Below are 57,671 nucleotides of genomic sequence, written 5' to 3'. Positions count from 1 at the left end.
TGGAGGTAGGATGCCTACTCCTTATGAATTGGGAGATGGACAGTTGTCCTGGGAACGTCGTTATGGTAGTTTTGAGCAGTTGAGCTTACAGGTGACACGTTACTTCCGCCGCTGGTCTATCTATGTAGGAGGAGAGAACCTGACCAATTTCAAACAAAAGAATCCGATTATCGATGCGGCAAATCCTTGGGGAAACAACTTTGATTCCACTATGATATGGGGACCGGTACACGGGGCAAAAGGATATATCGGAATACGTTTTAATTTAGCTAGGAATAGTGAGTAAAAACTAGGAATAGTGAGTTGCGAAACGATCGCATAGAAAATAAAGAATACTAATTTTAAACTGATAGGAAAAATGAAAACAAAAAGATGGATGGCCACTTGCGTGGTGGCTCTTTTGAGTGTAGCAGCTGTATTGGCAAAAGATATTCGTGTAGTCGTATTCAAAGTGTCCCAGATGCATTGTGAGAAATGCGAAAAGAAAGTAAAGGACAATATGCGTTTTGAAAAGGGATTGAAGGATATTGCGACCGAAGTAAAAACTAAAATGGTGACTATCACGTATGATGCTGAAAAAACGAATGTAAAGAACTTGCAAGCAGGATTTAACAAGTTCAATTATGAAGCTGAATTTGTAAAAGAAACAAAGAAAGACGATCAGAAGAATGATAAGAAGTAATTGAACAAATACCTGTATTAGCTTGTTTCTATAAACAAACAATGGTTCTTCCCCGACTCCTTTCCGGGAGGAAGGGAAGACCGTAAATAATAATTATATGGGTAACACAATAAAAAAGGCATTTCCTGTACTTAATATGCATTGTGCAGGATGTGCCAATAATGTAGAAAAAACAGTGAAAAAATTGCCGGGAGTCATTGAGGCTTCCGTTAATTTTGCTACCAATACATTGACCGTTTCTTATGAGAAAGACCAGCTGACTCCCGGGGAAATCCGTGCGGCTGTGCTTGCGGCAGGTTATGATCTGATTGTGGAAGAAGCCCACAAGGAGGAACGCCGGGAAGAGGAGCAGCATAAGCGTTACACTCGTTTGAAGTGGAAGGTGATTGGGGCTTGGATTTTGGTAGTACCGTTATTGGTATTTTCCATGATACTGATGCATGTACCCTACTCTAATGAGATTCAAATGGTACTTGCTATCCCTGTCATGGTCTTTTTCGGAGGTGGTTTCTTTACCGGAGCTTGGAAACAGGCTAAACTGGGACGGAGCAATATGGATACACTGGTTGCACTTAGTACTTCCATTGCTTTTCTGTTCAGTCTGTTCAATACTTTCTTCCCCGAATTTTGGTATGCTCGTGGATTGGAACCGCACGTCTATTATGAGGCTTCTGCGGTGATTATCGCTTTCGTTCTTACCGGAAAATTGATGGAGGAGCGTGCTAAAGGAAATACCTCGACTGCTATTCGCAAGTTGATGGGAATGCAGCCTAAAGTTGCCCGGGTTCTGCGCAATGGAGTGGAAGAGGAGATTTTGATCGAGAACCTCCAGATAGGTGATATGGTTGTTGTACGCCCGGGAGAACAGATACCTGTGGACGGTCAGCTTTCCGAAGGCGATTCGTATGTTGACGAAAGTATGATTAGTGGTGAACCGGTTCCGGTAGAAAAGAAGAAAGGCGATAAAGTCTTGGCAGGAACGATCAACCAGCGTGGCTCGTTTATCATACATGCCACACAGGTAGGTAGTGAAACGGTGCTTGCCCGCATCATTTCCATGGTGCAGGAAGCGCAGGGTAGCAAAGCTCCCGTGCAACGTATCGTCGATCGTATTACTGGAATTTTTGTACCTGTCGTATTGGGCATTGCTATCCTGACATTTGTTTTATGGGTTGCTATCGGTGGTAGTGAATATATCTCTTATGGTATCCTGTCAGCTGTTTCTGTCCTTGTCATTGCTTGTCCGTGTGCTTTGGGACTTGCTACGCCTACTGCATTGATGGTGGGAATAGGCAAAGCTGCCAGCCAGCATATTCTGATTAAAGACGCGGTAGCTTTGGAACAAATGCGTAAAGTGAATGTCGTTGTACTGGATAAAACCGGAACATTGACTGAAGGACACCCTACTGCCACCGGATGGTTATGGGCACAATCGCAGGAACCTCATTTCAAAGATGTGCTTTTAGCTGCGGAAATGAAATCGGAGCATCCGCTTGCCGGTGCTATCGTTTCTGCACTTCAGGATGAGGAGAAGATAAAACCTGCTGCATTGGACAGCTTCGAAAGTATTACGGGAAAAGGAATCAAAGTCTCTTATGAGGGACATACCTACTGGGTAGGTAGTCATAAACTCCTAAAAGATTTCAGTGCGACAGTAAATGATGTGATGGCTGAAATGCTGGTTCGCTATGAATCGGATGGCAATGGTATTATCTACTTTGGATGCGAAAACGAGTTATTGGCTATCATTGCTGTTTCTGACCCGATAAAAGCTACTTCAGCCGAAGCGGTAAAAGAACTGAAACGTCAAGGTATTGATATCTGTATGTTGACGGGTGACGGGCAGCGGACGGCATTAGCTGTTTCTTCCCGTTTAGGAATCGAACGTTTTGTCGCTGACGCTCTGCCGGACGATAAAGCCGAATTTGTGCGTGAGCTTCAAATGCAGGGAAAGAAAGTCGCTATGGTAGGAGATGGTATCAATGATTCGCAGGCTCTGGCACTGGCTGACGTCAGCATCGCCATGGGGAAAGGAACTGATATTGCTATGGACGTAGCTATGGTAACTTTGATGACATCGGATTTATTGCTGCTTCCTAAAGCTTTTCAGCTGTCAAAGCAGACAGTCAAACTGATTCATCAGAATCTTTTCTGGGCGTTTATTTATAATCTGATCGGCATTCCTATTGCTGCCGGTATCTTGTTCCCATTGAACGGTTTGTTATTGAATCCGATGTTGGCAAGTGCTGCAATGGCCTTCTCCAGTGTGAGTGTAGTGCTCAATTCATTGAGCTTGGGAAGAAAATGAGTAAGCGACTGTAAAAAGAAAACAAACTGTAAGTAAATAATAAACGGTGAATACTTTGCGGATCATGCGCAATTTATTCACCGTTCATTTTTTTGCAATTCGTTGTTATAATTTTATCCTCTATCGTTCTTCGTAAGAATTATCTGTTTCTGAATTCCAATGGTGTCATTCCTACGTACCGCCTAAAATACTTGCCAAAGAATGAGGCACTGGGGAAGTTTAGAGAATAAGCAATTTCTTGGATAGTCATATTAGTGCCTTTCAGTTTCGCTTTGGCATCCATGATTACAATATAAGCAATGGTATCCAATACACTTTTACCTGTCACTTGTCTCACAGTTGTGCTTAGATGTTGAAGAGATATTCCGAGTTTATCGGCGTAGAATTGTGCACGACGTTCATTCTTATAATTCTCGGTGATGGCTTGAATCAATTCCCGGCAGATTTCCTTTTTGCGGTTCGAACTGCTGTTCTCACCCGGAAATTTATGATATATCAGTCGTATGCTTGTCAGGATAGTCTGAAGGGATAACTCAACCAATTCGGAATCCATTTCGAAATTCTCATTGCAACTGGCCCGTGATAATAGAGCAAAATAGTCTTTCAGATAACTAGCTACTTCTTCATTAAGAGGAACCACCGGCTGCTCTATTAGTTTGGGATATGCATTACCAATATTCTTCATCAGATTGATTCGTCCGGCACAATGGGCAGAGAAGCCGGCAAAACAAAGACATACTTTTTCTGTTCTCTCCCGAAACTGGATGATTGTTCCCGGTAACAATGTTATCAGGTCATTAGGACGAATTTCATAATCAAGCAGATTGATGGAGGCTTTCATCGAACCTTCGGTGCAGATGGCAACAATACATGCCTGCAACCGACACGATTGCTTATAAATATTGAGAATGTCTTCCGTAACATTCGTCCATGCTAATACTTCGGTAGGCAAGTCTACCTGTGGAAAGTCCATTTTCATAGTTGTGTTTGTTATATTAGGCCAACAAATGTACACATTTTCTTTTTATTTCTTACCTTTGTTTTTATGAAAACAGTTTTTATTGATTGGAATTTAGTCCCATATGCCGAAGCATGGCAACGGCAGACAGAATGGTTTGATGATATTGTCCGGGCAAAAGTTCAGGGCGGGAGTTATGAAAATCGTGTTGTGATGTGCGAGCATCCCCATGTTTATACATTAGGGCGTAGCGGGAAAGAAAATAATATGCTGTTGAGTGATGAACAGCTGAAAGCGATTGACGCTACTCTTTATCATATTGATCGGGGAGGGGATATTACTTATCATGGTCCCGGGCAACTGGTATGCTATCCGATACTGAATCTTGAAGAATTTCAGTTAGGATTGAAAGAGTACGTTCATCTGTTGGAAGAAGCGGTGATTCGCGTATGTGCTTCTTATGGCATTGAAGCCGGACGTTTAGAGAAAGCGACAGGAGTGTGGCTGGAGGGTGATACGCCCCGTGCGCGTAAGATTTGTGCTATCGGAGTGAGGAGCAGTCACTTTGTCACTATGCACGGACTGGCTTTGAATGTGAATACGGATTTACGTTATTTCAGCTATATCCACCCTTGTGGGTTTATAGATAAAGGCGTCACTTCTCTTCGTCAGGAATTAAAGCATGATGTGCCGATGGACGAAGTGAAGCAACGCCTCGAAGAGGAGCTTAGAAAACTATTCCAACTCCCAGTTGCCAGGTGCGGCGCATAAAGCAATCTTTATCAGCCAAGGCGTATGAGAAGTCTGCACGTATCGGCCAGAAGTTTATTCCGCAGCCTAGAGTGCCGTAGTTGCCCACTCCTTTATCTTTGTCTCCGAAATGATATCCCGCACGGACAACACCATATTTCAGGAAATTATATTCGGCTCCTACGCCAGCCTGGAGATGACGTATTTCAGAGGGGAGCAGATAGTTGAAGTCGAGAGCCACCTGCAAACGGTTTTCTATGCTGAATGGCAGGTCGATTGTACCTCCCAATCCTAATCTGGCGGGTAACTTTTGTCCGTCCAGCTTTTTACCTAAGTTGGCAGCTTGGAAACCAATGCTCCAGGAAGCCATTTCGTCCAATAGAGCCATATTGCGATAGTAGGTCGCGCCGAAGTCCAGACAAACGCTATTCTTGCTGTCTGCGCTTTCCGCGGCTTTGGCTTGCAGGTATCTGAACGTTAATGAAAGAGACAGATTTTTGGCTACATTTCTGAAATAAGCAGCTTCTAAGTCCCATGCGTGAGGACGGTAATCGAGCACCTTGGGATCTTTGAAATGCCGGAAACCTACAGCAAATCCATGTATGCCTTCCCTTCCGATCCGGTAGAAAAGAGAGGCGCTATGTAGCGCATAATCTTGGTTGATCTTAGCGTATGAATAACTCGCACCCATCACTTCTTGTGAGAAAGCGATGGTAGAAGCATTATGAAAAATAGCTGTACTACCGTTGTCGGTGGTAGCTAATCCTGTACCTGCCATACCTGCCGATTGGGCGTCCGGAGTAAGTTCCAGAAAATAGGCGCTTGCCATTTCTTGTGCTCCCAGCAAAGTGGGGAATAAGCACGAGGCGAGAAGGAAATGTTTTACTCGTTTCATAATCAGTTATTTTTAGAGTGAGACATCCGGACAACACGTATACCTGTCCACGATTTATTGTTGTTTAGCATGTGATTGAGAGGTTCGTCGCTGACAACTACTTTTCCCAATGTAGAAGAAGCGTGCAGCAGGTGCAGTTTTCCCTCTTTATATTCTGCTATTCCCACATGAGCAATGTCCAGTCCGGGCATCTTCGTTGTAATAGCAATAATGTCTCCATTCATGATCCAGGGCAATCCGGCTTCCGGCAGTTCGCTTTTCGGCAACCAATGTACGACTTTTCCGGAGATTGCTTTTTCATATTCAGCCATTTGTCGTACATTTTCCGGCGAATCAGCCAATTTTTTATATTGCTTGGGATGGGTAGACATATACGAAAGAGAGATTTTCTGGGTATGTGCACTGTTTTTGGCAGTAATGTCGGTGAGGAATCCGTGGCGAATTCCGTTCTCAATCCATTCGGAAGTATAATGCAACCGGGAAGGATATTTGTTGATGATGCCGTCCCGATAACGTATTTTTTGCAGATTGTCGGCAAAGGAAGAACCGAGTGCCTGTGCCAACGTGTATTCTACGAAAGTGAGGCAATCTACGGCATCAGTCCGAATCACTAATGATTCTTCTCCGTCTTGATCTAATGTGTTAGCCACGTATTTAGTTCCCAGGTAAGATTTTCCGATTCGTAACATGGGTTCGGGGTTTTCCGGGAATACAACGCCGTCGCGCAACCATTTCTCCAACTCCTGTGTCCATTGTTGCTTATATTTAAAATGGTCCTGAAATCCCCAGCCATGTCCTCCGGTAGGATAAACATGGAGAGTTGCCGGAACCTTATTTTTTTGTAAAGCGAGGTAATAGTTCACTCCGTGATAAGGTGCTACGGAAGGATCGTCGGAGGTAAGAGCGATGAATGCTTGTGGAGTATCGGGCGTTATTTGCAATTCGGCAGAAAACTTCTGTATTTGTTCCATTGTTGGATTTTTGCCGAGCAATGCAGCTCTTGTATTTCCACGGGTGACTTGCATCATCGTAACCACCGGATAAAGTAATATCTGAAAGTCCGGACGTGTTTCCGAATTATAATGAGTGGCGAGTGTAGCAGTTAAATGCCCTCCCGCAGAGGCTCCCATTAATCCTACCTTGTAAGGATTGACACTCCATTCTTTGGCATGTTGACGTACCATGCGAATGGCTTGTTCGGCGTCAGATACGGGGACTTCCCAATGTCCGTTCGGCATCCGGTATTTTAATACCATATAGGTAATACCTTGTCTGCAGAACCAGGGGGCCATATCATATCCCTCTCCATCCATACCCAGTCCACGATACCCTCCTCCGGGACACATGATAATAGCCATTCCATTCGGCTTTTCCGGATGGTAGACCGTCAGGGTGGGATGCGTGACATTCGTGACAAAATGAGGACGCGTTTCCTGCTCTTTTCCGGTTAGTCCGCTGGAGTTGGGAGCACCGTCGGGCCACAAAGGTATCTCGACGGGCTGCTGCGCAAATGATATGGCAGTTACAAGCGATACTATAATGGATAATAGTCTCCTCATAATTATTTATTTAACTTTCATTGAAGCCTTTATAAAGTAAAGAATCAATAAGGCATACGCTCCTAATGCCAACACTTCTGACCAAGTATTGTTCAACCATGTTTCATTAACCAGGTTGATTCCACCAAAGCGCATCGCGGCACTGATTACTCCCATCAATGCACCTCCGGCAATGAAACCGGATGCCAGTAAGGTTCCTTTTTCACCTCTTTCCGTATTCAGAGATGCATCTTTGCTACGTGTTGTAACAAACCAATTCACTGCTCCACCCACTACCAGCGGCACATTCAGTTCCAATGGAATAAACATACCCAATGCGAAAGCTAATGCAGGAATTTTACAAAGAGTCAGAATAATTGCTAAGACAGCACCAATGCCATATAACAACCAGGGTGCACCTACACCACTCATCAGCGGTTCGATAACGGCCGCCATCGCATTTGCTTGTGGAGCAGCCAGTGCGCCACTTGTAAATCCGTATGTCTTATTCAGGATAATCATTACACCGCCTACTGTTGCAGCCGATACGATTGTTCCCAAGAACTTCCATGTTTCCTGTTTGGCAGGCGTACTTCCGAGCCAGTAACCAATCTTCAAGTCGGTGATAAAACCTCCTGCCATCGACAGCGCGGTACATACTACGCCACCCATTACCAATGCGGCAACCATGCCCGAAGGACCTTTCAGTCCGACAGCTACCATCACTACGGAAGCCAATATCAGTGTCATCAATGTCATTCCCGAAACCGGATTAGTACCAACAATCGCAATGGCATTAGCTGCTACTGTGGTGAACAGGAAAGAGATCCCGGCAACCAGAACAATGGCTACCAATGTATGCAACAGATTCCCTTGCATGACATCAAGATAGAAGAATAATACGATTAATATCAGTGTGATGATGGAACCGATGGCGATAATCTTCATAGAAAGATCCCGTTGGGTACGGATAATGCTCTTCTCTACATTCCCTTTACCGCCCATCTCTTTGGCTGCCAGTCCGACAGCGCTCTTGATGATGCTCCAGGAACGGATAATACCGATCACACCTGCCATAGCGATACCGCCGATACCGATGCTCTTGGCATAATATTTGAATATTTCTTCCGGGCTCATCATACCTACGGTAGAGGTAACTTCCGGATTCCATGCATTCAGTACACTGTCACCCCAGATAGCAGACATTCCCGGAATGATAATCCACCACACAGCCAATGAACCGGCACAAATGATGGAAGCATATTTCAGTCCGACGATATATCCCAAACCAAGCACAGCGGCACCGGTGTTTACTTTGAATACCAATTTCGCCTTTTCTGCCAGCATTTCTCCGGCACTGCAAACACGGGTAGTAAAATTCTCGTTCCACCATCCGAATGTCGCTACGATGAAGTCATATAATCCGCCGATCATACCTGCCATCAATAACGGTTTGGCCTGACTGCCGCCTTTTTCGCCGGAGATCAACACCTGTGTAGTGGCTGTTGCTTCCGGGAAAGGATATTTTCCATGCATGTCACTGACGAAGTATTTACGGAAAGGAATCAGGAATAGAATACCCAATACGCCACCCAATAAAGAGCTGATGAATACCTGCATGAAAGTAACCGTCATCTCGGGATATTTAGCTTGGAGAATATAAAGAGCGGGGAGGGTGAAGATCGCTCCGGCAACGATTACTCCGGAACAAGCTCCGATAGACTGGATAATCACATTTTCTCCCAACGCATTTTTTCTTTTGGCAGCTCCGGAGACTCCTACGGCAATGATCGCAATCGGAATAGCTGCTTCAAATACCTGTCCGACCTTCAACCCCAGATAGGCTGCGGCGGCCGAAAAAAGGATTGCCATGGCAATACCCCATGCTACTGACCAGATATTAACTTCCGGATAATTTTTAGAGGGACCCATCAACGGGTTGTACACTTCCCCGGGTTTCAACTCTCTGAACGCATTCTCGGGTAACCCGGTGAATTTGTCTTCTTCTTGTTTCATAGTTTTTATAATTTGCTAATGTGTTAATTTACATTTCCGTCCTCAAAGTAAACAAAAAAAAAGGAGAACCGAAAGATTCTCCTTTATGTAATAGTCTATTTTTTCCTACTTTGCATCTTTTGCTGTCATATCGCCTTCGATATACAATCTTACCATCTCTGTTTTGGCGTTGGTACGCAAGGTGATTGATTTTTTGAAATGTCCCGGATATTTGCCTGTTCCGTTATAAGTCACCTTGATTGTTCCTTTTTTGCCCGGCATGATGGGCTCCTTTGTATATTCGGGTACTGTACATCCGCAAGAGGCTACAGCCTGATGGATCACCAGAGGGGCATCGCCGATATTAGTAAAGGTAAATGTGCAACTGACAACCGGGCTGTTTTCAGAAAACTTACCGAAATCGTGAGTTGTTTTGTCAAACTTGATATCTGCATTTGTTTGCGCAAATGCAAAGCTTACGCCCATTACTAACAGGGTCATTAAAAAAAGTATCTTTTTCATTTTTCCTTCTCTTTTTGATTACAAACGACAAAGATAATGCTTTTCCCCTAAAATATACTTTATGGAGTGCGAAATAGTATTAAACGATTCTCTTTTGCTATTTTGAGAGTTGGAATCCGAGCATCATTCCATCGTAATTTTCGGCTAGTGAACTAACTGTTTTCAGTGCGGTACTGCTACTTTTGCTACCGATGAAAGCCATTAGTTTCAACAGTTTGTCCGAGTTGAACAGTAACTCCAGTGAACTGGAACTGCAATTTACTTTAGCGTGCAGATTCAGAAGTTTCAAGTACTTCAAATCAACTTGTTTGGTTGAAGCATTGTAGGAGTAAGTGCCTTTCAATGTTTTCTTGCCCACCGTATTGACGAAAGTACTGTCGGCATTGAAGGTGAAACTCATTTGGCCGTCTTTGATACCTATTTTGCTTAATTGTTCGTTCAGCTTATTTTCAGCCATAGTGGCTGCGGTAGCTCCGCCCGCTTTCATTAGTAAGTTATCCGATTCGAACTCTACGGCCGAACCTTTGTAGTTCCATGTTCCGGTCATGTCGATAGATTCGGTGGTTCCGGTGATGGCATTTACTACTTTTGAAATGTTGTCCTTATTAAATAAGTCGGACCATGATTGCGCCTGGCTGTTAGTCGCCATCAGCATAAATACTGCCATAAAGGCAATAGATAAAAAACTCTTTTTCATTTTCATTCTTCTTTCATTTAACATTGAGATCCTTGTTTATGTTTTCTATGTAGTTGAGTATATCAATACGTCCTGTGCGGTCTTCCGAGGAAGATACGAAGTGAGGAGGGAGCTCTTCCCATTGTTTGCCCAACTCACGTAAATAGGCATTGATATTCATTTTTAAACGTCCACCTTTTAGCTTGTCGGCTTTGGTAAAGATGATAGAGAAGGGGATACCGTTCTCGCCCAGCCATTCCATAAACTCGAGGTCTATTTTTTGAGGTTCCAGCCGGCTGTCTATCAGGACAAAGAGGTTGGTCATTTGCTCCCGTTCCAAGATATAATCTTCGATTATGGTGCGTATCTGGTCTTTCCCTTTTTGTCCGCGTCGGGCGTAGCCATATCCCGGAAGGTCAACGAGATACCAATTCTTATTGATAAGGAAGTGGTTGATTAACATCGTTTTTCCCGGAGTAGAAGAGGTCATGGCCAGACCTTTACGGCTGGTCAACATATTGATAAGACTCGATTTTCCCACATTCGAACGGCCTATAAAGGCATATTCCGGGAAAATACCGGCCGGGCATTTCTTCACGTCCGTATTGCTAATCACAAATTCAGCACTTGTTATTTCCATTTTCTTGTCATTTATTTCTTTATAAAATCGTTTATAATAAACTCGCTCATCGTTTATAATAAACTATTGCGCAGTTTATAATAAACTCTGCCATTATTTATTATAAACTCTGGAGTACCTGTTTTTATGGCACTTTCAGCGTTTTCTCTTTTTTGGACATACACATTAACCCTGCAAAGGTAAGCGTTCCATTTAACATTAGCAATTCATAACCGAATTTATATCCGGTTTCTTTTCCAATCCACCAGTCGGCAAGATAGCAGAACAGTGGTGAAAGGATGGCTATGAGAGGAACCCACCGGTCGTTCGTTTGCCTATGTGTAAATAGTCCGAAAGCAAACATTCCGAGCAGGGGGCCGTATGTGTAGGAGGCGATGATATATATGGCGTCAATAACGCTCTTATTATTGAGTATTTCTACCAGGCAGATGAAGAATGCCAATAAGACTGATAACGATAAATGCACTTTGCCTCTTTTGCGACGTGCCGTTTCTTCTGTGTCTTTTTCTGTATTTAGCAGGTCTACACATACGCTGGTTGTCATGGCTGTCAGGGCGGAATCCGAGTTGCTGAAAGCTGCTGCGATAATACCGATTGTAAAAAGTACCAATACGGATTGTCCTAGATAACCTTGGGCTGCAAACATGGGCAGTATATCATCATTCATGGCTGGCAGTTCGAGTTGCATTTGTCCCGCTAGTGCTATCAATAGAATTCCCAAACATAGAAAAAGAAAATTTAGCGGAATGAATGAGAAACCGTAGCAATACATGTTTTTTTGTGCTTCCCGAAGGTTCCGGCAAGAAAGATTCTTTTGCATCATATCCTGATCCAGTCCGGTCATTACGATGACGATGAAGATACCGCTGAAGAATTGTTTGAAGAAGTTTTGTCGGGATACCCAGTCGTCAAATACAAAAATACGGCTATGTTCGCTGTTTTGGATTGTTTGCACAATGCCGCTGAAGTTAAGGTCTAATCTTTGGATCGTAAAATAGATGATAAAAATCAGAGCGGCAATCAGGCAAAATGTTTGTAAGGTATCTGTCCACACTATGGTCTTTATTCCGCTTTTATGAGTATATATCCATACCAATGCAACCGAACCGACAGCAATCAGCCAAAAAGGAACGTGCATTTCCTGAAATACATACGTATGGAGAATGAGGCATACCAGATAAAGTTTGGCTGCGGTTCCCAACATGCGTGACAACAGAAAGAAAAAGGAACCGGTGCGATAGGCACGCACCCCGATGCGGGTGCCGAGATATCCGTAGATACTTGTCAGATTCAATTTATAATATAAAGGAAGTAAGATATGGGCTACGGCCATGTATCCGAAGAAAAATCCGACTACCGTTTGCATATACGTCATATCCATTCCGCGCACCATTCCCGGTACAGAGACGAAAGTGACTCCGGAGATAGAGGCGCCAATCATTCCAAAAGAGACTATGTACCAAGGTGATTGGTTCTCTCCCTTGAAGAACGCTGCATTCGATCCGCCCTTACGTCCGGTGATACGGGCTATTAGTAATAATACCGCGAAGTAGCAAAGAATAGTGACTAGTATCATCATAACAGATGCAAAGGTAGCAATTTTTGTAGGTATTAAAAACAATAATCTGTATCTTTGCAAGGTTTTATCGATAGAACAGCAAATATTATCTATGAACCAACAATATCCTTCTATACTGCTTGAAAAGGCAGTCGGCGAATTTTCCAAACTTCCGGGTATCGGGCGTAAGACGGCTATGAGGCTTGTTCTGCATCTGCTCCGTCAGGATACGGCTACGGTGGAAGCTTTCGGAAATTCTATTATAACGTTGAAACGTGAGGTGAAATACTGCAAAGTGTGTCATAATATATCCGATACTGAAACTTGCCAGATTTGCGCTAATCCGCAACGGGATGTTTCCACTGTCTGTGTGGTGGAAAATATCCGTGATGTAATGGCGGTGGAAGCAACCCAGCAGTATCGCGGGCTTTATCACGTTTTGGGTGGGGTTATTTCTCCAATGGACGGAGTCGGACCGAGTGACCTTCAAATTGAAAGCCTAGTGCAGCGGGTGGCTGAAGGTGGAATCAAAGAAGTTATTCTGGCATTGAGCACTACGATGGAGGGGGATACTACCAATTTCTATATCTATCGCAAGCTAGATAAATTGGGGGTTAAACTAAGTGTGATAGCCCGTGGCATATCGGTTGGTGATGAACTTGAATATGCCGATGAAGTAACTTTAGGACGCAGTATTGTGAACCGGACGCTTTTTACCGGAACTGTATAAACATTATTAATCATTTAAGAACGAACATGGAAGAACAGATAAAACGAGCTGTCAGAAATTTGAATATCAGTTATGTTTTCTTTTGGGTGCTCCCGGCATTTTTGCTTGGGGCAGGAGAATTTGAACTTTTTCCCGTAGGAGGTTTGGTAGATAACGCATCAGCTACCTATTATTTTGAGACGGTCGGCATTTTGCTCACTGCTTTGTGTGTGCCTCTTTCTCTCAAATTATTTAGCTTGGTGCTTAAGAAAAAGATAGATCACATGACTATCGCGCTTGCCTTGAAGCGGTATGTACAATGGAACATTGTGTGCTTGGGAGTTCTTGAAGTAGCTATTGTGGTGAACCTTTTGTGTTACTACCTGACGTTGAGCAGTACGGGTAACCTCTGTATGCTGATTGGCCTCACGGCGTCACTTTTCTGTCTGCCCAGCGAGAAGAGATTGCGTAACGAACTTCACATTGCAAAAGAAGAAAAGCTATGAGACAGTCTTTCTTGATGAACGAGCGTATCTATCTTCGTGCGGTAGAACCGGAAGATATGGATATAATGTATGAGATGGAAAATGATCCTTCGATGTGGGACATCAGTAACTTTACGGTTCCATACTCCCGTTATGTGTTGCGCCAATATATTGAAGGTTCGCAGTGTGATGTGTTTGCGGATAAGCAATTACGTCTGATGATGGTACGCAAATCCGACCAGTGTATACTTGGTACGATTGATATTACGGATTTCGTTCCCCTTCATTCGCGGGGAGAAGTTGGAATTGCCGTGCATAAGGATTATCGCCAGCAAGGTTATGCCACCGACGCATTGAAGCTGCTTTGTGAATATGCTTTTGATTTTCTGTCTTTAAGTCAGCTTTATGCACATGTCACGACAGATAATGACGTTTGTGTAAAGCTGTTCATGTCTTGTGGCTTCGTTCAATGTGGATTATTGAAAAACTGGCTGCAAGTGGAGGGCTGCTACAAAGATGCGTTGCTTCTCCAATGTTTGAATCCTAAGAAATAAAATATTAGTTGAGAGTAGGCACTTGCGGGAAACGTGACCACGTTTCGTACTTGCTGCCTAGCTTCTCTAAAGCAGTCCGCCACATATCCTTGATATTGTTTTTCATCAGATATGATTTCTCTTCTTCAGACACCAACCATGTGTTTTCTCTGATTTCATTGCTCAACTGTTCGCTGTCCCATCCGGAATATCCCAGGAAGAAACGGATACATTCGCTGATTTTATTTCCTTGTAATATATATTTCTTTATTTCATCAAAATCTCCATTCAGATAAAGTCCTTTGCTGATAGAGATAGAGCCGGGGATGTCTGATAGTGTATGGAGGTAAAATAAAGTATCAGTGGCAATCGGTCCACCCTTGTATAGAGGAATCTCGTCCAGATATTTAAATTCCATGATGATATCGTTCAGGAATAATGGCAGTTGTTTGTTGATAACCAATCCCATACTTCCTTCGTCCGTATGATCGACCAGTAAAATTACGGATCTGCCAAACGTTGCGTCACGCAGAAAAGGTTCAGATATTAAAATCTTTCCTCTTGATGGTAACACATTATTCGATTGAATCTTAAATATGTCAGAGTCAATATTCATGCCACTAAAGTAAGAAAAAAAACGGAATAACAATCGTTCTTTCCGTTTTTTTTCATTTTAAGAATGGCTTTTATGAATATCTCATGTCAAATAATCAGGCCATCGGATGATTTTCAGCAAATAGTTTCATTCTTTCATCCAGTTGCGCATACTGATGATCTTTAATAAAAGAGGTACACGCGCGCAATCCTTCCTGATGGCTTCCTGTTGTAACCAAAGAGATAGCGCTCACTCCGTAGTACATCAGTTCTTTGGCCAGTTCGCCGCTGGTCATTCCCGGATAACCGATGGTAAAATAGAATCCGTCCGCAATCGGGTCGCCCAAGTCGTTGTCATATACCAGGTGGAAACCGTGACGGAGGAAGATTTCTTTTAATTTTTGTGCTCTTTCACCATAGATCTTCACTTCGTTGAGGAAGTTATATTGTCCTTCGTTGGCAGCTTTCAGCATGGCAGCCATGGCGAATTGTGCGGAATGACTCGTTCCTGATGAAAGTGCATAAAGTACACGATGAATGAAAACAGTTCCAAAGGTACCGCCGCCATATCGTTTGGTCAGTCCCGGATAGCTTCGGTGGTATAATTTATCCGAGATACAGCTTACGCCAATACGCTGTCCGGCGTAGCTGAATGCTTTCGAACCGGAAATCAGCAATACATAATTATCTGTATAATGGGCAACTGATGGCTGGAAAGGAGGTTGGTATGGTTTACTCAAATCCTGACGGAAGTCCATGGCGAAATAAGCCAAGTCTTCCAAAACGATCACATCATACTGCGTTGCCAATTCACCAATAATCCGCAATTCTTCCTCTTTCAGGCAAATCCAACTGGGGTTATTGGGATTCGAATAAATGATAGCTGATATATTTCCTTTTTTCAGATAGCTTTCCAGTTTCTCTTTCAGTTTGTCTCCGCGGTAGTCATATACATCAAACGTTTCGAACTTTTGTCCCATTACTACCAACTGCTGTTTCTGTACCGGGAATCCGGGATCGATGAATAAAATCGTATCTTTCTTTTCGTCGCATTGACTGCAAGTAAGGAAGGAAGCGAATGTGCCTTGCATAGAGCCGGTGACAGGTACGCATCCCTCCGGATTTAAATCTACATTAATAAATGCTTTGATAAAGTTGGACGCTTCTTTTTTCAGTTCCGGCAATCCATTGATATCGGGGTATAGGCTGGCAATACCATTTTGTAACGCTTCAATTTCTGCTTTCACACCTACTGCGGAAGGAGGAAGTCCCGGAACACCCATTTCCATTTTAATAAATTCAACTCCCGATGCAGCTTCTGCTTTCGAAGCAATAGCTTTCACTTCCCGAATGGTAGCTTTTGAAAAATCGACAATTTGAAACTCATTTATAGTTTCATCAATCAGATGTCGTTCAATTGGTGTATTTTTCATTCTATTTTCTATTTTATTAGTAGCTGCAAATGTACACGATAATTCTTAATAAACCCACTTTTTCAGAAAAAAGATACTGAAGCTATTGCAGGTTTCAAAAAAATATCTACCTTTGCATCCGCAATCGAGAGAGATGCTTTAGTGAATATTTTGGTGCGTTAGTTCAGTTGGTTAGAATACATGCCTGTCACGCATGGGGTCACGGGTTCGAGTCCCGTACGCACCGCACTTTCCAAACAAAAAATCCTCTGGTTTCTAGTAAATCAGAGGATTTTTTATTTGGAAGATAGCGATTAATCGCTATCTGTTTTTTCCATCATATCCCCATTTTATATAAATAGCTCCCCAGGCAAATCCTGCTCCGAATGCAGTGAGAATTAGGTTATCTCCTTTTTTGAGTTTATCTTCAAAATCCCAAAGGCAGAGTGGGAGAGTGCCTGCACTAGTATTGCCGTATCGTTCAATATTAACCATGACCTTTTCGGCGGGAACTTCCAAACGTTGTGTTACAGCAGTGATAATGCGTTGATTAGCTTGATGGGGAATCACCCAGTCGATATTGTCTTTGCTTAGATGGTTTCTTGCAATAATAGATTCACAGGCATCTGCCATGTTAGATACCGCGTATTTGAATACAGTGCGTCCTTCCTGATAGATGTAGTGCATTTGATTATCCAATGAATAATAAGAAGGGGTGCATACGGAACCACCGGCTTTAATATGTAAAAAAGGTAATCCTTTACCATCTGTCCTTAACACAGCATCCATAATACCCAAATCTTCAGTAGTAGGTTCAAGCATGACGGCTGCTCCGCCATCGCCGAAAATAGGACAAGTTGCCCGATCGGTATAGTTTATTATTGACGACATCTTTTCAGCACCTACAACCACCACTTTCTTGTAATTTCCGGAACGGATAAAGTTAGCTCCTGTCTCCAATGCATATAAAAAACCACTGCAAACGGCCTGTATGTCGAAAGCAAAAGCTCTTTTCAGTTCCAGTCTCTCACATAAAATAGAAGCAGTGGAAGGAAGGCGGTAATCAGGAGTTGTTGTAGCTACAATTACCAGATCAATATCATCCGGATTTGTATGGGTGCGTTTTATCAGTTGTTTGACAGCTTTACGAGCTATGTAAGAAGTTCCCAGTCCTTCATCTTTCAGAATACGCCTTTCCTTAATACCAATACGCCCCATAATCCATTCATCGGTGGTATCTACCATTTTTGAAATCTCATCATTAGTCAAGATATAATCGGGTACATATCCTCCGACTCCTGTAATTACTGCGTTTATATTTTCCATTTGTTTTATCTAGTTTGATAAATTGAATAAGGAGGTTGGTTCAATAATAAAAATGCGGGCGCAAATATATGGAAAAGAGACTGAAATCCAATATTAGTTTGTGAAACTGTAGCCTTTTTAATTAATAAAAAGGAATATTTGACCAAATTTTGTCTAACTTTTTAATTGACGATTTTTGTTTAAAGTGACGGACTGTCGTAAATACTTGATTGATAGAGCATCATGAGTGCTATTCCAATATTGGCAACCAAGAAGTTTGTCGAGTAACTTGTTTGGGCATAAAGATGGCATATCGGTTATTCAATTTGTATAAAGCCCTCCTATAAATTCGAGCTTGCCACGCCGGGCAAGTTCTTCTTTTATGGTCATGATATCAATTACTTGCCCGGCATGGTACATACCCTGCAAGGCAGCATAAATCTCACGGTTCGTTTCAGTGTAAAATACTTCCGGCCGTAATATGCCGGCAACCAGTGTAATAGCTTTGCTTTCCAGTAGGCAGGCACCGAGCACGACTTCTTCGAGTTCGGCGTCCTGTGGGTTTGTTATCTCACTCATTTTCTTTTCTAATAGTCATATTCATTCATAAATGCCTTATTTGACAGGTAGTCCGGTTGGTTGAGGTGTACAATTTTACGGTTATGAACGGCTAAATATTTTAATATTGGCTCATGTGTCCAATACCCCTGATTATTGCCCATATTTTGGGACCTCTCTGTCTGCCTTCCTCTACTCTTGCTCAAACGCCCTGTTAAAAGGGGAGGCCGGCATGCCTATATTAGCACTTCGACCACCCCTTCATCCATTAATATATAAATGAAAAAAAGAATGTATTAAAATACATTATATCTTTTTCCCCATTTTCGGGACAGCAAGATATGAATTCTTTTTTATCATTTCGTATACTAATGCAGGCGTTCCCCAGAACCTTACAATAATCGCAATTTGCTGAGGAGTGAGCGTTGTGGTATGCGGGGTGAATCCCGCTTCCGTGAGTTGGTTCAGTAATACCGCATGTTCTTTGATGATCCGACGGAACGCTTTCACCGCTGAACAATTATACTGATAGTTCGGAAAATAAGCTACTGCCACTTCGGACAGTGCATGGCAGCCATGAAGCAGCCAGTCAAAAGATTGATTATCCATTGTTTAAAATATTTAAATATTCCGCAAAAGTACGATTCGTTTCATTGGAAGGAAAAACCGATTTTATGATGCTGGTAATTTAAATGTGTTATAAGTATGAATATTTTTAAATAAAAATCTAATTATTTAAACAATCTTCTCTATATTTGCATGTGAAATTAGATTTTATATGGCATTTTTTTCTGGTTAGTAATCAGTAAGGTCAAACCGTTTATATATAACTAAATTTTATAATGTCAAAAGGAATAGAGGTCATAAAAGATCGTTTACAACGAAAGCGTGAACAGTACATTCGTCAGGAAGAGAAAATAGAACAAATGAAATGTACAATGCACACTAGCGAGGAAATAGAGCAGCTGGAATATGTTCTTAGTGAAATGGAACACATATCGGATACGCATCGTGAGCCACGAGTGATTCCCAATGACAAAGTAGGAGACGTGTTTGCATATCTCTGTCGGGTGTTTGAGTTTTTACAGCACCGCTTAAAGCTGCATTTTAAATATAAACTGGCATGTGAAGTCATCTTTGCCCGTTATCAATTTCAAAGCCGGTCGCATACTCCCGGGCGGGAATATCTAAGCTTTGCCACCATACTGACTTACTTTAAACGTGAGAGAGGTATGACGGACGGGTGATTTCAAAAATATCGAAATATAGAGATAATAACATGAAAAACAAATGTTTTAGGAACAGAAATGACGAATTTGATATTTTTTCCTTATTTTTGTGTGTCCATTTTTGAATGATATGATACAGATAATACGATTAAAAGGAAAAGACAAACATTTATATCGGCTTGTGACGCCGATGGTGATGGATCCCGAAGTGATACGCGCAAACAATAATTACCCTTTCAAGACGGGCGAAGAGTATGTGTGGTTTATTGCGATTGAAGATAAAGAAGTGGTGGGCTTCGTGCCGGTGGAACAGAAAAGCCGGAAGAAAGCTGTAATCAATAATTATTATGTAAAGGCAGAAGACGCCAGACGGGAGGAAATCCTGTCGCATTTGTTGCCTGCCGTTATTGCGGAATTCGGGCCTGAGAGTTGGTTGCTTAATTCGGTCACACTGGTACAAGATAAAGAAACATTTGAAAAGTTTGAATTTGTATCGATGGACAAGAAATGGACACGGTATGTAAAAATGTATAGATAACTTATGGCGAAAAAGAAAATAGCAGGCACAAAGAATGTATATGAATTAGCACAAGAACGACTGAAAGTTATATTTAATGAATTTGATAATATATATGTGTCATTCTCCGGAGGTAAAGACAGCGGGGTACTGCTGAATATGTGTATCGATTATATCCGGAAGAATAACCTGAAGGTACGTTTGGGAGTTTTTCACATGGATTATGAAATCCAGTATAAAATGACCATCGATTATGTAGACCGGATGCTGGAAGCTAACAAGGATATTCTGGATGTGTACCGGGTATGTATTCCTTTCCGTGTGGCTACCTGCACCTCGATGTATCAATCCTTTTGGCGTCCCTGGGAAGATAATAAAAAGAATATATGGGTTCGTTCCATGCCTAAAAAGGCAATGACCAAAGATGATTTTCCTTTTTATAATACAACCATGTGGGATTATGAATTCCAGATGCGTTTTGCGCAATGGATACATAATAAAAATGACGCAGTGCGCACTTGTTGTCTGATCGGAATCCGTACACAGGAAAGTTTCAATCGGTGGAGATGTATCTATATGAGCCGCAAATTCCAGATGTATCATAAATACAAATGGACTTCCAAGGTAGGGAATGATATTTATAATGCCTATCCTATTTACGACTGGAAGACTACGGATGTATGGACGGCTAATGGGAAATTCCAGTGGGATTATAATACCTTATATGACCTTTACTATCGTGCCGGAGTCAATCTGGAGCGTCAGCGTGTAGCGAGTCCTTTTATTAATGAAGCGCAAGAAAGCTTGCAGCTTTACCGGGTGCTTGATCCCAATACCTGGGGTAAAATGGTCGGAAGGGTGAATGGTGTGAACTTTACCGGTATGTATGGTGGTACTCACGCGATGGGATGGCAGTCGGTGAAACTTCCCGAAGGATATACATGGCGCGAGTTTATGTATTTCTTGCTGTCCACTTTGCCGGAACGGGCGAGGAAAAACTATCTCCGGAAACTTTCGGTGAGTGTGAATTTCTGGCGGACGAAAGGCGGATGCCTGAGTGATGCCACCATCCAAAAGCTGATTGATGCAAAAGTACCGATTATCGTTATGGATAATAGTAACTACAAAACGCTGAAAAAACCGGTACGTATGGAATATCAGGATGATATCGACATTCCGGAGTTCAAAGAAATACCTACGTATAAGCGGATGTGTGTTTGTATTCTTAAGAATGATCATGCCTGCAAATATATGGGATTCTCGCCCACAAAGGAGGAGATGAGTAAGAGAAGTCAAATTATGGAACAATATAGAATCATTGTATCATGAGTGTAGATAAAAGCCCTGTTTACGAGGTAAAAGCGGTACCTGTAGAAAAAGTATATGCGAACGATTATAATCCGAATGTCGTTGCACCGCCTGAAATGAAGTTGCTGGAACTTTCTATTTGGGAAGATGGCTTTACGATGCCATGTGTATGTTACTACGATAAAGATGAAGATCGTTATATCCTGGTGGATGGTTACCATCGCTATACGGTATTAAAAACTTCCCAACGAATCTATAAGCGTGAAAACGGCTTGTTGCCAATTGTAGTGATAGACAAAGACCTGTCTAACCGTATGAGTTCGACAATCCGGCACAACCGTGCGCGTGGAATGCATAACATTGAATTGATGTGCAACATTGTTGCGGAGCTTGACAAGGCTGGTATGTCCGATCAATGGATAATGAAAAATATTGGTATGGACCGTGATGAATTGTTGCGCCTGAAACAAATTTCAGGACTTGCTGATCTGTTTGCTAATCGTGAATTCAGTATTCCTGATGAGGTTGCTCCTACTGAAACAGAGCGCAAAACCTTATAATCTGATAGCTATATATATACAGAAATTGAATATTTTGTCATTTAGGCACAAATTATACAAGTTATTAGTCTATTTTGTGGTATAAAATAGCTATGTCTTTTGTCTAATTTGTGCCTAAATTGTATCTAAATGACACGAAAAACTATAACTCCTTTCCATTACCCAAGTTTTTATGAGAGAAACTTGAAAATTTTAAAATGTTCGCATATCGAAAGAAATAAGGATATTGAATATTTTTGTTGTGAATTTCGTAATCTCCTTGCTTGCTACCTGCATAATTAGCCCCTTTATTCTGAATTGATTCTCTGTAACAGAAATGAATACAATTTTGTATCTCCTTTAATATTCCGAAATTTGCAATATGAGATTTGGACAAAAAATATTGTCCTGAGAGAAAAGCAAAAAGAGAAATAAGAGAGAGAGAAGAGAAGTAGAAGAAAGTACATTAGAGAATTAATGAGAGAAATAACGAGACTTACAACCAGTTTTTTGAATTTGACTTTTTTATTATCTGTGGTGGGGTGTGTGCAGGAGTTGAATGTGACTGGCATTCTCATCCAATTAACGCCGGAGGTGACAACTTGTGCGGATATATATGCCGGGTTGTTGACTAAACCGTTGAGCAATCCTTTGCTTGGCTCTCTATCTTATAGTGACACTCAAGAAACTATCCTTGTGAATTATATTATGTATGAGTCCGGCCCTCTGAACAACACCTGTTCGAACATTCAAGGGACTTACAACAATCAAGACTCTTATTACAAGATACCAATAGTCACTTCCATTGGTCTGGTGATAACACCGGTAACAGTTGGGGGCTCTGACTGGCTGATGTGGTATGAAGAAGGACAAAGAGGAATAGGTGATAGATAATGTGTATATAACATTAAAAACAGGAAATTTGGAAAAAGAAATTCATATTAGACAAAAGAAAGCTGTTCCTGCTACAGGAAGTATGCTTCAGTTCATGCCTACTGAAAATTCAAATTCGGAGGTGTATGAAATCAATTATTTCTGCCTTACGGGCGAAGTGGATGAAAGTGCTAAAAATTGGATCCGCCTATATTCTTCCGTAATGCCGGAGGAACATACAGGGGAAGAACGCATTATCGTTGAAGATGGTAAGATATATATTAAGGTATTGCCCAATATAGAGGCGGATTCCAGAAATGGAATCGTACATCTCACAACAATGGTGTCTTCCGTTAAAACGGGCATCAGTAATGTGCAACGCATAAAAATAGATGTTACTCAATTAGGGCAATAAACAACAGTAAATGTGATATAAATGAAGAAAGTTGCTATACTCATATTATTCATGCTCGGATGTGCTATTTCCGAGGGTCATGCCCAGAAGGTTGCGCTGAAAAGCAATCTGCTGTATGACGCTACTACTACCATGAATCTGGGGCTGGAGATCGGACTGGTGCGTAAATGGACGCTGGACATTCCGGTCAATTATAATCCGTGGAAACTTTCCGACGGCAAACGTCTCCGTCATTGGGGAATACAACCCGAAGTCCGTTACTGGTTTTGCGAGAGTTTTCGGCGTATGTTTGTCGGAATGCATGGACATTATGCCGATTTCAATGTAGGAGGATGGCCCGACTGGTCTTTTATCAGTGACAATATGCAGCATACACGTTATCAGGGATATTTTTATGGTGGTGGCTTTTCCGTAGGATATTCGTGGATTCTGAAAAAACGCTGGAGTATAGAAACGTCTGTTGGAGTGGGATATGTGCACATTGTATATGACAAGTATCCTTGCGCTACTTGTGGTACGAGACTAAAGGAAAGCAGCAAAAACTATTTTGGCCCTACTAAAGCAAGTGTGTCACTTATTTATGTAATTAAATAATAAGGAGTATGATAATAAGAAAAATAGGTTTCCTTGTGTGTATGTTGGTGGTTTGCAGCCTGAATATAAACACAGCTATGGCTCAGTCTCGCTCTTACGAAGGTGGCATTACTGTGAATCCGGTGCGGTTGGAACAGAAAGGTGATTTTATTCATGTCGATATAGATTTTGTTTTGAATAATGTGAAAGTGAAATCTGCCCGGGGAATGGATTTTATTCCGCGGCTGGTGACTCCCGGACGCACTCAGAATCTTCCGAAAGTTTCTATTAAAGGTCGTGACGAGTATCTGGCGTATGAGCGAGAGCTTGCGTTGATGAGCGCCAAAGAGAAAAGAAACTACGAGAAGCCATATATAGTGGAAAAAGCTGGAAAATTAAGAAATGACACGATTCGGTATCAATATCTGGTTCCGTTCGAATCATGGATGAAGGATGCGCGTCTGGACGTGCAGCGTGACGAATGTGGTTGCGGCGAAACGGCATTGATGAACATAGAGGAATTTGGCAAAGTGACGTTGGAACGTGTATGGACGCCTTACGTAGTGGCTCTTCAGTTTGCTTATCTGCAACCGAAAGCGGAAGAAATCAAACAACGGGATATTCAAGCGGAATGTTTTCTGGATTTCGAGGTGAATAAAGTCAATATTCGTCCCGGATACATGAATAATCCTCAGGAACTGGCTAAAATCCGCAAGATGATCGATGAACTGAAGTCCGATTCGAATGTGAAAGTGAACCGTCTGGATATTATCGGTTATGCTTCTCCGGAAGGAACATTGGTAGCAAACAAACGTCTGTCTGAAGGACGTGCCATGGCGCTTCGGGATTATCTGGCATACGGATACGATTTTCCGAGAAACCAATACTACATTGTCTTTGGAGGTGAAAACTGGGACGGACTGGAGAAGGCGCTTGAAACATTCGAATTGGAATATAAAGACGAAGTGCTGGATATTATCCGGGACATACCTATTGAAAAAGGAAGAGAAACAAAACTGATGCAACTTCACGGAGGAACGCCTTACCGGTACTTGTTGAAGTATATTTTTCCAAGTCTGCGTGTGGCTATCTGTAAAGTGAATTACGAAGTGAGGAATTTCAGTGTGGAGGAAGCGAAAGAGATTATCAAGACGCGCCCGCAGAATTTGAGCTTGAATGAAATGTTCTTGGTAGCTAATACCTATCCAACAGGCTCAAAAGAATTTATTGATGTGTTCGAAACGGCTGTCCGGATGTATCCGCAGAGTGAAATTGCAAATATAAATGCTGCTACTGCCGCTTTATCACGCAATGACTTGGTTTTGGCTGAACGTTATCTGGGCATGGTGAATTCGAATAAGAATTTGCCGGAATATAATAATGCTATGGGAATATTAATGTTAATGAAGGGAGATTATGAATTATCGAAGAAGTATTTGAAGGTTGCAGAGCAGTCAGGTCTGGATGCAGCTAGGGGCAATCTGGAAGAATTAGTCAAGAAGAAGGCTAATGCTGCCGAAATGAGAAAGAATAGTAAGTAAAACTTACTGATTAAGTGGGAAATTATATATGTATTAATTCTAATAATTTTTTGTATTATGCTAAAGATTAAATCAATTTTAGTTTCGTTGCTGGCCGTTGTGGCATTGGCAAGTTGTTCAAATGAGAATCTGGAGGAAAATCCAGAGGTTGAAGGGGGAGCAGGTTATGATGTAGCCTACATATCAATTAGTCTGACTAATCCAAAAGTGCCTGGTTCACGTGCTCCAGGTTCTACGGAACAGCCGGCTTTGCCTGCGGAAAGCGCGATTAATGAGCTCTATTTGATTACGTTCAATTCGAGTAAGGTAGTGACTAAGGATGAAAATGCAACTAAGTATGCTACGGTATTGGGATCAAGTTCTTTCGGAACAAATAGTGGAGTTACGACTCCGAATACTCCGGTTAAAGTGGACCCGAATACTAAGTATTTGCTTGTTATTGCCAATCCGGGTTTCGAATTAAAGGATCGCTTGGATAATCTTTCAGCGGTTGCAACCTATGCTACCATCAATGCAATGATTACAGTTCCTACGAACAATTCTAAGCCCAACAATGCTTATCTGGTAGAGGAGGTTGTACACTCCAATGGTTGTGCAATGATTAATGTCGGATTCTACGATGATTCCGATTCAGATCCAGCCAATCATGCATGGGAAGATGAATGTCTGCTCGATGTATCGGACAAGATTGTTTTGGTCAGCGACTATAAATCGGAAGCGCAAGCTCAGAATGCAGCGAAAAGTAATCCGGCTACTCTTGAGATAGAACGCCTTGCTGCAAAATTGGAGGTTATGATTGGCGGTTCATTAGAAGTCGGCCCTTTTGAAGATGTAACAAATGCAAGTCTTGGACAGTTTGATTTTGGAAATTGGACTATAGACTACTACAACTCACTGTTCTTTCCTTTTGCAAAGAAGACTACCACAGAGTCGTCTCATACTACCGGATTCTACAAAAGTAACTTCTATACAGTTGACCCGAACTTTACGACTGCAGGTGGAAGTGAATATCTTACAGGCATTGTTAAGAATACACTCGAAGTTACTACTCGCGAACCTAAGGTAGAATGGGTTACTGAAAGTGCGACTGCGGGTGATAATTACAAATACTGTATCGAGAATACGATGGCCGCAGGATATCAGAAGTTCGGTGCGGCTACACGTCTGGTACTTAAGGGACAATATGCACCTTGGAAGTCCGGTGAATTTACTTTAGGAGATGACTGGTATCGTCTTCCTAACGGAACTAACTCTGTAAATTTCAAGAGTTTTGCCGACTTGCTGGCTGCTTATACACCTGCCAAACTTAAAGAAACAAACTCGGATCCTATGACCGCTCAGGAGAAACTCTTGGTTACGGCATGCGAACTATTCTATAACCAGATAAAATCTGAACTTACCACCAATGATCCAGGTAGTTTTGCTCTTCTTACGCAGACTATTATTGATGCCAACAATATTAAGAATGGCGGTGAACTGTGCAAAGAAGAAGGTTGCATCTATTGGTATCCAAAGAGTCTCAACTATTACTACTATGAGATTCGTCATGATAATGCAGCCAATTCTTACATGGAGTATGGAAAATACGGTGTAGTACGTAATAACTATTATACGCTTACGCTGACAAAGGTGAATGGTAACGGTACACCGTGGTATCCTGGTGGTGGTCCCGAAGATCCGGATGAAGAAGAAGATATCGATAAGAAAGGTGCTTATCTCCATTTTGAGATTAAAGTTGCTCCGTGGATATACTGGACTACAAATTTCGAAATCTAAATAAACTCTTTGCTTTCAAAGAAAAACAGGGCAGTGCGGACTGCCTGCCCTGTACTTTTTTTTAATAGATATTCCGTGCGGAACAGACCGCCGAAAAAAGTAAAAACAAGCCGGTGACAGGCTTCCCAAAAACAGCACTGAAATATACCGGCGCATCCGAGATGTAATGAAATGCAAAGCGCTCCCCAAAAAGAGGAAATAACCGGAGGTCACTAAATGGAGATCTCTGACAATATAAAATGGCAAACCGATAGGGTTGCCCCTAAAAGAAAAAGATATGTGCGGAAAAACTAAATCGCTGTTCCTTATCGTTGCTTCGATGCTATGTATGGCTTCGTGCGACAGTATACGCGAAGACTTGCCACGGTGCGAACTTTGGTTGGAATTTGTATTCGACTACAATATGGAATATGCGGATGCATTTAATCCGCAGGTTAAATCGGTGGATGTACTTGTGTTCGACAGCGATGATAAATTGCTTTTCACCAAAAGTGCCGGGGGTGCTGCGCTGGTTGGTGGAAACCGGATGTCGTTGACCGACGAGCTCGATTTCGGAAGTTATAAAGTACTGACCGTCGGAAGTCTGTCTGACAGATTCCGGCTTTCGGACAATACAGGTAATAAACTGGTGCCGGGAACAACCACCCTCCAACAGGTCATTGTATCGCTGAAACGGGAGACAGATGTTGTTAATTTCGAGTTTCAGCATCTTTACTTCGGAGAAGTTGTGGAAGTGGACCACCTGCCATCCAATACCAACCATAAAATTTATCCGGTAAACCTGATACGTGACACCAATCGGTTTAATCTTGCGTTAATGGGACATGAGGAAAATAAAGTGGATGGCACACAGTATACATTTGAAATTCAGGCATCGGAAAATGCGGTTTATTCTTGGGAAAACGAACCCGCAGGACAAGGACCGGTTACTTATGTGCCTTACTATATAGGTCCGGGTGAAATATCCGACGTGGTTATGTCCGCACGCCTGAATACGATGCGTTTGCTCAACAGGAGCGGATGGGATTATAAGTTTATTATAAGGGATGCGGATACCGAAGCCGAAGTCTGGAGCTACAATCTGATGACACTATTGAGCATTGCCCGACCGGTTTTCCGTTACGACGGGACGGAACTTCCCTTTCAGGAATATCTTGACAGGCAGAGTGAATGGAACCTGATATTTACAGTTGTTGAAAAAAACGGAGGAGGATTCCTTCAGATTGGTATTGTCGTGGGGACCTGGATTTATTGGCTCCACGGGATGGAAGTTTAAGAATGAGAAAAAAGCTATTACATATCATTTGTCTGGCATCCACCATCCTTTTGTTCTCATGTAGTAGAGAAGCTGATGTGGCTTATGAGTTGCCTGCCCATACTACCCGGGCGCAACTTAGCATCGACTTGGTGAACAATGGGGATGTGGAACAACAGGAGAAGATAAACTCCATGCGGTTTATCGTATTCGGCAGCACGCCCGGTGGCGTGAGGCTGGATGTGAATGAACACATCCTGTTGAGTACTCCGGAGACAGCTACTGATATAGATGCGCAACTTCTCAAAGTGACTTTCAGTAATGATATTCTGGTCGTAGTGATTGCCAACGAACCGCAGAGTCTCACAAGCAAACTTGACGGTATAGCCAATCTTTTGACGTTGCAAGAGATGATTTACGATATCTCCAGCATACTGAATAATGACGGGCAGATCATTTCGACGACCGGAATGCCTATGACAGGAGTGATCCGGGATATATCCATAGCACCGGATGAAACCAAAACAGTGCAAATGGTTATCGAACGTGCCGTAGCCCGGGTAGATGTCTTTATTGAAGCTATAGACGGCGGGGCGGTGACCGGATATACTGCCGGAAGCACCAGTGTCACCTTGCACAATTTCTCCCACGATAGTTATTTCGTGATGGGAAACGTGGACAACGGCACACGTGATAACGCCGACTCTTCAAAAAACTACGGAAAAGTGAAGGAAGACGTGTCGGAAAGCAATTTGTTAACGCATAGCTGGACGGCTGCGACTACAGAAACCTGGGCATATTCATCGGCCTCCGGAGCTGAAAACCGGAAGTTGCTTTGCTCGTTCTACACGGCCGAACGCCTATTCAAGTCGGATTATTCCGACCGACTGTCTATCAGTATGGCTAATGTCCCGAAAGGGCCTTCGGACGTCACCGGAATAACCGAGAAAGTAATTGAAACCGTAACGAAGGTTGACGGCACAGGCAGTCCGACAGCGCAACCTTTTACCGAGATCCGTCGGAACAACGTGTATCAGGTAACGGCACGCGTCGGAAAAATAGGTATTCAGATACTGATGATAAGCGTGGAAGATTGGGGTGAAAGACAAGACATTGATCTGGATATGGGCTTGTAATATCTTTCGCTGATTGTTTTTAATTTCGGAAAAGAAGTAAGATGATAAAGACTATAAATAATATTAGAATGATTATGACAATGGCTGTCCTTTCGGCTGTCCTCTTTTCGTGTGTCAGAGAAGAGATGACGTGCGATAAGGAATTAATTGTTGTGCAACGTATCGGAGAAGGTGGCTATGTCTACACTCGTGGTGCGGTAATCTCTTCGAATACCGATCTGAAAGAAGAGACTTTCGGTCTTTACGGCTCACTGACTCCCAATGCTTCCGTTCCCCAACCATACTTCAATGCAAGTGCCACGGTTAACGCCGACCTGACAGCCACCATCTCGCCATTGCAATATTGGCCCGGATTGTTGAATGCGAGCATGAAGTTCTTCTCCTGGTATCCGTACAGTGATGCGAATGTGCCTACTGCGAGTTTCACTGATCCCGGAGAAATGGTGCTGAATTATACAGCGAATGCATCCGCCGCCAATCATGTCGATGTACTGGCGGCTATATCGGGTCCTGTATGGGTTGAAGGTGTGAATATACACTTCTACCACACATTGACCAAGGTTACTTTTACATTCAAGAAAGTAGCTCCTGTACCGGATGAGGTGACTATCGAGAAAATAGAATTCCAGAATGTGGGAAAAAGCGGTAAACTTGCCGTGGCTGAAATTCCAACCGCCACGACGAAAAACAGTAAACCGAAGTTTGTCTGGAGCGATGTCGCCACCGGAAAGGTTGCTTCTACTCTCACCAGTAACAAAACGGTGACCGAAGATGCCACCTTGATGGGTGATACATTCCTCATGCTGCCGACCGACGCTTTCTCCGCAACCGCCAAAATCGTTGTCACCACCAACTTTGGCGACCGGGAATTCCTGTTCAGTGATATTATCGCCAAGAACCCGCACTCTTGGGAGTCGGGCGAGTACATCAACTACAATCTTACGATATCCAACGAAACCTATCAGCTTTCAGCCACGCCGCTTGAATGGACGGAAAGCCCGGTGAATGTGATTTTCGACAAACAATATTATCTCAAGTTATCGCAGACCAAGGTACAGACGGCTGGTGATGGTGTCACTGTCAATATAGAAGCGAAAACGAATTATGATGCCAATCCGAATACGGGCTATCTGCCGGGTGCGTCATTAAACAAGAGTACTATGGATACGTGGGCAACGGTTAATATGGCCGAGACATCCTTTTCGGGAGGTGTATATACCTATAATATCCGGGTTGTGATGCCCGGATTTAACTCCGGAACCGGAACTAAGCGGGAAACAGGCTTTTATATCAATGCCGGTAATCTGCGACATCATGTACTGTTGAGCCAGTGGAAAGAAGACGGAGAGTGGTTGACCTCGAACGTAGAATTGGACGGCAGCGATGGTGGAACCGGAAATATACAACGTCGCAAGCTTGTCTTTACTTCGGGCAATCCGGGAACGTGGGAGTGGAAGATAACCCAGATACAGGATCCGGATAAAATTCTGCTTAACAGTGAGACAATGCTCGAAACAAGTGGCGTGAGTGGTGATGTGGTTTACTTCTACTTTAGAGCCGATGCTGTGTCCGGTGATACGGCTACACTCACACTAACCAATACGAATGGTGATAATCTGCCAATAGTGGTGACATTGACCGCGCCATAATGGCGAATATGTAATATTAAAGTTTAAGGAAAGGAAATAGAAATATGCAATATGGGATTTCAATCATAAGAAGGTGCTATCTTTTGTCTGTTTTGTTGATGACGGTATGGCTTACCGGATGCATACAGGAAGAGTTAGGATCGACACCTTCTCCGGCAGGAAACGGTATCCGGTTTACATTAACGGTTCCCGATGTAAACCTCCCGTCCGTATCTTCGCGTACGATGACCGGAACGGGAACAGCAAAGAAAGAAGACGAAATAAAAACGGTGGATATTCTTGTTTTTGATATGTCAAAAACACCAGCGGTATATCTGGAATGGGTCAGCGCTACAGGAGTCACGCAGGACTTGGCTGATAATTCCACTGTGAGTTTCTCAGCCAAACTTCCTTTCACCACCGCATCTACCTGCATCGTGGTTGTGGCGAATAGGGAACTTGATGATATTGTGTCGGGCTTCAAGAAGGGAGTGACCACCAAGGTTGAGGCAATGGAAAAGATGCTCCACACCCAGACCGGCAAATGGCTGGCAGACGGCTCGACGACTGGTGGGTATACGCGGATTCCGATGTACGGGGAGAAGGTAATAAGCAAAATCACTTCTTCGATGGATCCGATAACCGGCATAAATATGAAACGTATGTTGGCGCGTATCGATATCCATAATAACAGTGTCACTTCGAATTTCACGGTCGAAGAGGTTTATCTGGCCAATTACAATACCACCGGATACATTGCTCCGCCGTGGAACACAAATGGACAGGTTACTGAACCGGCTCCGGATACTCCGGTTCTCCCTGCGAACAGTGGTAAAATGACGGAAGAAGGGGATGCAATTCTTTACTCCGTAAAGGGTAACACACCCTACGATGGGGAGATTTATACATTTGAGTCCCTGGCGGCAGAGGATGCCGGTGGTGCAGGAGCAGATGGAGAAGCGAGCCGTAAGGATGCTACTTGCCTGATTGTGAAAGGAAGGATCGGTACGGGTGAATCGACATTTTATCGGGTGGATTTCACCAAAACCGGAAATACAAGAGAGCAGGTGGAATATTTACCTTTGAAGCGAAACCATAAATACATCATTACCATTACCCAGGCGTCGGGAATCGGTTATAAAAGTTTTAGCGAGGCGTTGGCGTCTTATACAGTCATGTCCAACCTGAAATTCCGGTTGGTACACTATGACCGTGATAAGGTCAAAGATGTAGTCTACAATGGGCAATATATGCTCGGAGTGGGTGAATCGGAGGTTACTGTAACTCAATACCAGAATAATAGTTATGCCATAGACGTTTTTACTGACAATCCCGGCGGCTGGAAGGCCACCATTACTGCAGGGAGCGACTGGCTCAAATTTGAAGGTGGAGCCGATGCGGCATCGGGTATTGCGAACGATGATACCCAACTCAAATTGAAGATTCCTTATTTTAATAATGAAACTATAGGTGTTGAGCGTAAGGCTACTGTTACGTTAACGGCAGGGCGCTTGACTCACAATATTGAAGTGACGCAGTATACGATAGATCCGGGAATTATCAAATTTGTCGATGCATACGGAAATGTGTTGGAAAAAGGTCTTTTTTTCCCGATTAGAAATCCCGATGGCGACGAACTCCCTCTTGAACCGCAGACGGTGTATGTCATGTTTTCCGTGGATAGGTTAGAAGGTAAGCTTTATGAGCATGACGGTATCAATATGATCCAATATAATGCCGGCGGTTTGATTCCGCAATTAGACAGGAAGAATACGAAACCGTTCAGTGAAAGGGTGCAGGCGTTTACCATACAGCCTAATCCGCGAAGAGCGGGCGATGGTACTGTTGAAGATGGTGAAGGCTGGTGGTGGCGTTGGGACATCCTGTCGTTCGATCTGTACGATAAGGAGGGATACCTCACTCAAGTACAGTTCCCTGTCAACCAGGGGGAACTGGAGTTTTCACTCCGATATATTCCCACTGTAGGCAATAGTCGTACTTATAAAGTCAATCTGGGCGCGGAACAATACTTACAATTGTTTGTCAATAACAATTGGGAAATTATGAATATTGAGGAGTTGAATATAACGAACGATGATGGTACCGGACTGATTCGGACCGATCCGGATAATGATGTGATTGTAGGTAGAAAGAATGCGGACGAAAAGATGTATCTTGAGTCTATCGTAGGCTATGATGACGGCAACGGAAATGACGTGGTTGGTCGCGGATACGATTTCAGACTGAAACTTCACCCTGGCAAGTGGAAAGAGGGAAAAAAAGGAACGATAAGAATTACGTTCAGAAATGTAATGCATACCGTTGCAGATGAAGAATTCCCGTTTTATCGTACGATTGACCTTCAGATGGTGTCCGAAACCAAATCTTACACAACTGTCGGGGAACCTCTTTTCTATCTTTATCCGCTTCGGTTTGATAACAGGATATATTATCAGGGAGTAGGCGATGCCAGGCAAAGTGTGGGGCGGTTAGAAAATGTAGCCGATGCGGAGGATATTTGTAGGAATGTAGGCGATGGTTGGCGTCTGCCTACTGCCAGTGAATTGTTGCTATCATTTGCCTATGAAAATGCTTTGGGTGGCAATGCGGAGAATAATAATAATCATGATAGTCAGAATATATACGGATGGTATCAAAACTGGACCGGTAACTACTGGACTTCATCATACTATGAGGCTAAAGGCTCTGCTACACGTTTTGTGATGGAAATGTCGGCAGGTTATCTGGATCCCATACCTGCTAAAGATAAAAATTATTTCCGTTGCGTGAGGAATAATGCAAATAGCGGAAAGAAGTACCCCTATCTAACGGTAGAATCTTCAGGGGTAACTATTGTCTCTCGCGATGCCAGTGGAGGAACAGATCCTTCGGTATTATTTGCTTCAGGTGAAACTCCGGGTACAAGTGACGCGATGAATAAGATTGCTCCTAAATTTCAGATTGAAAATACCAGTAGTAATGGTAAAACTTGGTCGGAAGCAAAAGCGGCATGCGAAAACAAAGGGGGTGGCTGGCGTCTGCCTACCCAGCGTGAGATGTATCTGGTGCTCAGTATGGGAGGGGCCGTTACCAGCATCAAAAACCAAGGTTTCGGTGGTTCGACTACTTGGACAGGGGGCGGATTCGAGAAGATTAGTGCTGTACATTGGACATTGACTTCACGCGATGGCGGCTATTGGGTGGTCGGACATAATAATGGTGAATTCGGCGCATGGACTACTGGAGAATCCACAGATTGGGCTTGGTATCGTTGTGTGCGCACAATAGAATAAAAGCTAAAAGAAAAGAGCTGTATCAGAATGTTGTTTGTCTTCATTTTGATACAGCTCGTCTTTCCCCCTTTTCCTTTATATCCTAAAATCTACAATTGTTTACAAGGTATTGATAACTTCCAACTGATTTTGCAAGAAAGCGATACGCTGTGCTTCTCCACTTTCTGAAACCAGAATAGAGTGGCGCTTCAACGATTGAATCCAATTGCGTTGCATCTGGCAAATATACGAGCTTTGGGAATCCATCGAATTGATAGAATATACCCGCAGCAGGCTGACTTGGTAATCATGTTTCTCGATATAACTGTAAGTGGCTTCGAAACTGATATTGGACAGATAGAAAGATACTTTCTTGTTTTCGCTGAACTCTCCTTTTATGGACAGATGTTCTACCACGCCAAGTAACTGAAGAAGCTCTTCCTTCAAATGCATGACATCGTCCTTGCTTATCAGATTCAGACTGGCAAAGTACTTGATCTCTTTCACAAAAGAATAAAAGATATTTGTGTCCCAGATGAAAAACGTTTTTGGACACTGTCTTATACTTTCACTCAGCTTCTTATGCACATTGACGATCCGTTCATCCACAGACATCTCTTCTAAAGAATGTGGCGTCTTTATATCTCCATTCTGATACATCCATCGGCAAAGACGGAATTTAGACAAATTCTCATAGGAAGAATAAAGTGTAAAGGGCAGGGAATTGGATGCAGTATACACCTCCGTCGTATTATCTGTTTTCACATAGTCGAAAATTTGCAGATAACGGTTGATTATTTCGTAATAACTTTCCAGAGCACTGGAAGCATGAAGCAAGTTCAGGTCGAAAGTAACTTTATTAGATACATGGCTACCGACAATCTGGTCGATAGAAATGCCGAGTTTTTGAGAAAGCAGCGCTACTTCGTCTATTGTAAAAGACACTTCACCCCTCAATCTGCGATAGACAGCTTCCTTTCCCATGCATAAAATGTCAGCCAAAGTATTGGCCAGATTCATATCTTGAGGAATTCGCTCCCTCATTGTAGATATTAATTCGTTTAGAATACCATTTTTCATTGTTTGTTCCTTTAATTTTAATGTTAATAATCTCTGTGATACATTCTATGCAAAATTACGTCTTGTGTTTGAAAGATTTGTGTGGTAAAACAGAGATGAGCGTGCAGGTCTTTTTCTGATTGGGAATCAAGTGAGTAGGATGGGAACAGGGAATGAAAAAAAGTAGATAAGATTCTTATCTACTTTCATTTATTGGAACTTAATTTTTTTTGAAGTTCTAATCTGCGAAAATAAAATTAAAGAGCGTCAATAATTTCTCGCTGTTGCTTGAAGAATTGAATACGCTGCATTTCGCCGCTTTCGGATATCAAAGTGGAGAACTTTTTCAGAGATTGAATCCATTCTTTCAAGGTACAGAAAATTTCGTTGTCCATCGTGGTAATGGAGTTGATAGAATAAATACGTATGAGGCTCAGTTGCAAATTATTGGTATCTACATAGCTATATGTTGCATCAAAGTTGATATTCGACACATAGATGCGTACACGATTGCCGTCGGCTGTTTTACCGTTGATAGCCAGTTCTTCCAGTTCGTCCGCCAATAAAAATAATTCTTTTTTGATTTCTTCTTTCGTTTCGTCGGAAATGAGATGGATGCTGGCGAAGTATTGGATATCGTTGATGAGATGCTGGAAAATCATATTATCCCATATATAGTCTATGGAGTGGATATGACGTGTCATTGCTACATAGTCTTTTTGGATATTGACCAGTTTCAGTGGAATATCCAACTCTTCGAAACTCTTGCAATCAATATATTTATTCTGGTACATCCATTTGAATAAACGGAATTTTGCCAGAAGTTCATGTTTCAGATAGAGAGTCTGGGGAATAATGTTGGCAGAAGTTCCCATTACAGAATTTGGGTCGTCCGGCATTGTATTGATCAGCGAGATATATTTTTCAAGGATATTGTAGTAACTCTCGAACGGGTCGTCATAATCTACAATGTTTATATTGAACATGGCGTTCGATTTGAAACTCAGTCCTATAATCTTATCCAGCGATATGCCAAGTTTCCTTGAAACAAGAGCAGCTTCCTGCAACGTGAGAGGTACTTCGCCACGTAATCTTCTATATACGGCTTCTTTGCCTATGTATAGCGTGTCCATTAACATATCTGCCAATTTGCCTTTTGCCGGAAGCTTTTCTTTCATCGCCTCTATCAGGTTTGTATTGGGGTCATTTATCATCATAATAGTCTAATTAAAATGTTCTTTTCTATTATAAACATTTCACAGTGACTAGTTGTTTCGGAAATTGAAACTATTTAAATCTTCTTTTTTTTAAAATATCCTCTCCGAAAATTGTTTATTTTGAACAAATCGGTTACATTTGTGTCCATAAACAAAACGAAGAGACAGCGTCTCTTTAGTAAACAATAGAAATATTTAGAATGAAAAGAATATTGGTAAGTGGCGGAGCCGGTTTTATAGGCTCTCATCTCTGTACACGGCTTATAAACGAAGGTCACGACGTGATATGCCTGGATAATTTTTTTACGGGTTCGAAAGATAATATCATTCACTTGATGGATAATCATCATTTTGAGGTGGTGAGGCATGATGTCACTTATCCTTATTCGGCTGAAGTAGATGAAATCTATAATTTGGCCTGTCCAGCATCTCCCATTCATTATCAACATGACCCGATTCAAACAGCTAAAACTTCTGTGATGGGGGCTATTAATATGCTGGGATTGGCAATGAGGTTGGATGCTAAAATTTTGCAGGCTTCCACGAGCGAGGTGTATGGAGATCCAATCGTTCATCCGCAACCGGAAAGCTACTGGGGAAATGTGAATCCGGTAGGATATCGGTCTTGCTATGATGAGGGAAAACGCTGTGCGGAGACGTTATTTATGGATTATCACCGTCAGAATAATGTGCGTGTGAAAATTATCCGTATTTTTAATACGTATGGTCCGCGAATGTTGCCGAATGACGGACGGGTTGTTTCTAATTTTATTCTTCAAGCGTTGAATAATGAAGATATAACCATATATGGTGATGGAAAACAAACACGCAGCTTCCAATATATTGATGATTTGATTGAGGGAATGATAAGAATGATGAATACGGAGGACGAGTTTACAGGTCCCTTGAACTTGGGGAATCCGAATGAGTTTCCGGTATTGGAATTGGCGGAAAGGATCATTAGCCTGACCGGTTCATCTTCGAAGATTGTATTTAAGTCTTTACCGGACGATGATCCGAAACAACGCCAACCTGATATTACATTGGCTAAAGAGAAATTGGGCTGGCAGCCTACTGTTGAACTTGAAGAGGGGCTGAAGCGTATGATTGAATATTTTAAAAATGTCTGAAGCATAAAAAAAGAAAATTATGAATATGGAAATTAATCCTTCCGAATATAAAGTCCTTATTGTGGACGATGTAATATCAAACGTCCTTTTATTAAAGGTACTTTTGACCAACGAGAAATTCAAAATTGTGACTGCCGGTAATGGAACACAGGCGTTGGAACAAGTGAAGAAGGAAAATCCGGATCTAGTATTGCTGGATGTGATGATGCCGGATATCAGTGGATTTGAGGTGGCTCAACAAATGAAAGCGGATCCCGAAATGGCTGAAATTCCCATTATCTTCCTGACTGCTCTTAATAGTACGGCGGATATCGTTAAAGGATTTCAGGTAGGTGGTAACGACTTTATCTCAAAGCCATTCAACAAAGAAGAGCTGATTATTCGTGTGACACACCAGATTTCGTTAGTTGCAGCGAAAAGAATCATTGTTGCACAAACGGAAGAGTTGCGTAAGACTATTATGGGACGTGACAAACTTTATTCTGTGATTGCACATGACTTGCGTTCGCCTATGGGGTCCATCAAGATGGTATTGAATATGCTGATTCTGAATCTGCCAAGCGAAACAATTGGTGAGGAGATGTATGAATTGCTAACGATGGCCAATCAGACAACTGAAGATGTATTCTCATTGCTTGATAATCTACTGAAATGGACGAAGAGCCAGATTGGTAAGCTGAAAGTGGTTTATCAGGATATTGATATGGTAGAAGTGGTAGAGGGCGTAAGTGAAATCTTTACGATGGTGGCCAGTCTGAAGAATATTAAGATTGTACAGGATGTACCTGTGGAAAATATGGTTGTTCGTGCTGATATTGATATGATTAAGACGGTGATCCGTAATTTAATCAGTAATGCGATTAAGTTTAGCAATGAAGGTTCGGAAGTAGTGGTATCACTGGCAGAAGAAGACGGTATGGCAATCGTAAGTGTGAAAGACAGCGGTTGTGGTATCGATGATGAAAATCAGAAGAAGTTGCTGCATACCGATACTCATTTCAGTACCTTTGGTACAAACAATGAGGAAGGTTCGGGACTCGGATTATTATTGTGTCAGGACTTTGTTGTCAAGAATGGCGGTAAACTTTGGTTTACTTCAAAGAAGGGAGTCGGGTCTACATTTAGTTTCTCAATCCCATTGTTGGAAAAATAAGAATAACTAGAGATAACACGGACTAGAAATAATAAGGGCACGGTTTGCATGAATATGTAAATCGTGCCCTTATTTAATGGTATATTCTATTTTCGGCCTATCGTTTGCAGATAGCCTTAAAATCGCAATACGAACATTTTTTAGTATCCTCTGTCTGCGTAAAAGTCTCTTCTTCGCTGAATATTTCTTCTAATAATGCTTGCAGGCGTTCACGGAATTCATCTTCAAAGAAAGCGAAGTTGTTTACCGGTATTTTCGGTTTACGGGGTTCTCCCATTTCGATAACAGGCGAATAGTTTTCCGATGCTGCCCGGTGGATGTAGAGCAGGGCAGGAGCTACCATCAACGATTGTTGCCGGCTCATGATAGCGGCATACAGAAAAGTCTGGAAGATATAGTTCGGGCGTGTTTCCGATGGGGTGAACAGTTGCTCGATATTAGCAGGTATTTTAGGGCTTCCTCCTGTTTTGTAGTCAACAATCCGCAGGGTACTTTCTTTTGCATCCATACGGTCGATTGTGCCACCCAGGCGGAGAGTGAACGGTCCTTGTCCTGTTTGTATAGTAATCTCTTCTGAAACTTTCTTTTCCATAGCGACCATTTCGAAAGGGGTATATAGAAGGTCGTTGCGCAGCAATTGTTTCAGATAGGAAACAATTACTTTGGAGTTGATAAGTTGTATACCGTTATATTCCGGTTTTTCTTCGGGAGAAACCTTGAATAATTCTTCTTTGAAGGCTTGGTCAACGTAGCTTTGTAGCTTCACGTCATTGCGTAATAAGCGTTCAAGATCTTCTTTCTGTATCGTTTTTCCAGCTGCAGTCAGATTGGTGTATGCCAATTGGGCGGAGAGGTGAAAAATGGTTCCAAATAGGGCGGAATCAATTTCAGCACTAACTTCGTCCGGTGTTTTCAAACCCGCTATATACCGGTAGTAGAATCTCAATCGGCAATCCAGATAAGCATTAAGGGCGGAAGGAGAGAGAATCACTGAATTTGGATTGGTGCTATCGTAAGCACGATAGATTCGCCTTAGTACTTCAGGTGTTTTTTCTACTCGTATCTCTTGGGTACTTTGCGGAGATTGTCCGGCTTCCAGATACTCGCGAGTGATATCATGTGGACCTTCTACAAGCAATTGCAGCATGAAGCGGGATTCTTCTCCACGGTTGAGACCGTCCGAAGAAGTATTGTAGAGTAGCGTGATATTCTCTGCCCGTTGTATCAGTCGATAAAAGTAGTAGGCATACACTGCATTTTTGTGTTCGATAGTGGTCATGCCGAATGCTTTCCGGAGATTATAGGGAATAAAAGAGGAATCTCCTCCGGATTTTGGAAGTTGTCCTTCGTTGAGAGACAATATAATGAGATTCCGGAAGTCCAGATTACGTGTTTCCAATACTCCCATGACTTGCATTCCGATAGCAGGTTCTCCGTGGAAAGGAATGTTAGAAGATGTCAGTACTTTGGTTATCAGACGTTTCAGAGTGTCAGTACGTATGCTTAGTTCTCCGCTTTCAATCAAACTGTAGAGGCGGTTGATTTTTGTATGGCTTTGGAAGAGGGATTCTCTATAAAGTTGATTGAAAATATCGTTATATTCTTCTTTGCGATAAATGGTTGAAATATCTTTGATTAATTCAATCAGATAATCGCATAGCTCTTTAATGCCATTACGGGGAGTGAAGAGGGTAGCCAGGAAATCATCTTGCTTCAGTTCCGATGGAAGTGGATAGAAACGGTTTGTTTGGGTTAGTTCGCGTTCCAGGGGACCAGCATGGGATGATAATTGCTGGGTATAGGGATGTTTCAATATGGCGGATACTGCCTCGTAAGTGAATTGGCCGGTGTCGGAGCGGTAACCATTGGTTTGCAGTTCCATTGCGGCATTGATAAAGCTATAAACAGGAGTTTGTGCCAATGGGAATCCCATGGTGATATTGACATTTTTCACTTCCTGCGGAATGGAATGAAGTACAGGGAGCAGCAGGGCTTCATTACAAAGTACTACGGCATTTTCTTTTTCCTTTTCTTCAGCGATTTGTGAATGATTGTCCGTAATCATTCTGATCCATTCGGGGAGGAAGCGGGCTTGTGCATTCTCGGTGGAAGCGGAAATATAACGTATTTTTTTCGGTTCTTTGAAGGTATCGAAAAAGCTTTCCGGGAGTTCGTTCGGAAATTCCCCCAGATTACGTTTTAGAAATTCTCCGGCTTCATGTTTTCTGATTTGTTGGGTGTAGAAAATATCGTAGTCCCAATAAAAGAGTGCTTTGCCTGCATCTTTCAGCTTTCTGAAAAATTCGTTTTCTACTTTGTTCAGTACATTGAAACCGACAAATATGTATTTGTCGTATTTGAGTTGATCGGTATCGAGTTGCTCAATCACATTCCGGTAGAGCATACCTTCATATGCGATGCCTAGCTCTGTCAGGTTTTCCCGGTAACGATGGTAGATAGTGCCTAGCTTGTCCCAAAGGGAAATAAATTTCTCTTTGAGTTCGGTTCGTCTTTCAATGGAGAAATTCTGAAAAAACTGTTGAATGGCTTCTTCCTGTTCTTTATCAAGGAATTCATAGTCATCCATCAGATTTTTCAAATCTTGTAGATTATTGAATAATTTGTCGGCATCGACCATATTCTTATCTACATCATCAAAATCACTAATCAACAATTCTCCCCAGAAGTAGAAATCGTCCAATGTTTCCTGACTCTGTGTTTCCTCTTTGAACACTTTATAAAGTTCGCAGACCAATCGAATAGGATCGCCGCTTTTCTGTACGGATAGTTTCTGAAACAGGTCGCTGATACTCATGGCAGCTGGTGACCAGATCGGCTGATCGGATTCTCCTGCTAAATATTCATTGAAAAACAAGTTAGCACGTTTATTAGGGAAAACGAGTGCCGTACGTGACAGATCGTTTCCTATCTTGGCATATAAATCGTGAGCGACTAGTTGGAGAAATGATTGCATATTGATTAAACTATTTTCTGATTCTTGTATTTATTGTAATCGAAACATAACAGGTACGGTGAAATAAACAGCAACTTTAGTACCATCTTCCAGTTCTCCCGGTTTCCATTTAGGCATTTGATTAATGACGCGTAAAGCTTCTTTATCCAGATAAGGATCTACGCCACGTAAAACTTTTGGTTTGACTATATTTCCTTCTTTATCAACGATGAACTGAATAATAGTACGCCCCTGTACACCATTACCTTCTGTTCCTGTATTAGGGTATTGAATCTTTTTTGCAAGAAATTCCATGAGAGCTTGCTGGCCTTCAGGAAAATCGGGCATAACAGGTACTTTCTCGTAAACGTCAGGATAGTTTATACGAGTATAAGTGATTCTCAATTCCGGGCCATACATCGCACTGAATGAAAGCATCAGATTGTATGTCACTTGTACTGTCTCATTTGCCAATATGCCGGGTGTCCAACGAGGAATGAGAGACATGACCCTTAATATTTCAGCTTCAACTTTGGGGGGTATCTTGCGGGTAATCTTAGGGTTGATAACTTGTCCGTCATAATCTATAGTGAATTTTACATCAGTGTATGTATTATTAGCAATACTATCTATTTCTGAATAACGAAGATTTTCTTTCAGAAATTCTATAAATTTTTCTGTTCCTCCGGGAAATTCCGGTAGCTTTTCCGGACCATAAAAGGGGGCTTCCCCTTTCATGTCTTTTTCTTGTATCAGGCTGTCAGCAGTAATGGTCCAATTCATTTTAGGGCATTGCAGTGTTTCTGCGTCCAATGAAGTAGGAGGTATAATTGTAAGTATACCAGTTGATAGTCCAAACAGAGTGATGGCCTTACCTACACGGCGTTTTCGTTCAAGCTGTTGCTCCAAATATCGAACTTCAGCTTCGCATTTGGGGCAAGTACCCAAACAATCTCCCTGATACTGACATTCAGAGGTAATGAATTCAATATCATTCGCTTCGGCTATCTGCCGACGAATCTCTTTTAAGATTTTACAGGTTTGTTTTCCTCTTGCCATGGCATTAATCATTAGGGGGGTTATAGGTGAATCGGTCGAATTGGGTGATTCCCATTTCTTTCAAAAGTTCTATGCTTTGGTCAATATCCTTCTCCGTATTATAGGAAGGGATGAGTGGTGTCCGGATAACGATTTGCTTGGCTTTGTCTTTCCCGATTAAATATCGCAAATTACTTAAGACGTTTTCATTATTCTTTCCGGTATATCGCTGATAGATGTTATTATTCATATCTTTGATGTCGACTATGTAATTGTCTATAATAGAAATCAGTTCTTCTACATTCTGTTGCGGAACATTGAGAGAGGTTTCGACAGTGATTCTCCATTCTGGGCCACAGAGTTGGCGGAATTGCCTGATAAATTCGCTTTGTAACAAAGGTTCTCCACCGCCAAATGTGACTCCTCCGCAACTCGCCAGGAAATAAAGTTCATCTTTGCGTACTTCCTCGTAGAGCTGGTTACAATCATAGCTCTCCCAAACACCATCGGGCTGCAAAGATGTCGGATTGAGACAATATTTGCAACGCAACGGACAGCCATGGAAAGCAACTAATGTTGTAACTCCTTCACCGTCAATCGTTAGTCGATGGCGGGCAATGCCGATGAGAGGAACAGCTTTCATACTTTTTCTATTTTTTCTTCATCCACATACCACAAGTAGCCGGTGATATTTTTATATCCCATCTTGGTAAGAAGTTGCATATATCCTTTCACTTGTTTGTTATATTTAGGATTTTCCTTACCAAACTTGAAATCGACTACAACAACCTGATCGTCCTTCATCATTACACGATCCGGACGACGGGTTTGCAGAACTCCTTTTTCTTTATAGATAATAGCACATTCATTAAAGAGTGTCCATTTTCCGGAATACCAATCTTGAATTTCAGGAGAAGAAAAAGCTTTCTTTGCAACTTCACGAGCCACTTTTTCTTTCTCATCATTTCTGATAACTCCTTCAAAAATAAGCCGTTCAATGGCTGGATCGATATCTTCTGCAGTTTCGATGACAGAAAATAAAGTATGTAACATACGTCCGCGGTTGATAAAGCGGTCGTCCGAATCTTCTTCTTCAATGCCCTGAATGAAGTCAGCAGAGCGGTTGGACTGACGAAATTCAATATCATGCCGCATGGATTCCATCCGAATAGGGAGTTTCTCTGGTTTCTGGGTTAGCTTGTTTGTGGATGTCTTGATTCTTTCTTTTTCGGAAGGGCATAGTTGTCCTTGCTCGTAACAGTCTTCTTCCCAGTCAATCCCTTCTTCTTGGGCTACTATCGGTAGGGTGTTTGCCAATAGTTCGGACATGGTACCTTTTTGACTTTTTCTACTCCAGATAATGAGATTTTTTCCAGCGCGGGTAAAAGCAACGTATAGTAGATTGAGATTATCTACCCAAAGTTGAAGACGTTCTTGCAGGTAGTCGTTACCATAAATCGATTCAGCCATTTGGGTGGAATAGTTAATAGGAAGAATATCCAATGTATTGAATGGTGCTGTTTGCGGGGCACACCATACTAGCTGATTATTGGTTTCATTCTCCAGTTTCCAGTCGCAGAAAGGAAGGAGTACGGTATGGAATTCCAATCCTTTGGATTTGTGTATGGAGAAAATCCGGATACCTTCTACTTCTCCACTCGGAATTGTTTTACTGCATAATGTTTCGTCCCAATACCGGATGAATCCGTCTAGCTCGGAAGAGTTGCTTTGCAGATAATCGGTCACCGCATCAAAGAAAGCGAATAAATAAGCATCCTGATCTTTGATAAGATTCATCTCGAATATGCTGAAAAGTTCTTCTAAAAGCTCATAAAGAGGCATTAGCCTTAGTTCCTTTGTCTTTTCAAGAAAAGCGGCGGGAAGATAATTCTCGGCAGGGAGGAGTAGGAGAGTATTCCAATCCAGTCCTTTCTGTAAAACCTCGTTTTGATAGGCTACGGCCAGTTGGGCACGTGCTATTTTATTATTTTCATCGGAAAGGAATCGCAGTGCATCCAGCATCATACAAATGGCAAGAGAGGCGTCAAGGCGGAAGGCTTCGTCTGATACCACTTTATAGTGTAGCTCCTTATCGAAGTAGTCGGCGATTCGGGGAATACTTTTATTTTTTCGTACCAGGATGGCTATATCATTCAGTCGTACTCCGGAGGTGAGGAGATGTTGCACTTCTTCTCCCAGACTGATTAATGTCTGTTCGGTATAATCATGTTCTTCGTCGGGTTCAAGAAAAGATACTTTTACATATCCTTTTTCTGTACTTCGGGGAGATTTCTGCACAACGTCGGCATAAGCTTTCTGCAGATCCTCACAATCCTTGCCTAACTGTTGCTTATATACTCCGTTCAGATAGTTGGCGGCAGCTGTGAAGATTTGGTTATTAAACCGGATAACATTGGTTTCACTTCTCCGGTTGGTAGCTAATGTCTTGACGCGGATCGGGAAATGTTCGATGTGATTATTCAGGCTGTTGAGAATTCCCCAATCGCCATTTCGCCAACGATAAATGGATTGTTTAACGTCTCCTACAATCAAACTGTCTGCTCCTTGAGACAATCCTTCCAGTAAGAGCAATTTGAAATTTCCCCATTGCATCCGGCTGGTATCCTGAAACTCATCTATCATGACGTTATGGATATTCGTTCCTATCTTTTCGAATACAAAAGAGGAGTCACCGTCTTTCACCAACTGATGGAGCAGGGCATTCGTATCTGATAATAGAAAACGATTGTTGTCGTGATTCAATTGACGTACTTCTTCATCGATATTGGCGAGGAGTTGCACTTTGTTGAGATGTTGCAGGGATAATCGGCAACTATTTAGTAACAAATTATTCTTGGAACGTAACTTTTCAGCATCTTCCAGAATTTGCATGAGACTGGAGTTGGCTAAATTAATGATGTCCGCGTAGCGGGGAGAAGTCTTGGTTGCCCAGTTCTTTGCGTCTTCCAGACATTTTTCTACTGTAGCATTACGGATATCATTGCCTAAAATACCATTATTAAGTTTACGAAAATAACTTCCGATTCCGCGTGAACCGTTTTTCAGATCATCAGCAGTAAGTGCGTGTCCATCCAGTTCTCCTTCGAATTGGTCGTAGAATCCTTTCATTTGCTCCAGAATTTCCGTTTCCAGCGCTTTCAGTTGCTTGCGATACTCTTTGATGGTATCAGGGTTTCGTAACCGTTGCCGGAGTCCTTCTCCCTTTTCAATATAACCTTCATCGAAAATATTGCGTCCGAAACTTTTTACTTCGTCCGACACGTTCCAACGTTTATCGTCGGCAATTCGTTCGTTGATATAATCGAGTAACCATGCGAGAACGGGAGAAGTGGGTCCTAGTTTCTCAATCATGCTATCTACAGCGTCACTAAGAACTTCGGTGTTATTTAACTCAATATTCAGATTCGGGCTAAGTTCCAGTTCCCGTGCGAGATTGCGCATGACAGATTGAAAAAATGAGTCGATAGTCTCTACCCTGAACCGGCTGTAATCATGCAGCATATAGCTAAGGGCGACGCCTGCCGCTTCCCGTATCTCCTGTTCGGTTTTTCCAGTCTCTTCTTTAATTCGGTTGAGGTAGGCTTCGGAATCTTTATCGCCTATCTGTATGCCGTAAAGCTGACTAAGAATGCGTTCTTTCATTTCTGCTGTTGCCTTATTGGTAAAGGTGACAGCGAGAATTTGCCGGTAGGCGCGGGGATTGAGAATTAACAGTTTGATATATTCCACTGCCAGGGTAAATGTCTTACCCGAACCTGCGGAGGCTTTATAGACTAAAAGTTCACTCATGTTTCTGTTTATGGGATATATTCGATTTTAGCAACAATGACCCGTATGTCCTCCGGTTCTTTCCCTGCCTTTACCAATGCCTGATGAAAGTTTTTGGGGAAGAACATGAAGAATGTATCCGGAGTGGAATCTATATATTTTATTTTCTTGGCTTTGTAGAAAGTAACATCCGGTTTATATTCAGTGATAGGCTCTGCATATTCTGCTGAAGTAATTCCGAAACGTTCGGTGCCTTTCACTACATATTGCAGATCGATACCATGGCGGTGTGCTTCGATTTTACGTTTACTGACATCTTGTGTTGTTGCATCCTGTACATTGATGTAACAATGTTCGCCATCCACTTCATATCGTCCGGCAGGCATATTCGCAAGGTCGTGGGTAGCTAGCCATTGGAAAGTCTTGTCCCACACTTTCTGGTTCTTATGATATTGTGACGCAAATTCCTGATAATCGGTTGTTTTATGAGGCATTGCCTTCAGTCCGTTTGCCCATTCTTGTTTTTGTGTCCATTGACGGGCTTGTTTAAGAGTCCAGTTATCAGCGGATTCTTGTGAACACACGTTTTCAGTGAAGAAAAGAAAAAGTCCGATTAACAGGCTTGAACTACTAAATACAAATTTTGATTTCATGATTGTTCGAAAAAATTAGGTCCGAAAATAAGTATGAATAAAGGTAGATAGTCTTTTAAAGCTACTCGCAATAACTTTAAGGCTTGTCCAATCCTGTAATTAATCGTTTGTGGAGATACATTCAGCTTCTCGGCAATTTCTTTATGTGTCAGATGTTGATTGCGGTTCATCTCATAAGCTTCGAGATATTCTTTCGGAAGTTTTTTTAGTGCTTCTTCATATAAACGGAAAAGCTCATCACTCAAATAGAAGTCCGGGTTATTGAGCTCACTATCATATTTATCAACGATTTCCTGATGAACTTTTCGTTTGATCTCAAAATGGGAAAGACGGTTGAGAGCTTTGTTCTTGACAATCGTAAAAAGAAGTGTTTTGAGTGTCAACTCTTCCATAAGAGTGCAACGATTTTCCCACAGCCACATCATCGTTTCTTGTACAATCTCCTCTATTTCTTCCTGCTCACCTACATACTGGGAACAAAAAGCACATAGCCTACGGAAATAATGTCTGTAGACGACGTCAAAAACTTTTTCTTCTCCTGCTTTTAGGGCAGTGATAACGGACTTATTATTATTAATATCCAAATATATCGGAGATTGTGACATTCTCTTTTAATTTATGTAAGACAAAAATAATGAAAGAAGTAGATAAATGAAATAAAAATGCGAGAAAAAATATTTTTTTCTTTTTCTCTTTAGTATATTTGTGCTCACAACTGTATTACTACAAAGGTATTATAGTTTTTTTTGTAAAAAGATAAAAGAGCATGGATGAAACTATCTTGGTGAATTACCTGCAAGGTGAATGTAATGATGAAGAAGCTGCTCGGGTGGAAGCTTGGTGCGAGGAAGGGCCGGAAAACCGGAAAACTTTGGAGCAACTTTATTACACTCTCTTTGTAGGTGAGCGTATAGCGGTGATGAATACTGTAGATACAGAGGCGTCATTGGATCAATTTAAATCAGCTATCAGAGAAAAAGAGAAAAAGGCTAAGCGGAAAAGTATTTCAATCCGTTGGGGACGTTATGCTACTGTGGCGGCTGCTTTTCTTACCGGACTCGTTTTTGCCGGTGGAATTGCCTGGGGATTACTTTCTAATAAGCTTTCGGATTATGAGGTGATAACTGCTGCCGGACAGAGAGCGCAGACTGTGTTGCCGGATGGTAGTAAGGTATGGCTGAATGCATCTTCAAAAATAGTTTATCATAATTCTTTATGGAGTTCGGATCGTCAAATCGATTTATCGGGTGAAGCCTATTTTGAAGTGTCTCATGATAAACATGCTCCATTTATAGTAAATAGTAAGCAAATCAAGACTTGTGTGCTTGGTACGAAATTTAATGTGCGTGCACGCCAAGATGAGAATAGGGTAGTGACTACCTTGCTTCAAGGACTGGTACGGGTAGATTCTCCGCGAACGGAAGAGAATGGTTATTTGTTGAAACCGGGACAGACATTGAATGTAAATACGGATACTTATCAAGCAGAGTTAATTGAATATAACCAACCTACAGATGTGCTTCTCTGGATTAATGGCAAGTTGGAATTTAAGCAACAATCTTTATTGGAAATAACCAATATTATGGAGAAGTTGTACGACATTAAATTTATCTATAAGGATGAAGCATTGAAATCAGAACGGTTTACCGGTGAATTCTCTACTGATAGCACTGCTGATGAAATACTGAATGTATTAATGCATACCAATCATTTCTCTTATAAGAAAGACGGACGGATTGTCCGGGTGATGAAGAAATAAGAGATAGATTAGTGTTTCTAAAAGGCTGTCTAATTAGATCCTGAAAGATTAAGGTTTGTTCGTTATATAAAGATGTGAAGTGCTCCCAAAAGTTAGATACATAACTTTCTGGGGGCATTTCACATATATGTAGTGGCAAACTGATTGGAATGGGATTTGATTAGATAGTCTTTAAAACGAGAAATCCCCCTCACTACATGACTGAACTGCACTCCTTAAGTTTTGTGTTCAACTTTTGGGGTGCAGTTCATTGTAATGAGGGTGATTTTATGAACTTAAGGCCTGTTTAATAGCCTCTATTCTATATTTTTATAGTTATTTATTCATAAATACTTACTCACTTTTGGGTTCGTAAACATTAAATTCTGTAACATCCGTACGACCACTTGAAGCAATGGTAATAATCTGATATTTTAGATATCGTGTAGTAAATAGGAGAAATGAACGTAATATTTTGTGTGCCACCAGATATTGCTAGTGAACTTAATGATTTCCAAGTTGTACCATTATCAGATTGTAAAATCTCTACTTCTCTAGGAGCATATGAACTTGAATTTCCCCAATGATTTGTTTTGATGCCTGTTAACACCTTAGTTTCTCCTAAATCAACAGTAAACCAGAATCCTGTACCACTAAGAGCAATATCAGTATTAGTCCTGCCATCAATTAAGTTATTACCTGTTCCTTCTACTCCTTCTTCTAGCTTAATTACCCAACCTGCACGATTACTGATAAGTTGGCTATTGCTAGGAGTACCACTTTTTAGATTACAGTAGGCAGCTTTATTAATGATGACAGGTAAGGTACTTAAATTACTGCTAATAACAGTGTTCTTATCATTGGTAGTTACATTACTGATTGATACACTGAAAGAGAAACTTGTTTTTTCCATGATACTGGCGAATATCGTTGGATCGACCGTCGCAGTGATTTCTTCAGAAGTCATCTGTCCTTCTTTGAGAGTAACCTGTGAGGAACTTAAAACGATCTGGCTTGCATCAAGCCCTTCTGTCTCACTTTTTGCACTTAATGCGATAACCATATCAGTAGAGACTGCTTTCTGTGTTTTTACAGTAAAAGCCATCTTAATTTCATCTCCTCCGATTCCATTCGCATCATGGGTCAGATTGAACTTTTTTACATTCCCCGATAAATAGTCATTTCTCTGTAGAGACACATACGTAGCATTCCACTCGTTAAAAACTTCTTCATCATCGCTACAGGACGAAATGAACGGGACAAACAAGCCGAGTAGAGTTGCTATTGATAGTGATTGAAATATATTTTTCATATTACATACGATTAAATTATTACTATTTCCATTCGGTAGATTTATCTGTAGATAAAATACCGTCAATCCAGGTAGGAGTAGCAGAAGTTGTCAAAGTATGACCTTTGCCGGTTGCATCTTCAAATACATTACCTTGTCCTTCATTGAATCGCCAATAAGCTTCCAAACCTACAGATTTAGGGCTAACTTGAGTCATGTTATTCTGAATTTGAGAAGCGGAACGAACTACAGACCAGATACGTGCTTCACTCATCAAAATTTTACAGTTTCCCCATCTACTATAAGAATCATCACCTAAGCAGAACCAATTTACATCAGAGAAAGTTGTTGCTCCTGTTGGTATACTCAATACACCCGAATCAACTCCGTTTATGTAAAGTCGATAGTTGGAACCATCACAGACCAATGCTAAATGTTGCCATTCATTTGGCTTGAAAGAATTACTTGGATTCAAATAAAGCCGATTACGTCCTACAATCTGTACTAATGAATGTGCTTTATAATTTTCATTATCACTTTGAGGATCCTCAAAACGTAAAAGGATAAAGTTTGCATCATCTCCTCCGTTCTTAAATACTGCACGGTCACGGTCAGCTGTGTTGGCTACCTGGAAACGAACCTCTATCGTATATTGTGAATACGTTTCGGGAGATTCTGTGAATTTATTAGCTTTTAAACTAGGAGCACCAACAAACATTGGAGCTGAAAATTCGATAATACTTTCTGCCAAAATAACAAAGGTTCCGGTATTTTCCATCGGTGAAATACTTCCATCTTGCAACACTAGTTTTACAGGCAGTGCATATGATTCTCCCGATTTCATCATTTCCTGACTGAAAGCTTTCAAAGCGATGGAGAGGGCATCGGCTGCATATTGTCCTGCTTTTACAGTAATCGTTTCCGGCAACGTATAATAATCTTTGGGCAACATTATATATCCGGTTCCATTAATATGGTTATAAGTGTCCAGTACTGATTGATCTGTAACCAATTTATAATGATTGTCTGTAGAAGAAAGATTACTTAGATGCACATTTAGGGTAGTAAAACTTTCTCCAGTAGCCTGTACGGTCACTTTTTGACTTGTACTGGAAAGAGCTTCTTCAATATAAGCATGTGTATCTAAAGTATCGTATTTTGCATCTCCACAACTTACTATACTTCCTAAGCCTGTTATGACTGCGGAGAAGCATAAAATTTTTATATAATTCATACGTTTCATAGTTTACATTAATTTTTAAGTAATGAATGTGATGACGGGTTCATAATTTGAATAGCACGGCGTATATTTTTATATTCTGGTGAAGTTCCATACTCTGCTTCCATATGATAGGTTCCTGCACCACCTTTACGGAATCCGTTACTTGGTTGCCAGCGTGCCATTCCTTCGAGAGATTTCATTTTGTTACCATAACGATCAGTGTAATCATATCCACCGTCCATAGCAGCATCGGTAGCCTCGAAATTCTCGGTCATGATGGTCATCTTCGTGATTTGTTCTTCAGACATGACACTGCTATACGTCTGAACAAGTCCTGCACCTGCTACGCCGCCTGTGATAAGACGTTTATCGAGTTTAGAATCACTGCCAGGACTACTATTATTGTAAGCCTGAATGATAAAATAGTCAAAATATAACCCGACTTCAGGTCTACCTGTTATGCTCTGTGGTTCGCCATCGATAACTAATAATTTACCAGTTCCTGATTTCGGACCGAAATATTTGCCTAGTTCATCAACAAATGCAAACATTCTATCGTCTTCGTCTACGATATTACCGGGGTTGCCAAAATTAGGTTCATAATCGATATCAAAGCCGTCGTAACCATATTTGTTTACTGTATCGGCAATGGCGCTTGCATATTTGCGAATGGATGCTTCTATTGCTTCCTTATTTGATTCATCGGAAGGCCATCCCCAAAAATCATTCACAGCTTCTTTTTCGGATGAAAATCCCATATTTTCCCAATTTTCACGAATATTCTGCGGAGTAATTTGATCGCCTACACTTCTGATAATAAAACACATGGTAAAACGAGTACCTTTAACTTGTTGGCAAAATTCCAGATCTTTTTTTTGAGCTTCTGTAATGTTCGACCAATTTCCCCAAATAGAAACAATATCTACACTATCAGGAATACCGGCTAAAGAACTTTTCATATAGGCACCTTCACCACTCCAGCCACCAAACCAACCAAATGCAACTTGGTGATCTGTCTGTTTATAGGCACGCAAGGCCGCATAATATTCATCCGATACGATCGATTCGGGAAAAGTTTTTGCTTCTGACTCCGTCCAGTCACTGCAACCGATCAATGAGGTCGTTGCCAGTGATATGAGTACAATGTATAATAAATAAATTTTCTTCATAAAAGTCCTTTTTATGCATTATATAAATTAGTTCTTTTTAGCCCACTTTAAGTCAGTAGCTTCGTTATCAGCACCGCCTAGTTCTGCTACTCCCAGATCATAATTGGCTTTATTGTTTTGTGCCTCTGTATAAGGGAAACTTAGACGACGCATACCGCGTTGGCTGCTCACACCACAATCTGATAGATTGTCGATACAAGGATAAAGTTCCGGATAACCTGTACGGCGATATTCAGCCCATGCTTCCAATCCTAATGGATAATTGGCGATCCATTTTTGAGTAATGACACGTTGGAAATTCTTTCCATTTACGTTGTCAGCCTCGCTGTCATCCCACATTACACTCACAGTATTGGTAATTGTAGCAGTAGCATTTTGCACAACATCACTTTCATGTGATACGACAGGAGCCTCGTCAATCTTCATGTATTCAGTGGCTGAAACCTGATATTGTTCCATTGATAAATTAATACCATCTTCGTAATAGGCTTTTGCTGTTTTAGAACCGACATTCCAACCACGCAATTTTCCTTCTGCACGTAAAAACGCTGTCTCTGCAGCACAGAAAACCATTAATTTAGAAGTTGCCGTATATGCAGGAATAGAGAATCCTGCTGCATCTGCCTTTTTAAAATCAGCATCTCCAGTACGCATACCTACATATTTATCTGTTTTCCCGGCAAGGGTAGACTTATTAAAGAACTTCGGCATACGTGGATCGCCATATGCATTCATATAATCTACAATATTTGCATTCACACGCAGATCACCCCAACTTACAGCTGCCAGTTGATAGGGATTACTCTGCGTGCCACAAGAAAGCATAGCATTATCCGAATTACTTTCAATCAATCCTGCTTTATGTGTTACTGCTGCTTCAGCTGCCTCTTGAGCAATGCCAGGCCATGTTCCGCTGATTCGCATTGCAACACGTAAACGCATTGAATTGGCTAGCTTAGCCCAACCTGAATAATTTCCATCAAAAACCGGATCATTGGCTCCCAATGGGGCATTACCATTTGTTTCTACATAATAGTTGTACAAAACATCGGCTGCATTGGCTAAATCACTTAATATACTGGTATAGACCTGTTCCTGGGTATCATAAGATACATAGAAATTACCCTTCTTTACTTGGCTGTAAGGCATCGGTCCATAACAATCCGCAACGCGAAGCATTGTTATTGCACGTATCATACACGCAAAAGCATAATAATGTCCCGTAGAATTTGTCGCTTCTTGTATTTGGAAGAAGTTTCCATATATTTTTTCAAACGGAGTGTTCCAGGGGGTAGCATTCCAGGCATCACTCTGATTGAATGTGCTGAAGTTTGTACCACTCCATGTGTTAGAACAGCATAGATAGCCACCTAACTGTCCCACCATCTGATCTTGCATTTGAGAGTCATTCTGCTGAATATTCACAATTGTTTCAATCATAGATTTCATCAAAGTCGCAGGGTCTGCATCATGAATTTGATATTGATTCGTATTATACTCCTCAAATTTATCGGTACAACTTCCTGCCAGTAACAACAGAGCGGCACCGACTGTGATATTTCTTAAATATTTTCTCATAACATTAGCTTTTTCTTTTAGAATTGAACTTTCACATTAAAACCGAAGTTACGCAAGCTGGGTTGCATAAAGTAGTCTACATTCATATAATAGTTACTGGAGGTAGAGGCAGACAATTCCGGGTCAAATGGGGCTTTACAATAAATCATCCATAAATTACGTCCTACAATACCCAAAGTAACATTCGCTACATTTTTAAACCATCTTTTAGGAAGTGTATAGTTTAGACTCAATTCCTGCAAACGTACATTGGTTGCACTATATAGATAATAACGACCATAGCCACCTTCACCCGTACCAATAGTCTGGTAATACTTTTGGGCGTTAACTTTACCGTTATTAATAGGTATGCCACCATTATCACGAGCTGTTGCAGATGTTTCGGATACTCCATAATAATCTAAAATACCTTGAGTAGCCGAATAAGCTAATCCGCCTACACGGGCTGATAATACAACTCCTAAATCAATTCCTTTATAAGTGAAATGATTGGTCCATCCGAGGTTGAAATCAGCATCCAGATTACCTACTTTTACCGGAGTGTTTGATGAAGTGATACCCAGATTACCATTCTGATCGACTTTTATATTACCGTTATTGTCTTTTGTCAGTTGGTTGTATACATAGATATCAGTCATGGAACCTCCTTCTGTCAGGATGACGCGAGGAGCTACATTCTCTTTACCTAACCAACCCACATTCATTTCATCCATTTGGATAGCTTCTCCTGTCACAGGATTCACGCTACCGCTTGCCAGTCGTTTCACCTTGTTACGGTTTAGAGTGAAGGTTGCATTAGAAGACCATCCGAATCCTGCCCATTTATCACTGAATCCTAAAGCTAATTCAATACCCTGATTTTGCACGTTACCAGCTTGTACAATTGCTTGTTTATATCCGGAAGAGGAGGGGATATCTACCTTAAATGTTTGGTTCAGTGTGTTAGAACGATAGTAAGTAGCGTCTAAATTAAAACGATTTCCCCAGAATTTCAAGTTCAAACCGATTTCCCAGGATTTAGTCTTTTCAGGTTTCATATTGTCCATCGGATATACGGTCGGATTCGCCCAGTTATGTGTCTGGCTGTTGTATTCGTAACCCGGATTAGTAAGGAAACGATCGAAAGAAGAGGCTACCACTGTATACGAACCGCGTATTTTAGCATAAGAAATCACCTCTGGTAGTTTAACCATTTCTGATAATAAAGCCGATAAACCGACTGACGGATAAAAGAACGATTTTTGTTTGGAGAATGCGAGTTTTGAATCCCAGTCATTACGTCCGGTTACAGTTAGATACAGTTGATTTTTCCAACTTAATTCAGCACTGGCAAAAATACTTTGAATTTCATCTTCATATCCGGTAGGATCCGGTTTATAGTTGGCAGAGAAATTAATATTGTTGATCTGGAAGAAGTTGGGGATAACCAGGTCACCTGCAATATATAACTGATCCATTGAAGTATGATATATGGAAGCACCAACATTGGCTGTTAAATGAAAATCACCAAATGTTTTATCTATATTAGCCAGGAAATCGGCATATAAAGAACGTTCCTGACGCATGGCATCTTCAAAACCACCGCTTACACCACAGAATGTTGTTAATGTAGAAGCAGATTTTTCGTTTTTATTCCGGTAGTCGGAGTTGTCCAGATTGACGCGACCAACAACATTGAGCCAATCTGTAGCCTGCCATTTCAAAGAAGCGTTCATCATATAGCGTTTCTTGTTGGAAGTACGGTTGATGCGATTTTGTATCCAATATGGATTTTGTAATGACAAACTTGCATCACCATAAGGCCAATATTGTTCCATATAGCCGTAGTTAGTATTATAACGTTCATACAAACGAATTTCGTCAAAGTTGTCTCCACGAGGGAATAGATACAGTGATGGGAGAGGGTTATAATACTGTCCTTGAGAAACCATGTTTTTGTTGTTCTGAACGATATATTGTGCACCGATATCCAGAGTAAGTTTATCATTTAGGAAATGGGTGGTATTACGTGCCGTAAAATTATAACGGTTATAGGAGTTATTCGGAAGAATTCCACCGGAGTTAGTTGTAGAAGCAGAAAGATAGGTCTGGTTTTTGGTATTTCCTGTAGATAATGCTACCGAATTGATAACATTGGATCCTGTTTCAAAGAAGTCAGATGGGTTATATCGACGGTTTGTCAATTCTCCCCAGCTGAATAATCCGGAACTTGTACCATAACGGTTCTGCATATCCGGCATAATATATGCTTTAGAGAAAGTAGTACTGTTGGATACTGTTATGGTAGTTTTCTCTGTTTGGCCTTTTTTAGTAGTAATTAAAACAACACCGTTTGCCGCAGCAGAACCATATAGTGCTGCCGCAGAAGGACCGGTCATCATACTAATGCTAGCAATATCATCCGGATTTAAGTCAGCAACAGCATCTGATCCTCCCATCTCTCCAAATAATCCTTCGCCACCGCTTTTTCCTGTATTAAAAATAGGTACACCATCAATTACATACAATGCATTGTTATCTTTAGTCAGAGATTTCATACCACGCATAACAACACGTGTGGCACCACCAGCACCGGTTGCACCACTATTAATTTGAACACCGGCAACCTTTCCTGATAGTGAATTCATAAAATTGGCGTCCTTTACAGCTGTCAATTCGTCACCTTTTACCTCTTGTACATTATAACTTAACGCCTTAGTTGCACGCTTGATACCCAATGCAGTAACAACTACTTCATCCAATACTTGCGTATCTTCTCCTAGGGTAACTTTCAAGGGTTGTGCGTTGGTAAGTGTGATTGCTTGGGAGGCATAACCAATATAGGATACTTCAAGTACATCACCTTTAGCTGCTTGTATTTTGAAATTTCCATCCATATCAGTGATAGTACCATTTGAAGTTCCTTTTATCAAAATACTAACTCCAATCAATGGTTCTCCTTTTGAATCAGTAACAGTACCACTTGCAGTAATTGGTGTTTTTTTCTGCTGCTCTTCTTTATTACTCTTCGCAGAAAGTACAATATGATTATCTACTATTGAAAAACTGACATTAACTCCTCTGAATAACTGATTCATTACATTATTCAAAGATTCTTTTGTTACCTTGATAGATATGACACGATTTATATCGACATCATTTGTGTTATAGACTACTGACATTGAAGTTTGTTTCTCAATTTCTTTCAAAGCAGTGTTCAAGGGTACTTTCGATAGATTAAGAGTGATCGTTCGTTCTTGCCCATAAGCTGAAGCAAAACACGAAACCAACAAAAGGAAGAATAACAAGTGTGAGAACTTGTGTTTTATAATTTCTTTCATCTTATTCTTTTTAATTAGAAATAGTTTTTAGAGAGTTTGTAATTAGAAGCGGTAAATGTGATTACCGTTTTCACACAAAGGTTTCATGTATCTCTGTTTCTCATAATTAATAAATTTAAAGGTTACACTTAAAATAAATTCGATAAGCGCTTATTCAATAGTAATACATTTTATGTTGTAT

47 protein-coding genes, 1 tRNA gene and 2 pseudogenes (1 of these 50 running past the window's edge) are annotated in these 57,671 nt (G+C 41.5%); 24 read left to right on the top strand and 26 right to left on the bottom strand.

Annotation, left to right across the window (positions count from 1 at the left end):
- From ACT8YW_RS04430 to ACT8YW_RS04420, 3 genes are all read left to right on the top strand, one after another.
- Nucleotides 1–286: the 3' portion of a TonB-dependent receptor gene (locus tag ACT8YW_RS04430; RefSeq protein ID WP_444104134.1), read on the top strand. It extends 1,937 nt beyond the left edge of the window; 286 of the gene's 2,223 nt are visible here — the last part of the coding sequence; its start codon lies beyond the left edge, outside the window; it ends in the stop codon at nucleotides 284–286.
- Between the two features lie 72 nt (nucleotides 287–358).
- Complete coding sequence (locus ACT8YW_RS04425) at nucleotides 359–682, top strand: heavy-metal-associated domain-containing protein (protein ID WP_444104133.1); 324 nt, start codon at nucleotides 359–361, stop codon at nucleotides 680–682.
- Nucleotides 683–779: 97 nt separating this feature from the next.
- The gene (locus ACT8YW_RS04420; RefSeq protein ID WP_444104132.1) at nucleotides 780–2,990 is read left to right on the top strand and encodes a heavy metal translocating P-type ATPase; all 2,211 of its coding nucleotides are present in this window, start codon (nucleotides 780–782) and stop codon (nucleotides 2,988–2,990) included.
- A gap of 139 nt (nucleotides 2,991–3,129) precedes the next feature.
- Here ACT8YW_RS04420 and ACT8YW_RS04415 read toward each other — a convergent pair whose 3' ends face one another.
- Nucleotides 3,130–3,969, bottom strand: coding sequence for a helix-turn-helix domain-containing protein (locus ACT8YW_RS04415; RefSeq protein WP_074636520.1), 840 nt, complete (start codon nucleotides 3,967–3,969; stop codon nucleotides 3,130–3,132).
- A gap of 66 nt (nucleotides 3,970–4,035) precedes the next feature.
- On the opposite strand from ACT8YW_RS04415, the gene lipB reads away from it, so the two are divergent.
- Nucleotides 4,036–4,719, top strand: a complete 684-nt coding sequence (gene lipB / locus ACT8YW_RS04410) for a lipoyl(octanoyl) transferase LipB (RefSeq protein WP_444104131.1) — start codon at nucleotides 4,036–4,038, stop codon at nucleotides 4,717–4,719.
- Here lipB and ACT8YW_RS04405 read toward each other — a convergent pair.
- The 7 genes from ACT8YW_RS04405 to ACT8YW_RS04375 form a co-directional block, all read right to left on the bottom strand.
- On the bottom strand, nucleotides 4,676–5,593 hold the full coding sequence (locus ACT8YW_RS04405; RefSeq protein WP_444104130.1) for a PorV/PorQ family protein: 918 nt from the start codon (nucleotides 5,591–5,593) through the stop codon (nucleotides 4,676–4,678). The genes lipB and ACT8YW_RS04405 overlap by 44 nt on opposite strands.
- Before the next feature lie 2 nt (nucleotides 5,594–5,595).
- The gene (locus tag ACT8YW_RS04400; protein ID WP_444104129.1) at nucleotides 5,596–7,152 is read right to left on the bottom strand and encodes an N-acetylmuramoyl-L-alanine amidase-like domain-containing protein; all 1,557 of its coding nucleotides are present in this window, start codon (nucleotides 7,150–7,152) and stop codon (nucleotides 5,596–5,598) included.
- Nucleotides 7,153–7,158: 6 nt separating this feature from the next.
- On the bottom strand, nucleotides 7,159–9,147 hold the full coding sequence (locus ACT8YW_RS04395; protein WP_120143638.1) for an OPT family oligopeptide transporter: 1,989 nt from the start codon (nucleotides 9,145–9,147) through the stop codon (nucleotides 7,159–7,161).
- A 105-nt stretch (nucleotides 9,148–9,252) separates the two neighbouring features.
- Nucleotides 9,253–9,648 (bottom strand): DUF1573 domain-containing protein, encoded by a 396-nt coding sequence (locus ACT8YW_RS04390; RefSeq protein WP_004300420.1) that lies wholly within the window; start codon nucleotides 9,646–9,648, stop codon nucleotides 9,253–9,255.
- 97 nt (nucleotides 9,649–9,745) lie between these two features.
- The gene (locus tag ACT8YW_RS04385) at nucleotides 9,746–10,369 is read right to left on the bottom strand and encodes a DUF4923 family protein (RefSeq protein ID WP_444104128.1); all 624 of its coding nucleotides are present in this window, start codon (nucleotides 10,367–10,369) and stop codon (nucleotides 9,746–9,748) included.
- Nucleotides 10,359–10,964: a ribosome biogenesis GTP-binding protein YihA/YsxC gene (gene yihA / locus ACT8YW_RS04380; RefSeq protein ID WP_004300422.1), complete on the bottom strand. Its 606-nt coding sequence runs from the start codon at nucleotides 10,962–10,964 to the stop codon at nucleotides 10,359–10,361. The genes ACT8YW_RS04385 and yihA overlap by 11 nt, the downstream gene beginning before the upstream one ends.
- Before the next feature lie 124 nt (nucleotides 10,965–11,088).
- On the bottom strand, nucleotides 11,089–12,543 hold the full coding sequence (locus ACT8YW_RS04375) for a sodium:solute symporter (protein ID WP_444104127.1): 1,455 nt from the start codon (nucleotides 12,541–12,543) through the stop codon (nucleotides 11,089–11,091).
- Between the two features lie 91 nt (nucleotides 12,544–12,634).
- Here ACT8YW_RS04375 and recR point away from each other — a divergent pair, with 91 nt between their 5' ends.
- The 3 genes from recR to ACT8YW_RS04360 are packed head-to-tail and all read left to right on the top strand — an operon-like array spanning nucleotide 12,635 to nucleotide 14,270.
- Nucleotides 12,635–13,252: a recombination mediator RecR gene (recR, locus tag ACT8YW_RS04370; RefSeq protein ID WP_008775856.1), complete on the top strand. Its 618-nt coding sequence runs from the start codon at nucleotides 12,635–12,637 to the stop codon at nucleotides 13,250–13,252.
- A 26-nt stretch (nucleotides 13,253–13,278) separates the two neighbouring features.
- Nucleotides 13,279–13,737 (top strand): hypothetical protein, encoded by a 459-nt coding sequence (locus tag ACT8YW_RS04365; protein WP_444104126.1) that lies wholly within the window; start codon nucleotides 13,279–13,281, stop codon nucleotides 13,735–13,737.
- The gene (locus tag ACT8YW_RS04360) at nucleotides 13,734–14,270 is read left to right on the top strand and encodes a GNAT family N-acetyltransferase (RefSeq protein WP_444104125.1); all 537 of its coding nucleotides are present in this window, start codon (nucleotides 13,734–13,736) and stop codon (nucleotides 14,268–14,270) included. Before ACT8YW_RS04365 ends, ACT8YW_RS04360 begins: the two co-directional genes overlap by 4 nt.
- A 4-nt stretch (nucleotides 14,271–14,274) precedes the next feature.
- Here ACT8YW_RS04360 and ACT8YW_RS04355 read toward each other — a convergent pair whose 3' ends face one another.
- Both ACT8YW_RS04355 and ACT8YW_RS04350 read right to left on the bottom strand, forming a co-directional pair.
- Nucleotides 14,275–14,865 carry a YqgE/AlgH family protein gene (locus tag ACT8YW_RS04355; RefSeq protein ID WP_087321857.1) on the bottom strand — a complete coding sequence of 197 codons (591 nt, stop codon included), beginning with the start codon at nucleotides 14,863–14,865 and terminating at the stop codon, nucleotides 14,275–14,277.
- Between the two features lie 94 nt (nucleotides 14,866–14,959).
- Complete coding sequence (locus tag ACT8YW_RS04350; protein WP_444104124.1) at nucleotides 14,960–16,276, bottom strand: pyridoxal phosphate-dependent aminotransferase; 1,317 nt, start codon at nucleotides 16,274–16,276, stop codon at nucleotides 14,960–14,962.
- A 152-nt stretch (nucleotides 16,277–16,428) separates the two neighbouring features.
- Here ACT8YW_RS04350 and ACT8YW_RS04345 point away from each other — a divergent pair.
- Nucleotides 16,429–16,502: transfer RNA gene (locus tag ACT8YW_RS04345), tRNA-Asp, on the top strand.
- A gap of 74 nt (nucleotides 16,503–16,576) precedes the next feature.
- Here ACT8YW_RS04345 and ACT8YW_RS04340 read toward each other — a convergent pair.
- The 3 genes and pseudogenes from ACT8YW_RS04340 to ACT8YW_RS04330 form a co-directional block, all read right to left on the bottom strand.
- A complete protein-coding gene (locus ACT8YW_RS04340; RefSeq protein WP_117683760.1) occupies nucleotides 16,577–17,581 on the bottom strand; it encodes a beta-ketoacyl-ACP synthase III in 1,005 nt (334 codons plus the stop codon).
- A 309-nt stretch (nucleotides 17,582–17,890) separates the two neighbouring features.
- Nucleotides 17,891–18,139: pseudogene (locus ACT8YW_RS04335) on the bottom strand (DnaB-like helicase N-terminal domain-containing protein); the annotation flags it as partial.
- A gap of 285 nt (nucleotides 18,140–18,424) precedes the next feature.
- Entirely contained in the window at nucleotides 18,425–18,727 is a 303-nt protein-coding gene (locus ACT8YW_RS04330) for a DUF4248 domain-containing protein (RefSeq protein ID WP_055236512.1), read from the bottom strand.
- Between the two features lie 233 nt (nucleotides 18,728–18,960).
- On the opposite strand from ACT8YW_RS04330, the gene ACT8YW_RS04325 reads away from it, so the two are divergent.
- The 13 genes from ACT8YW_RS04325 (at nucleotide 18,961) to ACT8YW_RS04265 (ending at nucleotide 34,201) form a co-directional block, all read left to right on the top strand.
- Entirely contained in the window at nucleotides 18,961–19,365 is a 405-nt protein-coding gene (locus ACT8YW_RS04325; protein WP_444104123.1) for a hypothetical protein, read from the top strand.
- Nucleotides 19,366–19,477: 112 nt separating this feature from the next.
- The gene (locus ACT8YW_RS04320) at nucleotides 19,478–19,885 is read left to right on the top strand and encodes a hypothetical protein (RefSeq protein ID WP_444104122.1); all 408 of its coding nucleotides are present in this window, start codon (nucleotides 19,478–19,480) and stop codon (nucleotides 19,883–19,885) included.
- A gap of 3 nt (nucleotides 19,886–19,888) precedes the next feature.
- Entirely contained in the window at nucleotides 19,889–21,193 is a 1,305-nt protein-coding gene (locus tag ACT8YW_RS04315; protein WP_444104121.1) for a DUF3440 domain-containing protein, read from the top strand.
- Nucleotides 21,190–21,732 carry an IbrB-like domain-containing protein gene (locus ACT8YW_RS04310; RefSeq protein ID WP_074557247.1) on the top strand — a complete coding sequence of 181 codons (543 nt, stop codon included), beginning with the start codon at nucleotides 21,190–21,192 and terminating at the stop codon, nucleotides 21,730–21,732. Before ACT8YW_RS04315 ends, ACT8YW_RS04310 begins: the two co-directional genes overlap by 4 nt.
- Before the next feature lie 489 nt (nucleotides 21,733–22,221).
- The gene (locus ACT8YW_RS04305) at nucleotides 22,222–22,605 is read left to right on the top strand and encodes a hypothetical protein (RefSeq protein WP_254780802.1); all 384 of its coding nucleotides are present in this window, start codon (nucleotides 22,222–22,224) and stop codon (nucleotides 22,603–22,605) included.
- Between the two features lie 28 nt (nucleotides 22,606–22,633).
- Nucleotides 22,634–22,999, top strand: coding sequence for a hypothetical protein (locus ACT8YW_RS04300; protein ID WP_074557281.1), 366 nt, complete (start codon nucleotides 22,634–22,636; stop codon nucleotides 22,997–22,999).
- 21 nt (nucleotides 23,000–23,020) lie between these two features.
- Nucleotides 23,021–23,593: a DUF3575 domain-containing protein gene (locus ACT8YW_RS04295; protein WP_444104120.1), complete on the top strand. Its 573-nt coding sequence runs from the start codon at nucleotides 23,021–23,023 to the stop codon at nucleotides 23,591–23,593.
- Nucleotides 23,594–23,601: 8 nt separating this feature from the next.
- Nucleotides 23,602–25,113, top strand: coding sequence for a DUF3868 domain-containing protein (locus ACT8YW_RS04290; RefSeq protein ID WP_444104119.1), 1,512 nt, complete (start codon nucleotides 23,602–23,604; stop codon nucleotides 25,111–25,113).
- A 57-nt stretch (nucleotides 25,114–25,170) separates the two neighbouring features.
- Entirely contained in the window at nucleotides 25,171–26,889 is a 1,719-nt protein-coding gene (locus tag ACT8YW_RS04285) for an Mfa1 family fimbria major subunit (RefSeq protein WP_074557252.1), read from the top strand.
- A 277-nt stretch (nucleotides 26,890–27,166) separates the two neighbouring features.
- Nucleotides 27,167–28,165: a FimB/Mfa2 family fimbrial subunit gene (locus ACT8YW_RS04280; protein ID WP_444104118.1), complete on the top strand. Its 999-nt coding sequence runs from the start codon at nucleotides 27,167–27,169 to the stop codon at nucleotides 28,163–28,165.
- 2 nt (nucleotides 28,166–28,167) lie between these two features.
- On the top strand, nucleotides 28,168–29,280 hold the full coding sequence (locus ACT8YW_RS04275; RefSeq protein ID WP_444104117.1) for a hypothetical protein: 1,113 nt from the start codon (nucleotides 28,168–28,170) through the stop codon (nucleotides 29,278–29,280).
- 41 nt (nucleotides 29,281–29,321) lie between these two features.
- The gene (locus ACT8YW_RS04270; RefSeq protein WP_444104116.1) at nucleotides 29,322–30,929 is read left to right on the top strand and encodes a fimbrillin family protein; all 1,608 of its coding nucleotides are present in this window, start codon (nucleotides 29,322–29,324) and stop codon (nucleotides 30,927–30,929) included.
- 44 nt (nucleotides 30,930–30,973) lie between these two features.
- Nucleotides 30,974–34,201: a fimbrial protein gene (locus ACT8YW_RS04265; protein WP_444104115.1), complete on the top strand. Its 3,228-nt coding sequence runs from the start codon at nucleotides 30,974–30,976 to the stop codon at nucleotides 34,199–34,201.
- 99 nt (nucleotides 34,202–34,300) lie between these two features.
- On the opposite strand, the gene ACT8YW_RS04260 is transcribed toward ACT8YW_RS04265, so the two are convergent.
- Together ACT8YW_RS04260 and ACT8YW_RS04255 are read right to left on the bottom strand one after the other, a co-directional pair.
- Complete coding sequence (locus ACT8YW_RS04260; RefSeq protein ID WP_055235108.1) at nucleotides 34,301–35,260, bottom strand: hypothetical protein; 960 nt, start codon at nucleotides 35,258–35,260, stop codon at nucleotides 34,301–34,303.
- A 236-nt stretch (nucleotides 35,261–35,496) separates the two neighbouring features.
- On the bottom strand, nucleotides 35,497–36,456 hold the full coding sequence (locus ACT8YW_RS04255; protein WP_444104114.1) for a hypothetical protein: 960 nt from the start codon (nucleotides 36,454–36,456) through the stop codon (nucleotides 35,497–35,499).
- 200 nt (nucleotides 36,457–36,656) lie between these two features.
- Here ACT8YW_RS04255 and ACT8YW_RS04250 point away from each other — a divergent pair, with 200 nt between their 5' ends.
- Nucleotides 36,657–37,586, top strand: a complete 930-nt coding sequence (locus tag ACT8YW_RS04250; RefSeq protein WP_444104113.1) for a UDP-glucuronic acid decarboxylase family protein — start codon at nucleotides 36,657–36,659, stop codon at nucleotides 37,584–37,586.
- 19 nt (nucleotides 37,587–37,605) lie between these two features.
- A complete protein-coding gene (locus tag ACT8YW_RS04245) occupies nucleotides 37,606–38,739 on the top strand; it encodes a hybrid sensor histidine kinase/response regulator (RefSeq protein WP_444104112.1) in 1,134 nt (377 codons plus the stop codon).
- 97 nt (nucleotides 38,740–38,836) lie between these two features.
- Here the strand turns inward: ACT8YW_RS04245 and ACT8YW_RS04240 are convergent, their stop codons facing one another.
- Genes ACT8YW_RS04240 through ACT8YW_RS04215 form a run of 6 tightly spaced genes read right to left on the bottom strand, consistent with a single transcriptional unit; the run spans nucleotide 38,837 to nucleotide 47,777 of the window.
- On the bottom strand, nucleotides 38,837–41,713 hold the full coding sequence (locus ACT8YW_RS04240) for a PD-(D/E)XK nuclease family protein (protein WP_444104111.1): 2,877 nt from the start codon (nucleotides 41,711–41,713) through the stop codon (nucleotides 38,837–38,839).
- Between the two features lie 30 nt (nucleotides 41,714–41,743).
- Complete coding sequence (locus tag ACT8YW_RS04235) at nucleotides 41,744–42,751, bottom strand: energy transducer TonB (RefSeq protein ID WP_444104110.1); 1,008 nt, start codon at nucleotides 42,749–42,751, stop codon at nucleotides 41,744–41,746.
- 4 nt (nucleotides 42,752–42,755) lie between these two features.
- A complete protein-coding gene (locus tag ACT8YW_RS04230) occupies nucleotides 42,756–43,373 on the bottom strand; it encodes a radical SAM protein (protein ID WP_444104109.1) in 618 nt (205 codons plus the stop codon).
- Nucleotides 43,370–46,540: a UvrD-helicase domain-containing protein gene (locus tag ACT8YW_RS04225; RefSeq protein ID WP_444104108.1), complete on the bottom strand. Its 3,171-nt coding sequence runs from the start codon at nucleotides 46,538–46,540 to the stop codon at nucleotides 43,370–43,372. Before ACT8YW_RS04225 ends, ACT8YW_RS04230 begins: the two co-directional genes overlap by 4 nt.
- 8 nt (nucleotides 46,541–46,548) lie before the next feature.
- The gene (locus ACT8YW_RS04220) at nucleotides 46,549–47,172 is read right to left on the bottom strand and encodes a YhcH/YjgK/YiaL family protein (RefSeq protein ID WP_444104107.1); all 624 of its coding nucleotides are present in this window, start codon (nucleotides 47,170–47,172) and stop codon (nucleotides 46,549–46,551) included.
- Nucleotides 47,169–47,777: an RNA polymerase sigma-70 factor gene (locus ACT8YW_RS04215; RefSeq protein ID WP_444104106.1), complete on the bottom strand. Its 609-nt coding sequence runs from the start codon at nucleotides 47,775–47,777 to the stop codon at nucleotides 47,169–47,171. The genes ACT8YW_RS04220 and ACT8YW_RS04215 overlap by 4 nt, the downstream gene beginning before the upstream one ends.
- Nucleotides 47,778–47,938: 161 nt before the next feature.
- Between ACT8YW_RS04215 and ACT8YW_RS04210 the strand changes: the two genes are divergently transcribed.
- Nucleotides 47,939–48,931, top strand: coding sequence for a FecR family protein (locus ACT8YW_RS04210; protein WP_004306246.1), 993 nt, complete (start codon nucleotides 47,939–47,941; stop codon nucleotides 48,929–48,931).
- 333 nt (nucleotides 48,932–49,264) lie between these two features.
- Here the strand turns inward: ACT8YW_RS04210 and ACT8YW_RS04205 are convergent.
- The 5 genes and pseudogenes from ACT8YW_RS04205 to ACT8YW_RS04185 form a co-directional block, all read right to left on the bottom strand.
- A pseudogene (locus ACT8YW_RS04205) lies at nucleotides 49,265–50,222 on the bottom strand (DUF4999 domain-containing protein).
- Between the two features lie 22 nt (nucleotides 50,223–50,244).
- A complete protein-coding gene (locus ACT8YW_RS04200) occupies nucleotides 50,245–51,444 on the bottom strand; it encodes a DUF1735 and LamG domain-containing protein (RefSeq protein WP_004300461.1) in 1,200 nt (399 codons plus the stop codon).
- Nucleotides 51,445–51,452: 8 nt separating this feature from the next.
- Entirely contained in the window at nucleotides 51,453–52,592 is a 1,140-nt protein-coding gene (locus tag ACT8YW_RS04195; protein WP_004313624.1) for a glycoside hydrolase family 18, read from the bottom strand.
- 27 nt (nucleotides 52,593–52,619) lie between these two features.
- Nucleotides 52,620–54,170, bottom strand: a complete 1,551-nt coding sequence (locus tag ACT8YW_RS04190; protein WP_004313625.1) for a SusD/RagB family nutrient-binding outer membrane lipoprotein — start codon at nucleotides 54,168–54,170, stop codon at nucleotides 52,620–52,622.
- A gap of 17 nt (nucleotides 54,171–54,187) precedes the next feature.
- Nucleotides 54,188–57,490 (bottom strand): TonB-dependent receptor, encoded by a 3,303-nt coding sequence (locus tag ACT8YW_RS04185; RefSeq protein WP_444104105.1) that lies wholly within the window; start codon nucleotides 57,488–57,490, stop codon nucleotides 54,188–54,190.
- Between the last annotated feature and the right edge of the window lie 181 nt (nucleotides 57,491–57,671).

The organism is Bacteroides sp. (assembly GCF_052357945.1).
Lineage (GTDB): Bacteria > Bacteroidota > Bacteroidia > Bacteroidales > Bacteroidaceae > Bacteroides.
Note: the sequence above shows the minus strand (reverse complement) of the source record. Positions and strands in the feature narration are given on the sequence as shown.

What these genes read in the sequence shown, in the direction of transcription:
- ACT8YW_RS04260 (WP_055235108.1), bottom strand. Translation starts at nt 35,260, where the DNA reads ATGAAAAATGGTATTCTAAACGAATTAATATCTACAATGAGGGAGCGA.
- lipB (WP_444104131.1), top strand. Translation starts at nt 4,036, where the DNA reads ATGAAAACAGTTTTTATTGATTGGAATTTAGTCCCATATGCCGAAGCA.
- ACT8YW_RS04355 (WP_087321857.1), bottom strand. Translation starts at nt 14,865, where the DNA reads ATGAATATTGACTCTGACATATTTAAGATTCAATCGAATAATGTGTTA.
- ACT8YW_RS04245 (WP_444104112.1), top strand. Translation starts at nt 37,606, where the DNA reads ATGAATATGGAAATTAATCCTTCCGAATATAAAGTCCTTATTGTGGAC.
- ACT8YW_RS04400 (WP_444104129.1), bottom strand. Translation starts at nt 7,152, where the DNA reads ATGAGGAGACTATTATCCATTATAGTATCGCTTGTAACTGCCATATCA.
- ACT8YW_RS04395 (WP_120143638.1), bottom strand. Translation starts at nt 9,147, where the DNA reads ATGAAACAAGAAGAAGACAAATTCACCGGGTTACCCGAGAATGCGTTC.
- ACT8YW_RS04385 (WP_444104128.1), bottom strand. Translation starts at nt 10,369, where the DNA reads ATGTTAAATGAAAGAAGAATGAAAATGAAAAAGAGTTTTTTATCTATT.
- ACT8YW_RS04195 (WP_004313624.1), bottom strand. Translation starts at nt 52,592, where the DNA reads ATGAAGAAAATTTATTTATTATACATTGTACTCATATCACTGGCAACG.
- ACT8YW_RS04340 (WP_117683760.1), bottom strand. Translation starts at nt 17,581, where the DNA reads ATGGAAAATATAAACGCAGTAATTACAGGAGTCGGAGGATATGTACCC.
- ACT8YW_RS04420 (WP_444104132.1), top strand. Translation starts at nt 780, where the DNA reads ATGGGTAACACAATAAAAAAGGCATTTCCTGTACTTAATATGCATTGT.
- ACT8YW_RS04375 (WP_444104127.1), bottom strand. Translation starts at nt 12,543, where the DNA reads ATGATGATACTAGTCACTATTCTTTGCTACTTCGCGGTATTATTACTA.
- ACT8YW_RS04280 (WP_444104118.1), top strand. Translation starts at nt 27,167, where the DNA reads ATGTGCGGAAAAACTAAATCGCTGTTCCTTATCGTTGCTTCGATGCTA.
- ACT8YW_RS04240 (WP_444104111.1), bottom strand. Translation starts at nt 41,713, where the DNA reads ATGCAATCATTTCTCCAACTAGTCGCTCACGATTTATATGCCAAGATA.
- ACT8YW_RS04230 (WP_444104109.1), bottom strand. Translation starts at nt 43,373, where the DNA reads ATGAAAGCTGTTCCTCTCATCGGCATTGCCCGCCATCGACTAACGATT.
- ACT8YW_RS04405 (WP_444104130.1), bottom strand. Translation starts at nt 5,593, where the DNA reads ATGAAACGAGTAAAACATTTCCTTCTCGCCTCGTGCTTATTCCCCACT.
- ACT8YW_RS04255 (WP_444104114.1), bottom strand. Translation starts at nt 36,456, where the DNA reads ATGATGATAAATGACCCCAATACAAACCTGATAGAGGCGATGAAAGAA.
- ACT8YW_RS04350 (WP_444104124.1), bottom strand. Translation starts at nt 16,276, where the DNA reads ATGAAAAATACACCAATTGAACGACATCTGATTGATGAAACTATAAAT.
- ACT8YW_RS04225 (WP_444104108.1), bottom strand. Translation starts at nt 46,540, where the DNA reads ATGAGTGAACTTTTAGTCTATAAAGCCTCCGCAGGTTCGGGTAAGACA.
- ACT8YW_RS04415 (WP_074636520.1), bottom strand. Translation starts at nt 3,969, where the DNA reads ATGAAAATGGACTTTCCACAGGTAGACTTGCCTACCGAAGTATTAGCA.
- recR (WP_008775856.1), top strand. Translation starts at nt 12,635, where the DNA reads ATGAACCAACAATATCCTTCTATACTGCTTGAAAAGGCAGTCGGCGAA.
- ACT8YW_RS04310 (WP_074557247.1), top strand. Translation starts at nt 21,190, where the DNA reads ATGAGTGTAGATAAAAGCCCTGTTTACGAGGTAAAAGCGGTACCTGTA.
- ACT8YW_RS04295 (WP_444104120.1), top strand. Translation starts at nt 23,021, where the DNA reads ATGAAGAAAGTTGCTATACTCATATTATTCATGCTCGGATGTGCTATT.
- ACT8YW_RS04270 (WP_444104116.1), top strand. Translation starts at nt 29,322, where the DNA reads ATGATAAAGACTATAAATAATATTAGAATGATTATGACAATGGCTGTC.
- ACT8YW_RS04290 (WP_444104119.1), top strand. Translation starts at nt 23,602, where the DNA reads ATGATAATAAGAAAAATAGGTTTCCTTGTGTGTATGTTGGTGGTTTGC.
- ACT8YW_RS04285 (WP_074557252.1), top strand. Translation starts at nt 25,171, where the DNA reads ATGCTAAAGATTAAATCAATTTTAGTTTCGTTGCTGGCCGTTGTGGCA.
- ACT8YW_RS04190 (WP_004313625.1), bottom strand. Translation starts at nt 54,170, where the DNA reads ATGAGAAAATATTTAAGAAATATCACAGTCGGTGCCGCTCTGTTGTTA.
- ACT8YW_RS04215 (WP_444104106.1), bottom strand. Translation starts at nt 47,777, where the DNA reads ATGTCACAATCTCCGATATATTTGGATATTAATAATAATAAGTCCGTT.
- ACT8YW_RS04275 (WP_444104117.1), top strand. Translation starts at nt 28,168, where the DNA reads ATGAGAAAAAAGCTATTACATATCATTTGTCTGGCATCCACCATCCTT.
- ACT8YW_RS04235 (WP_444104110.1), bottom strand. Translation starts at nt 42,751, where the DNA reads ATGGCAAGAGGAAAACAAACCTGTAAAATCTTAAAAGAGATTCGTCGG.
- ACT8YW_RS04265 (WP_444104115.1), top strand. Translation starts at nt 30,974, where the DNA reads ATGCAATATGGGATTTCAATCATAAGAAGGTGCTATCTTTTGTCTGTT.
- ACT8YW_RS04210 (WP_004306246.1), top strand. Translation starts at nt 47,939, where the DNA reads ATGGATGAAACTATCTTGGTGAATTACCTGCAAGGTGAATGTAATGAT.
- ACT8YW_RS04325 (WP_444104123.1), top strand. Translation starts at nt 18,961, where the DNA reads ATGTCAAAAGGAATAGAGGTCATAAAAGATCGTTTACAACGAAAGCGT.
- ACT8YW_RS04425 (WP_444104133.1), top strand. Translation starts at nt 359, where the DNA reads ATGAAAACAAAAAGATGGATGGCCACTTGCGTGGTGGCTCTTTTGAGT.
- ACT8YW_RS04220 (WP_444104107.1), bottom strand. Translation starts at nt 47,172, where the DNA reads ATGAAATCAAAATTTGTATTTAGTAGTTCAAGCCTGTTAATCGGACTT.
- ACT8YW_RS04360 (WP_444104125.1), top strand. Translation starts at nt 13,734, where the DNA reads ATGAGACAGTCTTTCTTGATGAACGAGCGTATCTATCTTCGTGCGGTA.
- ACT8YW_RS04330 (WP_055236512.1), bottom strand. Translation starts at nt 18,727, where the DNA reads ATGGATAATCAATCTTTTGACTGGCTGCTTCATGGCTGCCATGCACTG.
- ACT8YW_RS04390 (WP_004300420.1), bottom strand. Translation starts at nt 9,648, where the DNA reads ATGAAAAAGATACTTTTTTTAATGACCCTGTTAGTAATGGGCGTAAGC.
- ACT8YW_RS04315 (WP_444104121.1), top strand. Translation starts at nt 19,889, where the DNA reads ATGGCGAAAAAGAAAATAGCAGGCACAAAGAATGTATATGAATTAGCA.
- yihA (WP_004300422.1), bottom strand. Translation starts at nt 10,964, where the DNA reads ATGGAAATAACAAGTGCTGAATTTGTGATTAGCAATACGGACGTGAAG.
- ACT8YW_RS04185 (WP_444104105.1), bottom strand. Translation starts at nt 57,490, where the DNA reads ATGAAAGAAATTATAAAACACAAGTTCTCACACTTGTTATTCTTCCTT.
- ACT8YW_RS04365 (WP_444104126.1), top strand. Translation starts at nt 13,279, where the DNA reads ATGGAAGAACAGATAAAACGAGCTGTCAGAAATTTGAATATCAGTTAT.
- ACT8YW_RS04200 (WP_004300461.1), bottom strand. Translation starts at nt 51,444, where the DNA reads ATGAAACGTATGAATTATATAAAAATTTTATGCTTCTCCGCAGTCATA.
- ACT8YW_RS04320 (WP_444104122.1), top strand. Translation starts at nt 19,478, where the DNA reads ATGATACAGATAATACGATTAAAAGGAAAAGACAAACATTTATATCGG.
- ACT8YW_RS04250 (WP_444104113.1), top strand. Translation starts at nt 36,657, where the DNA reads ATGAAAAGAATATTGGTAAGTGGCGGAGCCGGTTTTATAGGCTCTCAT.